A 45,880-nucleotide genomic window follows, 5' to 3' on the forward strand; every position below is an offset into this window, starting at 1 on the left:
TTTTATTTTTTCAGTTGTTTGATCATTCCTTTCCGGATGCGCCCCACCGGGGGGGGGGGTGGGCGTATACCAGCCCCACCCCCCCACCCCCCCGATGACCGTTAGGGTGGGCCCGTGGCCGAATACATCCAGATCCCCACGCCGGCGGGCAAGTTCGACGCGCTGACCGCGGGCCCCGAGGAAGGGCGCCCGGTGCTGCTCCTGCACGGCTTCCCCGAAGCGGCGGTCGAGTGGAGCGAGCAGCTGGGCGTCCTCGGCGGCGCCGAGTGCTTCGCCGTCGCACCCGATCAGCGCGGCTACTCCCCCGGCGTGCGCCCGGAGCAGGTCGCCGACTACCGCATGGGCGAGCTGGTCGGTGACGTCCTGGCCATCGCCGATCACTTCGGCTGGGACCGCTTCGACCTGGTCGGGCACGACTGGGGCGCGGCGGTGGCCTGGTCCACCGCGGCCGAGCACCCCGACCGGATCCGCACGCTCACGGCGGTGTCGATCCCGCACCTGGACGCCTTCACCCGGGCGGTCCGCGAGGACGAGGACCAGCAGCAGCGCTCGGCCTACATGCAGGCGCTGCGCTCCTCCACGGCGGAGAAGACGCTGCTGGCCGACAACGCCGCCAAGCTGCGCCGCATCTACTACCCCGGCGTTCCCGAGCACCACGTCGACGACTACGTGCAGCGGCTCACCGAGCCGGGCGCGCTCACCGGTGCGCTCAACTGGTACCGGGCGTCGCGGTTCAACGAGGAGATCGGCCCGATCACCGTGCCGACCCTGTTCGTCTGGAGCACCGAGGACGTCGCCGTCGGGTCGACCGCCGCGCTGGCCACCGAGCAGCACGTCACCGGCCCCTACCGGTTCGAGATGCTGCAGGAGGTCTCGCACTGGATCCCCGAGGAAGCGCCCGAGTCCCTGACCCGGCTGCTGCTGCAGCACCTGCTCGCGCACACCGAGTGAGGTCTTGCCGGTCACCGTCCGGGCGGTGAGCATGAGATCGGTCCGGGTTTCCGACGCGCCGTAGGAGTGCTCGTGAAGGGTTCCGAAGGTCTGCTGGCCACCGCAGCCGCCGCCGGTGTCGACGTCTGCTTCGCCAATCCCGGCACCACCGAGATCCCGCTGGTCGAGGCGTTCGACCAGGAATCCGGGGTGCGCGCGGTGCTGGGGCTGTCCGAGGGCGTGGTGACCGGTGCGGCCGACGGCTACGGCCGGATGACCTCCACGCCCGCGCTGACGCTGCTGCACCTCGGGCCGGGATTCGCCAACGGCATCGCGAACCTGCACAACGCGCGCCGCGCTCGCACCCCGATCATCAACCTGATCGGCGAGCACGCGTCCTGGCACCAGTCGGCCGACGCCCCGCTGAACAGCGACATCGAGTCGCTGGCCCGTCCGGTGTCGGGCTGGGTGGGGCGGACGACGTCGGCGTCGGCCACTGCGGGCGAGTTCGCCGAGGCGTACCTGGCGGCGCTGCGCGACCGGCTGCCGGCGACGCTCATCGCCGCGGCCGACCACATGTGGAGCCAGGGCTCCATGCCGGTCGAGGTACCCACCGCGCCCGACCGCCCGCAGGTGGACGAGCAGCGGATCGCCGAGATCGCCAAGGTGCTCGCGTCCGGACGCCGCCCGGTGCTGCTGCTGGGCGGGCAGGCTGTGGAGAACCCCGAGGGCATCCGCACCGCCGTGCGCATCGCGGCGAAGGCAGGCGGTGAGGTCCTCGCCGAGCGCGGCAGCGCCCGCGTGGAACGCGGTCCCGAGATCCCTCCGGTGCGGATGCTGCCCTACTTCCCGGAGGCCATGAACGCCACGTTCGAGGGGTTCTCCGATCTGATCCTCGTCGGGGCCCGCACGCCGGTGTCGTTCTTCGGCTACAAGGGCCAGCCCAGCCATCCGCTGCCCGACGGCGTGAAGGTCCACGAGTTGGCCGATGCCGACTCCGACGCGCTCAACGCCCTGGCCGCGCTCGCCGAGGCGACCGACAGCGCGGCCGAGAAGCTCCCGCAGGCCGAGCGTCCGCAGGTGACGGCTCCGACCGGGGCGCTGGACGCGGACGCGATCGCGGCGGCGATCGTGCTGACCCAGCCCGAGAACGCGATCATCGTCAACGAGGGCGTCTCGTCCTCAGCGGCCTATCCCGCGATCGCCGACGCCGCGCCCGCGCACTGCGAGCTCTCGCAGACCGGCGGCGCCATCGGCATGGGGATGCCGGTGGCCACCGGTGCCGCGATCGCCTGCCCGGACCGCGCGGTGATCAACCTGCAGGCAGACGGCAGCGCCGCCTACACCGTCCAAGCGCTGTGGACCCAAGCGCGCGAGAACCTCAACGTCACCACGGTGATCTGCTCCAACTCGCGCTACCGCATCCTCGACGAGGAGCTCCGGCGCGCGGGCATCGACGATCCCGGCGCCGCCGCGGCGTCCATGACCAGCCTCGCCGACCCGGCCCTCGACTGGCTCGGGCTGGCGCGGGGCTTCGGCGTGGAGGCCACCCGCGCCACCACCGGCGAGGAACTCCGCGCCGCCCTGAGCCGCGCCTTCACCGAATCGGGCCCGCACCTCATCGAAGCGGTCCTGTGACCCGCTGAAGGCCGTCCTCCGGCGCGAACCTCGGACATGCGAAGAGCCCCACCGCTCGGTGGGGCTCTTCGTCGTCACCGGGCTCGCTCAGATCGTCCAGGTGTCGTTGCCGTTGAGCAGCTTCTGCAGGTCCGCGGGCTTGGAATCCGCCGCCTGAGCGACCTGCTCGCGGGCGAGGTCGTCGTAGGTGGGGCGGACGGTGTTGCGGAAGACGCCGGTGATCGCCGGGCTCAGGTCCTGGCCGCCGAGGCGGGACAGGGCGAAGGCCAGCGACGGGTCCTCGCGCTCGGCGTCGTGCACCACGACGTCGGTGGAGTCCACTTCGGACAGCTTGGCGACGCGGAGCCCGTCCGGGCCCTGCACGACGCCGTAGCGCTCGTCCTCCGGGCCGAACACGATCGGCTCGCCGTGGGCGAGCGAGACGATCCGGCGTTCCTTCTCCTCGTTGTCCTTGAGGACGTCGAAGGCGCCGTCGTTGAAGATCGGGCAGTTCTGGTAGATCTCCACCAGCGCGCTGCCCCGGTGCTCGGCGGCGGCCTTGAGCGTCTCGGTGACGCTCGCGCGATCGGAGTCGATCACCCGCGCCACGAACGACGCTTCCGCGCCGAGGGCCAGCGACACCGGGTTGAACGGGTAGTCCAGCGAACCGGCCGGGGTCGACTTGGTGACCTTGCCGACCTCGCTCGTCGGTGAGTACTGGCCCTTGGTGAGCCCGTAGATCCGGTTGTTGAACAGCAGGATCTTCAGGTTCACGTTGCGGCGCAGCGCGTGGATCAGGTGGTTGCCGCCGATCGACAGCGCGTCGCCGTCACCGGTGACCACCCACACCGACAGGTCCGGCCGCGAGGTCGCCAGACCGGTCGCGATGGCCGGGGCGCGCCCGTGGATGGAGTGCATCCCGTAGGTGTTCATGTAGTACGGGAAGCGGCTGGAGCAGCCGATGCCCGAGACGAACACGATGTTCTCGCGCTTGAGCCCCAGCGACGGCAGGAAGCTCTGCACGGCGTTGAGCACGACGTAGTCGCCGCAACCCGGGCACCAGCGGACCTCCTGGTCGGACTTGAAGTCCTTGGCCTTCTGCGGCGCATCGGCGGCCGGTACCCCGGCCAGCCCGCCGAGCGACGGCATTCCCAGCTCGGTGGCGGTCACGCGGACACCCCCTGCAAGACATCGGTGAGCACGTTCTGCAGTTCTTCGGCCTGGAAGGGCAGGCCGGCGACCTTGGTGTAGGACTGCACGTCGACGAGGTAGCGGGCGCGCAGCAGCATCGCCAGCTGCCCGAGGTTCATCTCCGGCACGATCACCTGGTCGTAGCCGCGCAGCACCTCGCCGAGGTTGGCGGGCATCGGGTTGAGGTACCTCAGGTGCGCCTGCGCGACCTGCAAGCCCTGCGCCCGGACCCGGCGGCACGCCGCGCCGATCGGGCCGAACGACGAGCCCCAGCCCAGCACCAGCACCCGGGCTTGGCCGCTCGGGTCGTCGACGGTGAGGTCCGGGACGGTCACGCCGTCGATCTTGCGCTGCCGCAACCGGACCATGTGGTCGTGGTTGTCCGGGTCGTAGGAGATGTTGCCCTTGCCGTCGGCCTTCTCCAGACCGCCGACCCGGTGCTCCAGACCCGGCGTGCCCGGCACGGCCCACTCGCGGGTGAGGGTTTCCTCGTCGCGCACGTAGGGCCAGAACTCGCCGGAGCCGTCGGTGGCGTTGGGCTCGGTCGCGAACTCCACGCTCAGGTCCGGCAGCGACGTCACGTCGGGGATCAGCCACGGCTCGGAGCCGTTGGCGATCGCTCCGTCGGACAGCAGCAGCACCGGCGTCCGGTACTCCAGCGCGATGCGCGCCGCGTCCAGCGCGATCTCGAAGCAGTCCGCGGGCGAGCACGGCGCCAGCACCGGCACCGGCGACTCGCCGTTGCGCCCGTAGAGCGCCTGCAGCAGGTCGGCCTGCTCGGTCTTGGTCGGCAGGCCGGTCGACGGACCACCTCGCTGGATGTCGCACACCAGCAGCGGCAGCTCCAGCGCGACGGCCAGGCCGATGGTCTCCGACTTGAGCGCCAGACCAGGACCCGACGTGGTCGTCACGCCCAGAGAACCGCCGAACGACGCGCCCAGAGCGGCGCCGACACCGGCGATCTCGTCCTCGGCCTGGAAGGTGGTCACGCCGAAGTTCTTGTGCTTGGCGAGCTCGTGCAGCACGTCGGAGGCCGGGGTGATCGGGTAGGTGCCCAGGAACACCGGCAGCTCGCTGCGCTGCCCCGCCGCCACGATCCCGTAGGCCAGGGCGGTGTTGCCGGTGATCTGCCGGTAGGTGCCCTCGGGCAGCTTGGCCGGAGCGACCTCGTAGGTCACCGCGAACGACTCGGTGGTCTCGCCGTAGTTCCAGCCCGCGCGGAAGGCCAGCACGTTGGCCTCGGCGATGTCGGGCTTCTTGGCGAACTTCTCCCGCAGGAACCGCTCGGTGCCCTCGGTCGGCCGGTGGTACATCCACGACAGCAGACCCAGCGCGAACATGTTCTTGCAGCGCTCGGCGTCCTTCTTGCCCAGACCGGTGTCCGCCAGCGCGCCCTGGGTCAGCGTCCCCATCTGCACCCGGTGCACCGCGTAGAGGTCGTCGAGGACCTCGCCTTCGAGGGGGTCGGCGTCGTAGCCGACCTTGGTGAGGTTGCGCTTGGTGAACTCGTCGGTGTTGACGATCAGGATCCCACCATGCGGAAGATCGCCGAGGTTCGACTTCAGCGCAGCCGGATTCATCGCCACCAGCACGTCCGGCCGGTCGCCGGGAGTGAGGATGTCGTAGTCGGCGAAGTGGAGCTGGAAGCTCGACACGCCCGGGAGCGTGCCTGCGGGGGCCCGGATCTCGGCCGGGAAGTTAGGCAGCGTCGCCAGATCGTTCCCGAAGGCAGCGGCCTCCGAGGTGAACCTGTCGCCGGTCAGCTGCATGCCGTCACCGGAGTCACCGGCGAAGCGAATCACGACCCTGTTGAGCTTCCGGGTCCCGTTCGTCCGGTGTCCGTTCGTCGCACCCAATTGATCCGTTCCCCTTCAATTGCAGGCAACGTTCGTCCTGTGGCGAACGATACAGGTACGGGAGTGGCCGCGATCACGGAGTCGATCTTCACGACCACCGTGCGCAACCCTCTGCGCGGAACGATCCAGTTCCAGATCCCCGCGCAGGCAGGCGTACCTGTATCGATGGTGCAACCAGGAGGTGAACGGGCGCTACGGGCTGTTCAGCGACAAATTTGTGATCTGCCACACGATAAGTGCTTCCCATGATGCGGGAAAACGATCGCTCAACTGGCCGATGCCCACCCGGGGCCGGGTCGGATTACATCTCAAGCCGGACTACAAGTCCGGTCGAGCCTGCCCGTGGAGGACACCATGCCGCTGCACCCGGAAGCCGAACCCTTCGTCGCACAGGCGAAGCAGCTGTTCCCCGACCTCGGCGGCGAGGTGACCGACGCCGCGACGGCACGCAGGCTCTCGGCGGCCAGAGGCGACGACAGGCCGCGGCAGGAGGTCGAGCGCGTCGAGAACCGGCTGATCCCGGGCTCCTACGGCGTGGAGATCCCGATGCGGATCTACTGGCCGAGCACCAGGACCGGGCTGCCGCTGCTGGTGTACTTCCACGGCGGCGGCTGGGTCTTCGGCGACCTGGAGTCCCACGACGGACTGGCGCGCTCGCTGGCCAACGCGGTCGAGGCGATCGTGATCTCGGTGGACTACCGGCTCGCACCCGAGCACCGCTACCCCGCCGCCGTCGAAGACGCCTACTCCGCCGCGGTGTGGGCCTCCGAGCACGCTGCGGAGCTCGGCGCCGACGCGTCCCGGCTGGCCGTGGCCGGTGACAGCGCAGGCGGCAACCTCGCGGCGGTGACCTGCCTGCAGGCCCAGGAGCGCGGCACCCCGGACCTGGCCTTCCAGCTGCTGATCTACCCGGTCACCGACCACGACTTCACCACGCAGTCCTACGTGGACAGCGGGCCGGACTGCCTGCTGACCAAGCAGCACATGATGTGGTTCTGGGACGAGTACGCGCCCGACCTGGAGGTCCGCGATCACCCCCACGCCTCCCCGCTGCGCGCCGACGACCTCACCGGTCTGCCGCCGGCGCACGTGCTCACCGCGGGAATGGATCCGCTGTGCAGCGAGGGCAGGCGCTACGCCGAGCGGCTCAAGGAAGCAGGCGTGCCGACCTCCACTCAGCACTGCCCCGGGCTGTTCCACGGCTTCGCCCCCGACGCCGAAGCGATGCCGGTCGCGGCCGAGGCGATGCGCGAGGTCCACGCGGTGCTGCGCACAGCGCTCGGCTAGCGTTCCCGCGCCTCCAGTGGTGCGCTGGGGGCGAGGACGAGAGCGGGGGTGGGCCAGGTGGCCGACGAGGTCGATGTCGTGGTGATCGGCATGGGGCCGGGTGGAGAGGACGTGGCCGCCCGGCTCGGCCGTGCCGGGTTGTCGGTGGTCGGGGTCGAGTCGCGCCTGGTGGGCGGCGAGTGCCCGTACTACGCCTGCATCCCGACCAAGATCATGGTGCGCGCCGCCGACGCGTTGGCCGAAGCTCGCCGCGTGCCTGAGCTGGCCGGGTCGTCGACCGTCCGGCCGGACTGGTCCCCGGTGGCCGGCCGCATCCGCGACGAGGCCACGACCGGCTGGAACGACGAGATCGCGGTCCGCCGGTTCGAGGGCACCGGCGGCCGCTTGGTGCGCGGAGTCGGGCGCATCACCGCTCCCGGTGAGGTGACGGTCGGCGAGCAGGTGCTGCGGGCTCGGCGCGCCATCGTGCTCAACCCCGGAACCGAGCCGGCCGTTCCACCGATCGAGGGCTTGGCGGGCACTCCGTTCTGGACCAACCGCGAGGCCGTGTCGATCGAGAAGCTCCCGCAGTCCCTCGTGGTGCTGGGCGGCGGCCCGGTGGGGCTGGAGTTCGCGCAGGTCTTCGCCCGGTTCGGCAGCGAGGTCACGATCATCGAGGCGCAGTCGCAACTGCTCCCGCTGTCCGAGCCGGAGGCCGCCGAGGTCATCACGGATCGCCTGCTGGCCGAGGGGGTGCGCGTCCGGGTCGGGAGCGCCGTGCAGCGGGTGTCCTACGACGGGCTCTTCCAGATCTCCACCGAGGGCGAGCAGTTCGAGGCCGATCACCTGCTCGTCGCCACCGGCAGGCGCACGGATCTGGGCGCGCTCGGCGTGGCGGCCGTGGGCCTCGACGACACCGCCCGAACGATCGCCGTCGACGCCCGGATGCGCGCCACCGACGGCGTCTGGGCGATCGGCGACGTGACAGGGCACGGAGCGTTCACCCACACCTCGGTCTACCAGTCGCGGATCGCGGCGGCCGACATCCTCGGCGAGCAGGTCACCCCCGCCGACTACCGCGCTATGCCGTCGGTGACCTTCACCGATCCCGAGGTCGCCACGGTCGGGCTGACCGAGACCCGCGCCGTCGCGGAGCTCGACCGGGTGCGCACCGCGATCTCCCGGCTGCCCGAATCGACCAGGGGCTTCATCCACAAGGTCGGCAACGAGGGACTGGTGAAGCTGGTCGCCGACGCCGATCGCGGTGTCCTGGTCGGTGCGACGGCCGTCGGCCCGTCCGGCGGTGAGATCGTCGGCGCGCTGGCCGTCGCGGTGCACGCCGAGGTCCCGATCACCCGCCTCAGCGAGATGATCTTCGCCTACCCCACGTTCCACCGGGCGATCGAGCCCGCGCTCGAAGAGCTCGCCGCTCCCTAGTCGCGGGCCGCGCCTCGGCGGCGCTTGCGCTCGTACATGTCCTGGTCCGCGGCGTGCACCAACTCGTCCCGGGTCGTGTGCGGATCGGTGGTGACGGCGAGTCCTACGCTGGTGCGCAGCCGCAAGGTCGTTCCGCCCACGGTCACCTCCGTGTTGAGGCGCTGTTCGATGCGATCCCGCAGCTCGGCGGCTTCGGCCGCGCTCTCGACCAGGCCCACCACGACGAACTCGTCGCCGCCGAGGCGCGCGACCGCATCGCCACCGGGGACGGCCTCCTGCAGCTGATGAGCTGCGGCGATGATCACCTTGTCCCCCACCAGGTGGCCGTACTGGTCGTTGAGCGGCTTGAGCTCGTCGAGATCGGCCACGATGACGGCGAGCATCCCGTCACCCCGGGCGATTCGCCTGAGCCCCAGGTCCATCAGATCGGCCAGCATCGTGCGGTTGGCCAGCCCGGTGAGCGGGTCGTGCAGCGCCAGCTGCGCCAAGCGCGCGTCGGCGAGGCGGCGCTCGCCGATGTCGTCGTACTGGCTGACCACGAAGGCCGGCCTCCCGCTGGCCCCGGGAACGGCGGTGGCGCGGATCAGCATCCAGATCGCCTGGCCGTCCTTGCGCCGGTAGCGCTTCTCGATGTTGACGCTCTCCACCGCGCCGTGGACGAGATCCTCCAGCGCCGCGCGGCCCCGTTCGTCGTCGTCTTCGAAGGTGACCTCGCTGAAGTGCTTGCCGAGCAGCTCTTCGCGGGTGTAGCCGAGCATGTCGCAGAGCGTGTCGTTGACCTCGGTCCAGTACCCCTTGAGATCCAGCAGCGCCATGCCGATCGGAGCGTTGGCGAAGCTGCGCTGCCACAGCAGTTCGGCCTCGCGGCGGCGGGTGATCTCCTGGCTCTGGGAGAGGAAGTAGACGGGGGCCCCGAGGGCGTCCCGGATGAACGAGCGCGAGACCAACGCCCAGATCACGGTCCCGTCGGAGCGGATGTAGCGCTTCTCCAGCGGCACGTCCGACTCGATCGGGCCGTCGACGTCGACGTCCTCGGGGTGCGTCACGCTGCGGTAGTCGCGGCCGACCAGCTCCTCAGGGCGGTACCCCAGCATCGTGCAGAACGCATCGTTGACGTGCAGGTACTTCCCCTGCAAGTCGAGGATCGCCATGGCTGCCGCAGCCTGTTCGAAGAGCGGCTGCCAGGGGTTCGGCGCGGCGTCTCCGCCCGGCGGTGAGGAGGTGGGCATACGAAACGCACGATAGCCGCCGCGCACCGGGCACGCATCGACTGACGGACACCGCAGCTCCGCGTAGGACGCCGAACACGGTGCGTTACTATCCCCGCACCGATCCAGTCGAGCGCGGAGCGTGTGCAATGGCGGGAACTTCGGTGGGGCGCGCCGTCGATCAGATCCGGCGGATGCTGCGCAGTCAGGAACTGCTTCCGGGACAGCCCCTGAGGCAGGAGGCACTGGCCGAACGGCTGGGCGTGAGCCGGGTTCCGATCCGGGAGGCCCTCAAGTCGCTGGAGGCCGAAGGCGTCGTGCGCCACCAGCCGAACGTGGGCTACACGGTGACCCGGTTGTCCTCCGACGAGCTGCAGCAGTCCTACCTGATGCGCGCCGCGCTGGAGTCCACGGTGCTGCGCCGGGTTCCGCGGTTCAGCGACGCGCAGCTGGTCGACCTGCGCGAACTCAACCGGAGCATCGAGGCCGCCGCGGAGGCCACCGACGTGCTGCGGATGACCGAGCTCGACCACGACTTCCACTTCGCGATCTTCCGGAGTTCCCGGCTCGACCTGATCGTCGACGAGATCGAGCGAATATGGACCATGACCGAGCCCTACCGCTCGGTCCACTTCTACGACCACGGCGCTCGGCGAAGACTGGTGGGCGAGCAGCGCATGCTGATCGACGCGCTGGGCAAGGGCGAGACGGCCACCGCGATCTCGATCATGGACTCCCACCGAAACAGGCCGGTGCTCCCGCTCCCCATCACCCACGGCGCCGCGATCCCCTCGGCGCGCTGAGGTCCTCTAGAGCTGTTCGATGCGGGCGGCGATGCCGTCGAGGACGCGGCGCAGGCCGTACTCGAACGGAACCTCGGCCTTGCGCGGGCGGCGCTGCGCCACCGCGGCCATGACCTCGCAGACGGTCGGGAAGGCCTCCTGCTGACCGAACTCGGCCAGCATCGTCGCGCTGATCATCTGCGGTCCGTCGGAACCCCGGTCGGCCACGAAGGGGGCGCTGCCCCGCACGAAACCGTTGACCAGCAGCACGGTGTTGAGCATGTCGGCCGGTCCGAGCCCGGTACCGCGCAGAGCCGCCAGTCCCGCTTCCAGGAAACCGACCTCGTTCGGCCCCATCACCCGCGGCCGGGTCACCAGCGCCAACGCCCACGGGTGACGTTCGAAGACGCGGACGTTGGCGCGCGCCCAGGATTCCATCGCGCTGCGCCAACCGGACCGCTTGCCGATGTCCGGTGGAGCGCCGATGGCCGTGTCGAGCATCAGGCTGGTCAACTCGTCCTTGCTCGGCACGTAGCGGTAGAGCGACATGGTGCCGACGCCGAGTTCGCCGGCGAGCCGTTGCATCGACAGCGCCTCCAGCCCTTCGGCGTCGGCGAGCCGGACGGCCGCCTCGACGATGCGGGGCAGGCTCATCGTGGGTTTCGGCCCGCGCGGCGGGCGGTTCTTGTCGCCCCAGAGCAGTTGAGCGCCACTGGGCTGGACGCGTCGATCGGTCATCGCTGTCCATCCTCGTGCTCGACGTCGGCGTCGCGCGTAGAGGCTACGCTGAACGGGTTAACAACCCGTGTTCTGGACGGCATGTTCGGAGATCTCGCGAGTCCGGTTCGGCGGCATCACCCCCAGTCGATGCCGCCGAACCGCCCCGACCCCATCGCTGCGCAATCTCCTATTGCGTGCGGCATACGCATATTACCGCACGGCCTCAACGGCGAGATCTAGAGGAGCTCCTCCGGCACGTCCACCAGCCGGGCGCGCAGGAACTCCCCCACAGCCTTGCCGATCGGGTCGACCCGCAGGTTGCTGGACCCGCCGGTGCCCAGCAGGCCGCGCAGCACGAAGTGGACGGCGCCCAGGTTCGGGAACTCGTGCCGCACGATCTCCAGACCCTCTGCCTCCGGCATCAGCCGATGCAGCTCCTCCGCGGTGAGCAGGCTCCGCAGCCACGGCCAGGCGTCCGGATCCGACACCCACAGACCCACGTTGCTGTTGCCGCCCTTGTCACCTGCCCTCGCGTGCGCGACTCGTCCCAGCGGCACGCGCCGAGTGGCACGCGGTTCCAGCGCCGGCGGATCGGGATGCTCCGGCTGGGACGGTTTTTCGACGACGCTGGAGGGCTCGACCTCGATGCGGGATCCGTCGTCGAGGACCACGAGGTGCCCGACCGCGCCGACGTCCAGCAGCGCGGGCCAGTAGTCGATCCGCGTGCTCGGCGTCGCCGCCTGCCGAGCGGCGGTGTCGGTGAAGAAGCCCGGGATGCTCGACAGGTACAACTGGCCCACACCGGCGACCAGCCGCTGCAGCGGTTCGCGTTCTGCCGCGGTGGCCATGATCCTCACCTGCACGGTGGCGTCCCACTGCCGCTGCGGATCCTCGGCGGCGACACCGATCGCGGAGACGTCGAGCTCGGCCTCGGGGTCGTCCAGCAGCGCCGCGGCCTGCTCGCGGATCAAGGCCACCTTCTCGTCGATGTCGAGACCGGTGGCGTAGAGGGTGGTGACGATCTGGTGGCCGATCGGGGCGAACAGCGCCACTTTGGTGGTCGGCGGTGGCGGCGAGCCGGTGGTGCCCGACAGCTGCACCCGGTCCGGCCCGACCTCGCTCAACCGCACGGTGTCCAGGTGCGCGGTGACGTCCGGGTTGAGGTAGCGCGGGCCCTGGATCTCGTAGACCAGCTGAGCGGTCACGGTGTCCACTGTGACCGCTCCGCCGTGGCCGGAGTGCTTGGTGATGACGGTCGTTCCGTCGGAGTCGATCTCGGCGATCGGGAAGCCGGGTGCGATCACGCCGGGGATCTCGGCGAAGCCGGAGAAGTTGCCGCCGGTCGCGTGCGGCCCGCACTCGATGATGTGCCCGGCGACGACGGCCGCTGCGAGCTGGTCGAAGTCGGTGCGCTCCCACTCGTGCCACCAGGCGGCGGGACCGACGGTCAGCGACGCGTCGGTGACCCGCCCGCACACCACGATGTCGGCTCCGGCGCCCAGCGCGGTGGCGATGCCCCAGCCGCCGAGGTAGGCGTTGGCCGCGACCGGTCGCCCTCGCCAGCTCGACAGGGGTTCGCCGGTGTCCATGCTGGCCAGGTCGTGCCCCTCGGCCTGCAGCGCATCCAGCCTCGGCAGCACGTTGTCGCCCTCGACGTGGGCGACCCGCAGGTCCGCTCCGGCTTCGGCGACGAGCCGCCGGACCGCCTCGGCCAGCCCTGCCGGGTTGAACCCGCCCGCGTTGACGACCACTCGCGTGCCGCGCTCGGCGATGGCGGGCAGGTGCGGTTCCAGCTGCGTCAGGAAGTACTCGACGTATCCGCGCGACGGGTCGTTGCGGTGCCGGGCCGAGAGCATCGCGAGGGTGAACTCGGCGAGGTAGTCACCGATGAGAACGTCGACCGGATCTCCCGCCATCGCCTCGTCGAGCGCGCTGCGCCTGTCTCCCAGGTAGCCCGAGAACCCTGCGATCCGAATCGGCCCAGCCATAGATCCCACCTCATCCGGGGTCGGCGAACTCCTCGGTGACGCTAGGCACAGTGAGGCGACGAGCACAAGCACGCGCCCGGCGCCCGATCTTGACTGCGCGCACGCACGGCCCTTAACGTTCGCTAAGTTCCGCCGTGCACGGTTTCGCCCTGCAGCGCGCGGTTTTCACAACCCTGCCTGGAGGAAGAGCCCGTGTCGACAGCAGAGCGGATCAGCTGCACCGTCACCGATGGAGTGGCCGACGTGCGGTTGAACCGCCCCGACAAGCTCAACGCCATCGACCAAGCGATGTTCGAGGAGCTCGTCGCCACCGGCGAGCGGCTGCGCTCGGATTCCAGCGTGCGCGCGGTCGTGCTCTCCGGCGAGGGTCGCGGGTTCTGCGCCGGGCTGGACTTCAGCGTCTTCGGCGAGATGGCCGAGGGCGCCCGCCCGCCGCGCCTGGAGACCGACGGCCCCGCCAAGGCTCTCGCGCAGCAGGCCGTGCACATCTGGACGCTGCTGCCGCAGCCGGTGATCGCCGCGGTGCACGGCGTCTCCTACGGCGGCGGCCTGCAGATCGCGCTGGGCGCCGACATCCGGCTGGTCGCCCCGGACGCCCGGCTCTCGGTGCTGGAGATCAAGTGGGGCATCAACCCGGACATGACCGGCACCCAGGTGCTGCCGGAGCTGGTGGGCCGCGATGTCGCCAAGGAGCTGACGTTCACCGGTCGCGTGGTCAGCGGCGCGGAGGCCGTCGCGCTGCGGCTGGCCACCCGCGTGGAGGAGGACCCGCACGCGGCGGCCCTGGCGCTGGCACGTGAGATCGCGGGCAAGAGCCCGCAGGCCATCCGCGAGTCCAAGCGGCTGCTCGACCTGGCCGGCCGGATTCCGCTCGACGAGGGCTTCGAAGCCGAGCAGGTCGCGATCCACTCGCTGATCGGGACGCCGAACCAGCTGGAGGCGATCTCGGCGAACCTGGAGAAGCGCACTCCGAACTTCGCCGACCCGGCGTGAGGAGTCGGCGGGGGTCGTTCTGCTCGGCGGTGCGGGGAGCAGCAACCGCCCGGCACCTTTTCGAACGGGCCTAATCCAGGTCTGTCGCGGCGCTGGCCTGCACCGCGTCCGCGACGGCGGCGAGCGCGGGCGAGTCGAGCTTCCACTGCTGCCAGTACAGCGGCACGTCCACTCCGCGGTCCGGTGCGATGTCGACCAGCGCACCGGACCTCAGCAGCGGATCGGCCTGCACCCTCGGGACCATCCCCCAGCCGAGGCCCACCACGATGGCCTCGACGAACCCCTCCGAGGAGGGAACGAAGTGCCGGGGGCCACCGGCGCCCCGACCTCGGGTGATCGTGCGGGCGAAGGCGTCCTGCAGGTCGTCGTGGCTGTCGAAGATCAGCACCGGGACCTCGTCGAGAACCTGCGCGAGCGACCGCTCCCCCTTCCGCTCCGGTGCCACGCACGCCAGGTAGCGCATGTGCCCGAGCCGGCGCACCGAGCAGCCCTGGACGGGGTCCGGCGTCGAGGTCACCGCCGCCATGACCCGGCCTTCCCGCAGCAGCGTCGTGGTGTGCGACTCGTCGGCGCGGTTCAGCTCGAAGCAGATCCCCAGGTCCTCGCGAACCCGCGCCAGAGCAGGCACGAACCAGGTGCTCAGCGAGTCGGCGTTGACCGCGATGGGCAGCGTGCTCGGCGCGCCGCTGCCCGACATGCCGAGCTCGGCGGCCACGTCGCCCTCCATCCGCGCCAGCTGCCGGGCGAAGCGAACCACCACCTGCCCGGAGTCGGTGAGCTGCACCGGCTTGCTGCGGATCACCAGGACGCGTCCGGTGCGCTGCTCGAGGGCTTTGAGCCGCTGGCTGACCGCCGACGGCGTCACGTGCAGCGCGGCTGCGGCGGCGTCCAGGGTGCCGCCGTCGACCACGGCGAGCAGCGTCCGGACGTGCTCCAAGGGCAGATCGAAGTTCACATCTCCTAATGGTAGTTCAGAATCTTTAGCTGTACTGTTCACCGACCTGGACCTAGCGTCGAGTGCATGGCAAACGCCCTGCTCCCGATGTCCGCTGGATTCGCCACGTGCATGTCCCTGATCGTCTCGATCGGCGCCCAGAACGCCTTCGTGCTGCGCCAAGGCCTGCGACGGCACGCCGTGCTGCTGGTGGTGACCATCTGCGTCGTCTCGGACGTCATCCTCATCGCCCTGGGAGTGGGCGGTTTCGGAACGCTGGTGACCAGCTCGCCGACGCTGCTCACCATCTGCACCGCGGTCGGCGGCTGCTTCCTGCTCGGCTACGGATTCCTCGCCGCTCGGCGGGCGCTGCGCCCCGCGTCCGGACTCGAGGCCGGCACCGGCGAGACGCGATCGCGCCGGCGTGCGGCGATGACGTGCCTGGCCATGACGTGGCTGAACCCGCAGACCTACCTGGAGACCATCCTGCTCATCGGGTCGGTGGCGGCCGGCTACGGCGCGATGCGCTGGGAGTTCGGAGCAGGTGCGCTGGCGGCAAGCTGCGTGTGGTTCGTCGCCCTGGGCTTCGGGGCGCGACTGCTGACCGGCTTCTTCTCCCGCCCGGGGTCGTGGCGCGTGCTCGACGGCGTGATCGCGGTGATGATGGTGTCGCTGGGAACCAGCCTGCTGGCGGGTGCGTGACCTGTGGATTCATCCAAGGCGATCACTTGATGGTGTTGTCTTGCAGTGCTTTTCGCACCTGATCACCTGATCGTGTAGGCGCTTTTCGCTCGCGCTTTCGAACGCCGAGGTGCACCATTGACACATGCGTTCGACAGGGATCAGCCAATGCTCATCACTCACCGCCGATGAACTCCTTTTCACATCAACGGTGTTCGACTTTCCCGACCTGACCTCTGCCGCCACAGAGCGACATTCGATCCGATATAGGACTCATTCCCCTCGCACGCAACGCCGCCGGGCAGTGGCCCGAGAGCCACCGCCCGGCACGCGCTGATGATGCCCGAACGTCTTTGCACTCCCCGATCCTCAGATGGCCGGTGATCCCGGCGACATGTTCCTTGACAACCGCAGAACGGGAAAAGCGGGCGCTCACACCCCCTCCGGGCGAGCAGGCCACTCCGGCATGAACTCGGGGTAGTCCTGACTCACCCGGAGGGGGAACTCCGGAGGGCGCTTGGCGAGGAACGAACCGATCCCCTCGGCCGCGTCCGCTCCGGCGCCGAGCTCGTTGATCCCCTTGGAATCCAACCGGTGAGCCTCCCACGGCGACGACGCGGAGAGCATTCCCCACATGAGCTGGCGGGCCACCGCCACCGACACCCCCGAGGTGTTCTCGGCGATCTCCCGGCAGATCGAACGCGCGGTGGGGATCAGCTCGTCGTCGGCGACCACCCGCGACACCAGGCGGCCCGACAGCGCTTCCGCCGAGTCGAAGAGGCGCCCGGTCGCGGCCCATTCCATCGCCTGCGAGATGCCGACCACCCTCGGCAGGAACCAGGACGAAGCCGCCTCCGGGAGGATTCCCCGGCGGGTGAACACGAACCCGAACTTGGCGCTCTCGGCGGCGATGCGGATGTCCATCGGCAGCGTCATGGTGACTCCTACGCCCACCGCGGCACCGTTGAACGCACCGATCACCGGCTTGCGCATCGCAGCCACCCGCAGCGCCACCGTGCCGCCACCATCACGCGGGACCCCGTCGACCTCGCCGAGCTCGCGGTGGGCGTTCGCCCGCGCGTCGTTGTTCTCGCCGTTGAAGGTGTCCTCCCCCGCGCTGAGATCCGCGCCCGCGCAGAACGCACGGCCCGCACCCGTCACGATGACCGCGCGGACCGAGTCATCGGCCTCCGCGGTGTCGAAGGCCCCGATGAGCTCGCCGCGCATCACGTGGGTGAACGCGTTGAGCCGCTGGGGGCGGTTCAGGTTGATCGTGGCGATCCCCTCGGAAACCTCGTATCCGATCTCGGTGTACGTCATCGCACCTTCCGTTTCGCGGGTTTGAAAACGACCTTGCGCAGTGGAAAAGTCCGGCCTGCAAGCACGAGCTCAGAAAGCGGGGCACCATGTCCGACGTCGAGTACCGGCAGTCCGCGTTCGCACCGCCCGCCGGCGCCACCGACATCCTGCTGGTCCGGCACGGCGAGTCCGCGCCGGCGGTCCCGGGCAAGCCCTTCGACCTCGTTGGCGGGCAAGGCGATCCGGAACTGGCCCCGGCGGGCCGGGTGCACGCCGAGCGCGTGGGCCACCGGCTCGCCGGCGAACGACTGGACGCCCTCTACGTCACCAACCTCCGCCGCACGACCGAGACCGCCGCTCCCCTGGCCACCAGGCTCGGGTTGGTCCCGCAGGTGGAGAAGGACCTGCGGGAAGTGCACCTCGGCGAGTTCGAGGGCGGGCTGTTCCGGCAGAAGGTCGCCCAGAACGACCCGGTCATCCAGCGGATGCACAGCGAAGGCCGATGGGACGTCATCCCGGGCGCCGAACCCGCCGAGGCCCTGCGCGATCGCGTCGCCGGAGCGATCGGCCGGCTTGCCGCCGCCCACCCCGATGAGCGCATCGCCGTGTTCACCCACGGCGGCGTGATCGGCGAGATCATGTCCATCGCCAGCGGCAGCCTCCCGATGGCGTTCCTCGGGGCGAGCAACGGTTCGATCTCCCAGATCGTGGTCACCGCCGGACGCTGGATCGTGCGGCGGTTCAACGACACCGCGCACCTGGACGGCGGGCTGGACGAGCAGCCCGCCGCCCTGAGCTGAGGCCGCGGCCACCGCGGCGCTACTTCAGTCCCAGCGCCCGGACGGCCTCGGTCGGGTCGCCCGGCGCGACCAGCGCCATCGCCGGTGTCGTCACACCGTTGTCGACGTACTGCTGGACGCGTTCCCGGCAGTGCTCGGCCGGGCCGTGCACCACCAGGTCGTCGACCACGCTGTCGGGGATCGCCGCGAGCGCCGCCTTGCGATCACCGGCGTCCCACGCCTGCCACATCGGGGTGAGCTCGTCCCGACCCAGCCATTCGTGGAACGCGCGGTAGACCGGCACGTTCATGTAGGCGGCGATGTGCCGCCGCGCCAGCCCCCGCGCCGTGTCCGGGTCGGTGTCGGGCATGACGAAGATGCGCGCCACGACCTCCTTGTCAGGGCCGCCCTCCCGCACGTAGGGCACGACGGTGCGCACGTCGTCCGGGGACAGCCAGTTGATGATCGCGCCGTCGGCCTCCCGCCCGGCCAGCTTCAGCATTCCCGGGCGCAGCGCGGCCACCAGCACCGGCGGCACCGGATCGGCCACGAGTCCGGCGGTGAATCCCTTGACCTCGAAGGTGTCGTAGGACTCGGTGACCTTCTCGCCGCTCAGAGCACGGCGCAGGAACCGCACGGTGTCGCGCACCCGCTTGTACGGCTCGTCGAAGGGGATGCCGTTCCAGCGTTCCACGATGACGTTGGACGAGGTGCCCACGCCCAGCGCGAACCGCCCCGGGGCCGCCGAAGCGAGCGTGGCCGCGCTCATCGCCAAGGTCGCCGGGCCGCGGGTGTATACGGGCACGATCGCCGTGCCCAGCCGCAGTTGCGGGGCCCACGTGGCGGCCAGCGCCAGCGGGGTGAACGCATCGGCGCCGTTGGCCTCCGACGACCACACGTCGGTGTAGCCGAGGTCGGGCAGTTCGGCGATGAGTTCGCGCTGCTCCGGCAGCGAGAGCTCGGGCAGCGGAACGGAGATGCCCCAACGTCGATCCACAGGTATCCCTTTCAGTTCAGTTCGCGTAGCGGGCTTTGAGCTTGCCCTTCACGAGTTTTCCGGTCGGTGTGCGCGGCATCTCGTCGACGAAGTCCACGCTGCGCGGCACCTTGTAGTGGGCCACCCGCTCGCGTGCGTGGTCGATGATCTGCCGCTCCAGCTCCGGCCCCGGTGAGGCTCCCGGCGCGGGTTGCACGACGGCCTTGACCGCCTCGCCCATCTCGGGGTCCGGGACGCCGAAGACGGCCACGTCGAGGATCGACGGGTGCAGCGCCAGCACGTCCTCGACCTCCTGCGGGTAGATGTTCACCCCGCCGGAGATGATCATGAAAGCCTTGCGGTCGGTGAGGAACAGGTACCCGTCCTCGTCGAGGTACCCGAGGTCACCCGTCGTCGCCCAGTTGAGGTGCCCGGGATGTTTGGCCGAGCGGGTCTTCTCGGGATCGCCGAGGTACTCGAACTCGATCTCCTCGCGTTCGAAGAACACGGTGCCGACCTCACCGGCCGGCAGTTCCTCGCCCGCTTCGTCGCAGACGCGGACGACGCCGAGCAACGGCCTGCCCACCGAGCCCGGTTTCTCCAGCCATTGCGCCGAGTCGATCATCGTCATGCCGATGCCCTCCGTGGAGGAGTAGTACTCCTGCAGGATCGGGCCCCACCACTCGATCATCGCCCGCTTGACCTCGATCGGGCAGGGCGCGGCGGCGTGCACGGCGTTGCGGTGGCTGGAGAGGTCGTAGCGGTGGCGGGTCTGCTCGTCGAGCTTGAGCATCCGCACGAACATGGTCGGCACCCACTGGCTGTGGGTGACCTGGTAGCGCTCGATGGCCCGCAGCGCCTGCTCGGGGTCGAAGCGCTCCATCATCACCACGGTCCCGCCGATGGCGTGCACCGCCGCGCAGTAGCGCAGCGGAGCCGCGTGGTAGACGGGAGCCGGGGACAGGTAGACGGTGTCCTCGTCGAAGCCGTAGAAGCCGCGCAGCAGATCGACCAGGATGTTCCCCGGCTCGTGCACCTGGCGGTCGGGCAGTTCGGGCCGGATCCCCTTGGGGCGGCCGGTGGTTCCGGAGGAGTACAGCAGGTCGGCGCCGCACGGTTGCACCGCCGGAACCTCGGTGGAGGCGGTGGCCAGAGCCTGCTCGTAGTCGCCGTACCCGGCCACGGGCCCGCCGTAGGCCAGCCGGACGCGCACCCCCGAGGTCAGTTCGGCGACCTGCTCGGGCAGGGCTCCCAGTCCGGCCGAGACCACGAGCGCGCTGGCACCCGAGTCGTTGACGATGTAGGCGACCTCGTCGGGCTGCAGGTGGCTGTTGACGGCGCAGACGTACATGCCCGAGCGCACGGCGGCCCAGTACACCTCGTAGGCGTGCAGGTTGTTGTCGGAGAGCACGGCGACCACGTCGCCCTTGGACAGCCCGCTGGCGCGCAGCGCGTTGGCCAGCCGCAGCGAACGCTCGTCGAGTTCTCGATAGGTCAGCACCTCGCCCGAGCCGGCCATGATCAGGGCCGGTTTGTCGGGCGTGGTGACGGCGTGGACACCTGGGTACATGCGGCTCCTCCTTGAACCTCGCGTACCGCCTTCGATTACCTCACTTGACGAGTCCCTCGACCTTCCCGAAGAGCCGGCTGGACTGCTCGGCGCTGGGCACCACGAACTTGCCCTCGGCCTCCACCAGCACCGCGTCCGGTGCGTCCGCGGTGCAGATCGTGGCCTTCGACTCGGTCCAGCGACCATCGACGCGCTCGACGCGGCCGACGATCCGCAGCGGGGTGGTCAGCGGCACCGGCCGCCGGTAGCGCAGCGACAGCTGCACCGTCATGCCGGGCGGCGCTCCACCCGCGGCGTGGGCGTGCCCGAGGATCTGGTCGAGCAGCAGAGCGCTCATGCCGCCGTGCACGTAGCTCGGCGGCCCCTCGTAGGCCAACCCGAGGGTGCAGGTGCCCACAGCGGCACCGTCGACGATCTCCACCCGCATCGGAGGGGCGATCGGGTTTCCCGGACCCACGGCCGGGCTGTAGAGGCGGCGCGGGCGCCGACCGTCGTCCACGGCCGCCAGCTGTCCGCGCTCCCGGCGGACCGCGTCCAGCGGAGGCACGAGCGCCCTCACCTGCGAGGTGATCTCGCGCAGCGTTTCGGCGTCCGCCTCGGTGGACACGGCGGCGTCGGTGAGGTCGCGCAGCGCGGAACCGAGGTCTCGCACCGCCTGCCGGCGTTCCCGCAGTTCGTCTTCGCTCTCGGCGGTCACGTTCGCTGATCCCTCCGGGGTCCCGATCAGATTTCGGCCTTCAGTTAAACCCGTCGCCCGCCCTCCAGTCCAGACAGACCGGCCGGTCGGTATGAGTTCCTTCCGGTACCGCACCGGATAGGCTTCGCGGGAGGCGAGTCGGGAGGTGTCGTGCCGCAACAGCGTGGAGAGCACTTCGTCCGCGCGGTGGAGCGGACCATGTCCGTGCTGCGGGCGTTCACCGCGGAGCGGGCCGAGCTGTCGCTGACGGAGGTCGCCCAGGCCGCGGACCTGGACAGGGCCGGCGCTCGCCGCATCCTGCTGACCCTCGTGGAGCTGGGCTACGTGCAGCAGGCCGAACGCCGCTACGCGCTGACCCCTCAGGTGCTGGAGTTCGGCCACGCCTACCTCACCAGTCGGTCGTTGCCGCAGATCGCCGAGCCGCACCTGCAGGAGCTGACCCGGCAGGTGCGGGAGATGACCGCGATGGCGGTGCTGGAGGGCACCGAGATCCGCTACATCGCTCAGGTGCCGGGTCCGAAGCTGCTGTCGGTGACGATCCCGGTCGGCACCCGGTTCCCCGCGCACGCGACCTCGATGGGCAAGGTGCTGCTGGCCGCGGTGCCGCCGGAGCGGCTGGAGGCCAGCCTCCGCTCGGTCGAGCTGGCACCGGTCACCCCGCACACGGTCACGACCCGCCAGGAGCTGCTGGCGGAGCTCGCAGCGGTGCGCAAGCGCGGATTCGTGATCGCCGACGACGGGCTGGAAGAAGGGCTGCGCGGCGTGGCGGTCCCGGTCCGCGATGCCGACGGCCGGGTGTTCGCCGCGGTCAACGTCTCCCTGTACAAGCACGGCTCCACCGAGCAAGGCGTTCAACGCGAGATCGTGCCGCTGCTGGCGCGCACGGCTGCGCGCATCGAGGCCGACCTGCGGGTGCGGCCCGGAAACCGCTGAACACCGGTTTCCGGGCCGCACCTGACGTCCCCCGTGGCGGGTCTAGGGGCAGACCCCTCAGGCGTCGGGGTCCTCGATGTAGGTCTTCTCCGCGACGTGGATGTAGAAGTCGGGCTCGTCGACCGGGTTCTCCTGGAAGTCGCCGAAGGTGTCGATGCGCTGGAACCCGACGTCGCGCAGCAGCCCGCGCAGGTAGTCCCTGCGCAGCGGGTACATGTTCAGGTGGTACTCGCTGCCGTCGGGGAACTCGTAGCGGTACCTGGCCAAGCCGTCGTCGACGTGGTCGGGAACCGCTTCGACCTCGGTTCCGCAGTAGTAGTAGCTGCTCTTGCCGCCGGCCTTGCCGTCCAGCAGTGCGTCGTAGTTGCGCTGGTCGATGATCAGCACCCCGTCGTGCTTGAGCATCGCGTAGAACTCGGCGAGCGCCTTGCGGCGGTCGTGCTCGCTGAACAGGTGCGTGAAGGAGTTCCCCAGGCAGATGACGGCGTCGAACTCGCCGTGCACATCGCGGTTGAGCCAGCGCCAGTCGGCGTTGACCACGCGCAGCAGGTGGCCGCCGTTGTCCATTCCGTTGCGGAACGCCTTGGCCAGCATCTGCGGACTGCCGTCGGCGCTGACGGTCTCGAACCCGGCCTCGATCAGCTGGACGGAGTGGAATCCGGTTCCGGTCGCCACGTCCAGCACGCTGCGCACTCCGCGGGCCTTGAGCTGGTCGACGAAGAACCGGCCCTCGCCCGCGGCGCGGCGCTCCCAGTCGATCAGGTCGTCCCACTTGTCGACCATGCCACCCACGTATTCCTGGGTGTAGTGGCCGGTTTCGCGGACCTCGAGCGGATCGTCGCCGAAGACCTGCTCACGAATTCCGGTCAGGACGTTCTCGGTCATGCTCCCTTTTCCTCAAATCGCTCGACAGTGGTGCGGCGCGCGCGATCGCCGAATTCAGCAGCGGAATTCCGATGCGTCCGACGCTAGTCCGATGAATCCGGACAGCAAGACCCCGTTGTCGTCCCTGCCCGGCGAGACCAGCGCGAGGCGCTGGTGAAACGCGGCGGAGAAGGGCGCTTCGACCAGTGCGTTCACGCGAGATCACCTGGCTGCTCGGGCCGTCGGGTCCACGCCTTCGATGCGGTTCGCCCACCGAACCCGGCGATCGCTGAGCGAATTCCCAGCCTCACCGGACCGGGGTACCCCAGTGATCTCGAATGCCACGCCGAGGTGCGGAAATCGTTCTGCCCCGGCCGCGTTCGAAGGACGGTGAGCAGAGTGCGACACCGTTCAGCCCTCTCCCGCAGGACCCTGCTTTCCGGGGCACTGGCCACCGGAGCGCTCACCATGACCGGCAACACCACGGCCTGGAGCTCCCCCACGCACTTCGACAACCCGCTGGCGCTCAGACGTGCGGACCCGCACATCTACCGCCACACCGACGGCACCTACTACTTCACCGCGACGATCCCGACCTACGACGGCGTCGTGCTGCGCCGATCGGCGACGTTGCAGGGGTTGGGCACGGCCGAAGAGCACCTGCTCTGGCGCAGGCACGACCACGGGGAGATGAGCAGGCACATCTGGGCGCCGGAACTGCACCACTTCGACGGACGCTGGTACGTCTACTTCGCGGCGGGCAGTTCGGAGGACGTCCAGTCCATCCGGATGTACGTGCTGGAGAACTCCAACCCCGATCCTCTGGCCGGGACCTGGGTGGAACGGGGGCGGATCAGCACCCCCTGGGACACCTTCGCCCTCGACGCCACGACCTTCGAGCACCGAGGCGTCCGCTACCTGGCCTGGGCCCAGCACGAACCCGGAGTCGAGACCAACTCGAACCTCTACCTCGCCCCGATGGACGACCCGTGGACGCTGGGCGACCAACCCGTGCGGCTGTCGGTGCCGACCCACGACTGGGAGACCCGCGGGTTCCGGGTCAACGAGGGGCCAGCGGCGCTCGCGCGCCACGGCAAGGTGTTCCTGGCGTTCTCGGCCAGCGCCACCGACAGCAACTACTGCCTGGGCCTCCTGTCCGCGTCCGCCGACGCGGACCTGCTCGACAGCGCGTCGTGGGAGAAGCACCCGGAGCCGGTGTTCGCCACCAACCCCGGCATCGGCCAGTACGGGCCGGGGCACAACAGCTTCACCGTCGCCGAGGACGGCGCTGACGTGCTCGTCTACCACGCCCGCCCGTACGACGCCGGGGTCGGCGACCCCAACCGGCACACCCGGCTGCAAGCGTTCGGGTGGCAGCACGACGGTTCGCCGGACTTCGGCGTGCCGGTACCGGACTGAGAACGCGAAAAGGCGGTGCCCCGGCCGAAACCGGGGCACCGCCTCACACGCTCGAACTCAGACCATCGGGCGTTCGGTCGGCTCGATCGGAGCCGGCAGCACGTCCCGGCCGACGAGGTAGCGGTCCACCCCGGCGGCCGCCGAACGGCCTTCGGAGATGGCCCACACGATCAGCGACTGACCGCGACCCATGTCGCCCGCGCTGAACACGCCGTCGACGCTGGACATGAAGTTCTCGTCGCGGGCGACGTTGCCCCGCGCGTCGAGCTCCACGCCCAGGTCCTCCAGCAGACCGGGCTTCTCCGGACCGACGAAGCCCATCGCCAGCAGCACCAGCTGGGCCGGGATCTCCCGCTCGGTGCCCGCCACCGGCTCGAAACCGGAATCGGTGCGCTGGACCTCGACCAGACGCAGCGACTGCAACCGACCCTGGTCATCGCCCACGAACTCCTGGGTGTTGACCGAGTACAGCCGCTCACCGCCCTCCTCGTGGGCGGAGGTGACCCGGTAGAGCATCGGGTAGGTCGGCCACGGGTGCGCCTCGGAGCGCTCCGCAGGCGGCTGCGGCATGATCTCCAGCTGCGTCACCGAGGCCGCGCCCTGGCGGTGCGCAGTGCCGACGCAGTCGGCACCGGTGTCGCCACCGCCGATGACCACGACGTGCTTGCCCTCGGCGTGGATCGGCGAGCGCTCGAAGTCGCCCTCCTGCACCTTGTTCGCCAGCGGCAGGTACTCCATCGCCTGGTGCACGCCGTCCAGCTCCCGGCCCGTTGCGGGCAGGTCGCGGGCCTGGGTGGCCCCACCGGCGAGCACCACCGCGTCGTAGTCGGCGCGCAGCTGCTCCACGGTGACGTCGACGCCGACGTTCACCCCGGTGCGGAACTCGGTGCCCTCGGCGCGCATCTGGCCGAGCCGCCGGTCGAGCCGGCTCTTCTCCATCTTGAACTCGGGGATGCCGTAGCGCAGGAGTCCGCCGATGCGGTCGGCCCGCTCGTAGACCACGACGCTGTGGCCCACGCGCGTCAGCTGCTGCGCGGCGGCGAGCCCGGCAGGACCGGAGCCGATGACGGCGACCTTCTTGCCGGTCCGCTTCGCCGGCAGCTGCGGCTTGACGTAGCCGGCTTCCCAAGCCTTGTCGATGATGGAGATCTCGACCTGCTTGATGCTCACCGGATCGCTGTTGATGCCGACGACGCACGCGGCCTCGCACGGGGCGGGGCACAACGTCCCGGTGAACTCCGGGAAGTTGTTGGTCGCGTGCAGCCGCTCGATCGCGGACTCCCAGTCGTCCCGCCACACCAGGTCGTTCCACTCGGGAATCAGGTTGCCCAGCGGACAACCCTGGTGGCAGAACGGAATTCCGCAGTCCATGCAGCGGCCGGCCTGCTTGGTCAGCCGCGGCTGCTCGAATTCCAGGTAGACCTCGCGCCAGTCCTTGATGCGCACGTCCACCGGGCGACGCTGCGGAGTTTCCCGCGGCGTCGTCATGAATCCCTTGGGATCAGCCATGAGCCGCCTCCATGATCGCCTCGTTGACGTCGCGCCCTTCGCGTTCGGCGGCGCTCTGCGCCTCGAGCACCCGCTTGAAGTCGCGAGGCATGACCTTGCCGAACCGCTCGACCGCGGTGTCCCAGTCGGCCAGCAGCTCGCGGGCCACCGCCGACTCGGTCTGCTCGTAGTGCCTGCGCACCCGGTCGTGCAGGAACTCGCGGTCTTCGTCGTCCAGCGCTTCCAGGTCGACCATCTCGGGGTTGATCCGCTGGGGATCGACGTCGAGCACGTAGGCGATGCCGCCGGACATGCCGGCCGCGAAGTTGCGTCCGGTCGAGCCGAGGATCACCGCACGACCACCGGTCATGTACTCGCAGCCGTGGTCGCCGACGCCTTCGACGACGGCGATCGCACCGGAGTTGCGGACGCAGAACCGCTCGCCGACGATGCCGCGGACGAACAGCTCACCGCTGGTCGCGCCGTAGAGCAGCACGTTGCCCGCGATGATGTTCTGCTCGGCCACGAACGGCGCCTTCGCGTCGGGCCGGACCACGATCCGGCCACCGGAGAGGCCCTTGCCGACGTAGTCGTTGCCGTCGCCCAGCAGCCGCAGGGTGATGCCCCGCGGGACGAACGCACCGAAGGACTGACCGGCGGAACCGGTGAAGGTCACGTCGATGGTGTCGTCCGGCAGGCCCTCGCCGCCCCAGCGCCGGGTCAGCTCGGAGCCGAGCATGGTGCCCACGGTCCGGTTGACGTTGCGCACCGGCAGGTCCAGGCGGACCGGGGTGCCTTCCTTGAGCGCGCCCTCCGACAACTGGATCAGCGTGTTGTCCAGCGCCTTCTCCAGACCGTGGTCCTGCTCGGTGGTCTGGTGCAGCGATGCGCCGGCTGGCAGCTCCGGAACGTGGGTGATCGGCGCGAGGTCCAGGCCCTGGGTCTTCCAGTGCCGCACCGCCTCGGAGGTGTCGAGCAGGTCGGCGTGCCCGATGGCCTCCTCCAGCGAGCGGAAGCCCAGCTCCGCCAGGTACTCCCGCACCTCCTGCGCGATGAACTCGAAGAAGTTCACGACGTACTCGGCCTTGCCGGAGAACTTCTCGCGCAGCTTCGGGTTCTGCGTGGCCACGCCCACCGGGCAGGTGTCGAGGTGGCAGACCCGCATCATGATGCAGCCCGAGACCACCAGCGGCGCTGTGGCGAAGCCGTACTCCTCAGCACCGAGCAGCGCGGCGATCACGACGTCGCGACCGGTCTTGAGCTGACCGTCGGTCTGCACCACGATCCGGTCGCGCAGGTCGTTGGCCAGCAGCGTCTGCTGCGTCTCGGCCAGGCCCAGCTCCCAGGGACCGCCGGCGTGCTTGATCGACGACAGCGGCGAAGCACCGGTGCCGCCGTCGTGACCGGAGATCAGCACGACGTCGGCGTGCGCTTTGGACACACCCGCCGCGACCGTGCCGACACCGACCTCGCTGACCAGCTTGACGTGAATGCGCGCCTGGGGGTTGGCGTTCTTCAGGTCGTGGATCAGCTGCGCCAGGTCCTCGATCGAGTAGATGTCGTGGTGCGGCGGCGGCGAGATCAGCCCGACGCCCGGCGTGGAGTGCCGGGTCTTGGCCACCCACGGGTAGACCTTGCCGCCGGGCAGCTGACCGCCCTCGCCGGGCTTGGCGCCCTGAGCCATCTTGATCTGGATGTCGTCGGCGTTGACCAGGTACTCGCTGGTCACGCCGAAGCGGCCGGAGGCGACCTGCTTGATCGCCGAGCGCCGCGAGTCACCGTTGGCGTCCGGGGTGAACCGGTCGGCGTCCTCGCCGCCCTCACCGGTGTTGGACTTGCCGCCCAGCCGGTTCATGGCGATCGCCAGCGTCTCGTGCATCTCCTGCGAGATCGACCCGTAGGAGATGGCGCCGGTGGCGAAGCGCTTGACGATGGACGAGACGGGCTCGACCTCGTCCACCGGAACGGGCTTGCGCGCGCCGTCGCGGAACTTGAACAACCCGCGCAGCGTCATCAGCTCGCGCGACTGGTCGTCGACGGCCTGGGTGTACTCCTTGAACACCTCGTAGCGCCCGGAGCGCGTGGAGTGCTGGAGCTTGAACACCGTCTTGGGGTTGAACAGGTGCGGTTCGCCCTCGCGGCGCCACTGGTACTCGCCGCCCACGGCGAGCGTGCGATGCGGCGCCTGCACGCCGTCGACCGGGTAGGCGCGACGGTGCCGTTCGGCGACCTCCGCGGCCAGCACGTCGAAGCCGACCCCGCCGAGGCGCGAGGTGGTGCCGGTGAAGCAGCGCTGCACGACCTCTTCTCCCAGGCCGATGGCCTCGAAGATCTGCGCACCCGTGTAGGAGGCCACAGTGGACACGCCCATCTTGGACATGGTCTTGCGAACGCCCTTGCCCAGCGCCTTGATCAGGTTCGCGGTGGCCTGCTCGGCCTCGGTTCCCTTGATGACGCCGGTGGTGACGAGATCCTCGACCGTGGCCATCGCCACGTAGGGGTTAACGGCAGCGGCCCCGTAACCGATGAGAAGAGCGACATGGTGCACTTCGCGGACGTCGCCAGCCTCGACGATCAAGCCCACCTGGGTGCGGTCCTTCTCCCGCACGAGGTGGTGGTGCACGGCACCGGTGGCCAGCAGCGACGGGATCGGCGCGCGCTCGGCGTCGGCCTGGCGGTCGGACACCACGAGCACGTGCGCACCGTCGGCCACGGCTGCGGAGACCTCGTCGCAGATCTCGTCCAGCCGCGCGCGCAGCGCCGCTCCCCCACCGGCGACCCGGTAGGTGGCGTCGATGACGGCGGGCTTGAGGTCAGGCCGGTCACCGTCGTCGTTGATGTGCACGATCTTGGCGAGCTGGGCGTTGTCGAGCACCGGGAACGGCAGCACCAGCTGGTGGCACGCCTCCGGGGCGTGGTCGAGCAGGTTGTGCTCGGGCCCGACGTGGGTGCCCAGCGAAGTCACCAGCTCTTCGCGGATCGCGTCCAGCGGCGGGTTGGTGACCTGCGCGAACAGCTGGGTGAAGTAGTCGAACAGCTGACGCGGGCGCTCCGACAGGGCGGCGAAGCCGGTGTCGTTGCCCATCGAGCCGATCGGCTCGGCACCCGTGGTGGCCATGGGCTGCAGCAGCACGCCCAGCTCTTCCTGGGTGTAGCCGAAGACCTGCTGCCGGTGCACGAGCGAGTCGTGCGAGGGCAGTTCGCGCTCGCGCTCGGGCAGGTCGCCCAGCCGCACGACGCCCGCGTCCAGCCACTCCTGGTACGGGTACTCGTCGGCGAGCTCGCCCTTGATCTCGTCGTCGTCGATGATCCGGCCGGCGTCGGTGTCGACCAGGAACATGCGACCCGGCTGCAGCCGGCCCTTGCGCACGACCTTGTCGGCCTCGAACTCCAGCACGCCGACCTCGCTGGCCAGTACGACGAGTCCGTCCTCGGTGACCCAGTAGCGACCGGGGCGCAGACCGTTGCGGTCCAGCACGGCGCCGATCTGGGTGCCGTCGGTGAAGGCGACCAGCGCCGGACCGTCCCAGGGCTCCATCAGGTAGTTGTGGAACTCGTAGAACGCCTTGCGCTTGGCGTCCATCTCGGCGTGGTTCTCCCACGCCTCCGGGATCATCATCAGCACCGAGTGCGGCAGCGACCGGCCGCCGAGGTGCAGCAGTTCGAGGACCTCGTCGAAGGTCGCCGAGTCGCTGGCCTCGGGCGAGGCGATCGGGTACAGCCGCTTGAGCTCACCCGGGATGAGGTCGGTGTCGAGCATGCTCTCGCGGGTCCGCATCCAGTTGCGGTTGCCCTTGACGGTGTTGATCTCACCGTTGTGCGCGATGAACCGGTACGGGTGTGCCAACGGCCAGGAGGGGAACGTGTTCGTGGAGAACCGCGAGTGCACCAGGCCGATCGCGCTGGCGAAGCGCTCGTCGCCCAGGTCGGGGTAGAACGCGCCCAGCTGCGCCTCGGTGAGCATGCCCTTGTAGACGATGGTGCGCGCCGAGAGGCTCGGGAAGTACACGTCGGCTTCGTGCTCGGCGCGCTTGCGCACGCAGAACGCCCGACGCTCGAACGCCAGCGCCGTCTCGGCCTGCTGCCCGTCCTGGGCACCGATGAACAGCTGCCGGAAGTTCGGCATGGTTTCGCGCGCCGAGGTGCCCGCGCAGTCCGCGGCGATGGGGACCTCGCGCCATCCCAGCAGTCGCAGCCCTTCCTCGGCCACGATCCGCTCGATGACGGCCACGGCTTCTTCAGCGGCGGCCTCGTCGGCGGGCAGGAACGCGGTGCCGGCCGCGTAGGTGCCGGCTTCGGGGAGCTCGAACGGCACGACTCCGCGGAAGAACGCGTCCGGGATCTGGGTCAGCAGCCCGACACCGTCACCGGTCTCGGGATCGGCGCCCTTGGCGCCGCGGTGCTCCAGGTTGCGCAACGCTGTCAGTGCTTTGTCAACCAGGTCGTGACTCCGCCGACCGCGAAGGTCGGCGACGAACGCGACACCACAGGCGTCGTGCTCGTTGGCCGGGTCATACAGACCACTGGCTTGGGCGCTACGCTGCGCCACGCTTCTTGCATGGTGGGATTGGGGCATCGGACCTCCCGTCGACAGGTCGCGGCGTGCAGCAGGGCATGACTCAGCCATCGCGAACCGCGGAACCTTTGGGGGCACTGACGAATAAGGATGCGCCGTTGCACTCTCGGTCAGTTTGAGGCACTGTACAGACCCAGCGGCCTGAAGGCTACCGCTAGGTAACTCGAAGTTAAGGGAACGTGACAACTCTCAGACTGTGAGACGTCATTGTCGCAAAGGCCGGAGCCCGAGGAATTGTGCACCACACATCTGTCCTAAGGCGACAGCTGGGGTCCATCAGTGGCGTTGTTCACGATCTTCTTGCGCGGTACCGAATGTAGCCCGAATCGCAGCTCACGCCATTCGGATTCGGTTCAGACCCGCACATTTCCGTAATTGTTGGTACACCGTCCGCAGTCGAAGGCGCAATCGCCCGAATGCGAACGCGTTTTCAGACACCGGCCGGCTCCGGCATCGGAAAGGGCCGCGGCGCGGCGCTGACCTGCTCACGGCGCGCGTAGCGCACCAGCAGGACGACGAGAACAAGGCCCAGCGCCGTGTAGGGGTTCCCGAACAGGTGCGCCACCACGTCCCACGGCGGTCCGGGAGGCATCCAGTTGAACGCCGCCGCCAGCAGCGTGACCAGCGTCCACGCGGCCATCGCCAACCAGGTGAAGCTGCGACGACGCACGGCGAAGGCGAGCAGCACCAGCAGGCCGGGAGCGCTCCACACCCAGTGGTCGGACCACGACGTGGGTGAGATCAACAGCGCCAGGAGTGCGTTCGCCGACACCGCGAGCACCGGTTCCACCCGGCGGATGGCGAACGCCACCGCGATCGTGGTGGCGACCGACAGCACCAGCCACAGCCCGCTCTGGGCGACGGGCGGAAGTTCCATGCGGACCAACGCGCCCATGATGGACTGGTTGGTGTGGAACGCCGAGCCGCTCACCCCGTGCGCGGGCCCCTTGCCGAACCAGTACTCCACAGCAGCGGAGAAGTTCAGCGCGAAACCGGACAGAGTTGCCAGTGCCGCGGTGAGCACGGCGACGACCGCGGCTCGGTAATCCTTGCGGAAGACCAGGAACAGCAGGAACGCGGCCGGGGTCAGCTTGATGGCCGCGGCCACACCGATGAGCAACCCGCGCGGCCAGCGCGGTGATTCGGCCAGGCAGTCGGCCATGACCAGGCCCATCAGCAGGATGTTGACCTGCCCGAGTCCGAAGGACGAGTAGACCGGCTCCAGGAACAGCGTCCAGGGCAGCAGCACCGCGGCCACCGCCAGTGCCCCGCGCTTGCCCACGGCGGGCCACAGATGCCGCGTCACCAGGTACAACGTGCCGCCGATGGCGGTCAGGTCCAGCAGGTAGAGCGCGATGAGACCGGCGCTGAAGGGCAGCAGCGCCAGCGGCGCCAGCGGCGCCAGCGCGAACGGCGGGTACACCCACGGCAGGACGCGGCCGATGCTCACCGTCGGCGCGGTGTTCATGATGTCCCCGCCGGCCAGCCAGGTGTGCACCGCCCAGCGGTAGACCTGGTAGTCGATGGCCGACTCCTCGCCGATCCCGGCGCGAGGGGTGAGCAGCAGCAGCCCGAGCGATGCCAGCACGATCGGTATGGACATCAGCGTGATCGCGCGCGAGTTCGCCACGACGAAGGCGCGCAGGCGGCCGGGCAGACCGCCGAGGTCCAGATCAGGAACGGAGCCGATCCGTACCGTGGCCAACCTGTGTCCTCTCGTCCGAGCGGCACCGGTCGTGGTGCGTGATCGTCCGATCACAGCGAGTTCGCCGAGCCGCGGGAATTCCCCGGTGAAGCCGGAAAACCTTAACCCACCGGACAAGGGGTCCGGCATTCGCCTCGCCGGGCACGATCGGATGTTCAGCTGACCAAGTCCATCGGCTCCAGGACCTTCGCCAGCAGTTCACCCAGCCGGGCCCGTTCGGCCTCGCTGAGCGGCTCCAGCAGCGCTTGCTCGCGCTCCAGCTGAGCCGGGAAGACCCGGTCCATGATCTGCCGCCCTCGGTCGGTGAGCCGCACGTCGACCTCGCGCCGGTCGCGGGCGGACGTGCTGCGGGTGATCAGGCCCTCCTCCTCGAGCCGCGCGAGCCGCTTGGTCGTGGCGGCACCGGACGACAGCATCTCCTTGGTGAGCTGGCTGGGGCGCAGGCCACCACCTGTCCGGCGCAGGGCGCTGAGCACCTCCAGTTCCGTCCGGGACAGCCGCAGGTCGTCGAGGACCGCGTCGTGCCGCTGGTCGGTCAGCGCCGCGAGCCTGCGCACCCGCCCGATGACCTCGATCGGAGAGAGGTCCAGGTCCGGGTACCGCTCGCGCCATTGATCGCGGATCCGTCCGACGACGTCCAACGTCACACTCCTTCACCGGTAAAACACCTTGTAATATTTTACTAGTGAACGGTTCTTTGCTCCAGACCTTGCGCACCCGAGACGCCCTGCGAATCACGTCGATCTTCGGCGGAGTGCTGGTACCCGCTCTGCGAGTCGGCGTCTCCTACGCCGTGCCGATCAGCGCGTTGCTGGCGGCAGGACGGCTGGACCTCGCACCGTTCGCGGCGCTGGGCGCCTTCACCTCGCTGTACTGCCGGGTCGACCCCTACCCGCGCCGGGCGTGGCTGCTGCCGGTGGTGGCCGTGGGGCTGACCGCGAGCGTGGCCGCCGGGGCGGTGACATCGGCGTTCGACGCCGGTGGCGTGGTCAAGGTCCTGGTCCTGACCCTGGTGGCGACCCTGGCCAAGCTGCTGGCCGACGTGGTGCGGCTGGGTCCGCCCGCAGGGCTGATGTTCGTCTTCGCCGCAGGTGCCGCCGCCTACTCGCCTCAGACCTGGAGCGGTTTCGCCGAGATCGTCGCGATCACCGGAGCCTCAGCGGCGCTGTCCTACGCGCTCAGCATGCTGGGTGGTGCGCTGCACCCGACGGGCCCGCACCGGTTGGCGACCGCGCGGGCGCTGCTGGCGGTCGCCGACCACCTGGAGGCACCGAGCGCCGCCGCCCGCCGCCGAGCCCACACCTCCGTGCACCACGCGCTCACCGGACTGCCCGCCGGTGTGCGCCGAACGACGCTGCTGCTGCGCGGACATCTCGCGCACGCAGTGCACCTGCTGCACCACCCGGCCGACGCGGCCGCGGAACTGCGCACCGCCGCCAAGCGGATGCGTCGCGGTCGCGTTCCGGCACCGGCCCAGGAGCGGCCGCTGCCCCGGCCGGTGGTCGTCGAACACGCCGGACTCGCCGAGTTCCGCACCAACGCGCTGCGGATGGCGGTGGCCTCGCTGGTCACCGGGCTGCTGGCCTCGACCTTCCAGCTCGACCACGCCTACTGGGCGGTGGTCTCGGTCAGCTCCGTGCTCCAGTCGCACAACACCGCGACGACCTGGCAGCGCGCGGTCCAGCGCACCGCGGGCACCGTCGCCGGGTCGCTGCTGGCGCTGGGCATCTTCGCGGCCGATCCCACGCCGGCGGCGATCCTGGTGGTGATCGTGGTCTGCCAGATCGCCGCAGAGCTGGTGGTGATGGCCAACTACGGCCTCGGGCTGACCTTCGCCACCCCGCTGGCGCTGTGCCTGGCAGCGCTGAGCCAACCGGCCGACCGCCTGCAACTCGTCGCCGAGCGGGTCGGCATGACCGTGTTCGGCGCGCTGCTGGGCGTCGGCGTCTGCCTGGTGCTGGCCAACAACCGGGCGCGCACCCGGTTGCGCGAGGCGATGCGGGGCTGCCGCCGGGCCGCTCGGGACCTGCAGCGCTCCCCCGCCGATCCGCAGGCGCGCGAACACCTGCTGCGCGCGGTCTTCGCGCTGCGCGACGCGCATCAGGTGGCGGCGGGCGAGCCGCTGCACCCGCACCACGGCGATCAGGAGGTCCTCGACACCGAGCACGAGGCCTACCGGCTGCTGGCCGCCACTACGGCTCCAGCCGGGCGGCCCCTGCCCGGCTGATCACCCCCACCTCATCCGATCGTTCATTCGACACCGAGGCGGGCGAGCAGCTCCGCGCGCAGCGCGACGAACTCCGGGTCGCCGACCTCGCGCGGCCGCGGCAGGTTCAGGACCTTGTCGTAGCCGATGCGGCCCTCGTGCATGACCAGCACGCGGTCGGCGAGCAGCAGCGCCTCCTCGACGTCGTGGGTGACCAGCAGGATCGCGCAGCCGTGCCGCTGCCACAGCTCCCCGACCAGCCGCTGCGCCTTGAGCCGGGTCAGCGCGTCCAGCGCCGAGAAGGGTTCGTCGAGCAGCAGCAGGTCCGGTTCGCGGACCAGGGCGCGGGCCAGGGACGTCCGCTGCGCCTCGCCGCCGGAGAGGACCTTCGGCCACACGTCCACCCTGTGGCCGAGGCCGACCTCTTCCAGCGCTGCGACGGCGCGCTGCTTGTCCGGTCGGCCGGGCAGGCCGAGAACGACGTTGTGCCACACGCGCTTCCAGGGCATCAACCGAGGCGACTGGAACGCGACGGCACGGCGTTCGGCGACCTCGACGTCCCCGGTGACCTCCTGGTCCAGGTCGGCGAGGATGCGCAACAGGGTCGACTTGCCGCAGCCGCTGGGACCCAGCAGCGCGACGAACTGACCGGGCTCGATGTCCAGGTCCAACTCGCTCAGGACGGTGCGATCTCCGAAGCTGCGCGAAAGACCCCGGACCGAAGCCGGTTTCGTGGTCACTTCCCGCTGAAGGCCGGTCGCCATGCCAGCACCACCCTTTCCAGTCCGCGAACGATGAAGTCGGCGACGAGGCCGAGCAGGGCGTAGAGCACGAGGCAGACCACGATCACGTCGGTCTGGAAGAACTCGCGCGCGGTGTTCATCTCGTAGCCGATTCCGGCGGAGGCGTTGATGGTCTCGCCGAAGACCAGTGCCAGCCAGGCAGATCCGAGCGCGTAGCGCAGGCCGACCAGGGCGTTGGGCATCGCTGCGGGCAGGATCACGTGGCGCACCTGCGCGAACTGGCCCAGCCCCAGCGTCTTGGCGGCCTCGACCAGTCCGGCGTCGACGTTGCGGATGCCGCCGTAGATGTTCATGTACAGCGGGAAGGTCACCGCCAGCGCGATCAGCACGATCTTGGGTTCTTCGCCGATGCCGAACCAGATGATCAGCAGCGGGATCAGCCCGATGACCGGGACGGTGCGCAGCATCTGCATCGGCGCGTCGATCAGGTCCTCGCCGCGCCGGAAGAGCCCGGACAGCGTGGCCAGCAGGGTCGCGGCCACCACGCCGATGACGAGGCCCGCGCCGACGCGCTGCAGCGACACCGCGATGGCCTCCTGCAGCCGTCCTTCGGCGAACAGGTCCACGCCGGTCGCCAGCACGGTGGCCGGCGAGGCCAGCGTGTCGTCGCTGAGCACTCCGGTGGCGCTGAGCGCCTGCCACAGCGCCACCAGCGCGATGGGGCTGATGAGCTTGAAAGTCCAAAGGGGGATGCGGGATTCGCGTCGAGCGGTGCGGGTGCGCACCTGGGTGACGGCTATCTGCTCACCCGTGCGCACGGGTGTCAGGTGTGTGGTCATGAGAGCTCCACGGGCGTGGGCGGACATGCGGAAGCGACCACCGGAGAAAGCTCAGCACGGTGGTGCGGGAAGAGACGAGGAGAGCAGCGTCAGGCGCGACACAGCGCCGAGGACACGCGGGAGAAGTCCACGTAGCCCCGGATCGTCAGTGGCACCGACGGGATCATGACCATGACGCTAGACCGCACGTCGTCGGCTGTAAACGGGACTCCACGTAGTGGGACGTCACACCGTCTGCCCAGGTCAGATACCAGATGAGCTAGGTTGTCGGGGTGATCGAGGAGCTCTTGCCCGCTGTGGTGGCCACCGCCGAGACCTTCGACGACCCACCTGAGGCGACGCTGTTCGACGCCGAAGCGGTGGAGATCGAGAAGGCGGTCGCCAAGCGGCGCCGCGAGTTCACCAGCGGTCGCTGGTGCGCGCATCGGGCGATGCGCGCGTTGGGCGTTCAGCCGGTGCCACTGCTGCGCGGCGAGCGCGGAGCACCGCAGTGGCCCTCGGAGGTGGTCGGCAGCATCACGCACTGCGCCGGCTTTCGCGGCGCGGCGGTGGCCCGTCGCCGACAACTGCGTTCGGTGGGAATCGATGCCGAGCAGCACGAACCGCTTCCCGACGGCGTGCTCGACGTGGTCTCGCGGCCCGAGGAGCGCGAGCACATCGCTGAGCTCAGCGCCCGCGACCCGGACATCCGCTGGGACCGAATCCTGTTCAGCTGCAAGGAATCGGTCTACAAGACCTGGTACCCGGTGACCGGCGAGTGGCTCGGTTTCGAGGACGCGGAGCTGGAGTTCGGAGCGGGCAGCTTCACCGCTCGGTTGCGCAAGAGCTCCGGTGGGCTGACGGGTTTCAGCGGGCGCTGGCTGGTCCGCGACGGACTCGTCCTCTCCGCCATCGCGCTGGAGGAGTGACCGGAACGCGGTCCCGAACGGCGCGCGAAGCCGACCTTGCTATCTCTCTCGAACGAGAAACTCTTTCGCGAGATGCTTTAACGCAAGCGACTTTCCAGAAAGCGTCTTTCATGTAACATCGGGCTTCACGAACATGCAGTGAATGGAGCGTTGCGTTGAACGAGGCGATCGGTCCGGACAGCGCCGTCGACGACGACGAGATCGTCACCTGGTGGGGCCTGGTCATCGAGGGCTACCACGTCACGGCCGCCAAGTTGGCCACCGCGATCATGGACGGGTACGGCCTCCCGATGGCCTCCCTCGACATCCTCCTCCGGCTCGTGCGCTCCCCCGACAGCAGGATGCCGATGACCAAGCTCGCCCGTGAGGCGGCGCTGAGCAGCGGCGGGTTCACCAAGGTCGCCGACCGGCTGGCGAAGGCCGACCTGATCCAGCGCGTGCCCAGCGAGACCGACCGCCGGGTCACCTACGCCGAGCTGACCGAACACGGCCTGGACGTCGCCAATCGCGCCCGCGAGACCGCGGCCCAGGTCCTGCGCGAGCACGTCCTCACTCCCCTGGGCCAGGACGACTCGCGCGCCTTGGCCCAGGCCATGCGCACGCTGCGCGAGGCCAACACGCCCGAGGACTGAGCCTGAGCCGCTCAACGCCCCTAGGAGCTGTTTGGGAATCGCTTTGCTCGGCGGTGCCAGTGGCAGAACCTGAGCGGCTCCGTGGACTCCGTGCGCCACTGCTGATGTATCCCGCTTACCCAGGGGTGGACATCGGCGTCGCGGCTACTCGCCACGAAACCGCTCGGAACCTGCGGCGGTGCAGGCTGAGCCCCACACCTGAAACAGCGGCTCCGCCGCGTTCTTCAACAGCCCCTAGAGGACGTCGGCGACGGCGGTGCCGGTCTCGTCCAGCGCCAGGCCGAGGTCGGCGCGTTCGACCAGCCAGCGGCTGGGCCGGTAACGCGGATCGCCGGTGGCGGAGTGCAGCGCCCGCAGAATCGTCAGCACCCGGCGCGCTCCCACCTGCTGACCCCACTCCAGCGGACCGCGCGGGTAGCCCAGCGCGAGCCGCACGGCGGTGTCGATGTCGCCGGGTGTGGCCAGCCGCTGTTCGGCGATGAAGCAGCTGGTGTTGACGATCGCCGCGAGCAATCGCTGGGCGATCATCCCCGGGCCGTCGCGCACGATCGTCACCGCACGTCCGGTGGCGGCCAGCGCCGCCCAAGCCGCACGGGCCACGTCCGGGTCGGTGGCCGGGTGCACGGTCAGCGTGCAGCGGGTGGCGTTGCTCAGCGGATCCACGCCGCAGACGCGTTCAGCGGGCAACCGCGCCGACAACGCCGCCGACGCCGCGCTGTGCCCGTGGGGCGTGACCAGCACGATCTCGGCGGAGGACGGTTCGTCACCGCGCTCGACCGGTACGCCCGCCTCGGCCAGCGATTCCAGCAGCGCGGTGTCGTCGGCCCACACCGTCGCGCCGGTGGCCTCCGGCGCGACGGCCTCGGGTCGTTCCTGCTTGACGCCGTCCTCGTAGCGGTAGAACCCCTCCCCCGTCTTGCGGCCGAGCAGTCCGGCCTCCAGCCGAGCGCGGGTGATCGGCGACGGGCGCAGCCTGGGGTCGCCGTAGTAGCCGGTGAAGATGCTCTCCATCGCCGGGTGCGTGACGTCCAGCCCGGTGAGGTCCATCAGCTCGAACGGCCCCATCTTCAGTCCGAGCACGTCCCGGGCGATGCGGTCGACGTCCTCCGGGGTCGCCAGGTCCTCGGCGAGGATCTGCAGCGCTTCGGTGACCAGACCGCGCCCGGCGTGGTTGACCAGGAAGCCCGGCGTGTCGGTGGCCCGCACCGGCGTGTGCCCCAGTCGGCGGACCAGTTCGGTCAGCGCCTCCGGAAGGTGGGCGGCGGTGCGCGCACCGGGGATGACCTCGACCAGGCGCATCAGCGGCACGGGGTTGAAGAAGTGCAGACCGGCGAGCCTGCTCGGGTCCTGCAGAGCGGTGGCGATCGAGGTCACCTGCAGCGAGCTGGTGTTGGTGGCGAAGGCGGTGTGCTGCGCGCAGACCCGTTCGAGCTCGGCGAACAGCTCGCGCTTGGTGTCGAGGTCCTCCCGGACGGCTTCGACGACCAGGTCGCAGTCGGTTGCGCTCAGCGGGTCGGCGATCGCGACGAGCCGGCTCGTCGCGGCCGCGGCGTCCTCGGCGCTCATCCGGCCTTTGCCCGCGAGCTTGTCGTACATCCGGCCGATCTCGGCCACCGCGGTCTCGACGACCTCCGGTCGGGCATCGGCGAGTTCGACGGTGATGCCGGCGGCCGCGCAGATCTGGGCGATGCCGCGCCCCATCACACCGGTGCCGATCACCCGCACGGTCTTCACGCGCTCCGCCCACTCGCCCGGCAGCATGGTCGACTCCTTCGTTGACGACACCGATTCCGGTCAGCTTCGCACGCCTCGCCGAGAGCGTCCAATACCGAATTCACACCCCGGTGAGACGCGTTGCGACATAATCGTCGCAGCTTACGATCCCCGCTGATGCTGTGCTACCAACGAAAGAACGACGTCCGAAACGGCGGCGTGCCAACGCGAAGGAGCAAGTGATGCGCGAAGCGGTGATCTGCGAGCCGCTGCGGACCCCGATCGGCCGGTTCGGCGGAGTCTTCAAGACGGTGTCGGCGGTGGAGCTGGCCGCCACCGCGATCAAGGGACTGCTGGAGCGCACCGGGCTTCCCGGCGAGGAGATCGACGAGGTCATCCTCGGCCACTGCTACCCCACCTCGGACGCGCCTGCGATCGGCCGGGTCGCCGCGCTCGACGCCGGGCTCCCGGTGGAGGTCGGCGGAACCCAGATCGACCGCCGCTGCGGATCGGGCCTGCAGGCCGTGGTCGACGCCGCGATGCAGGTGCAGACCGGGGTCAGCGACGTGGTGCTGGCCGGTGGCGCCGAGAGCATGAGCAGCGCGCCGTTCTACACCACCGAGGCCCGGTGGGGCATCCGCGGCAGCGGACTGGAGCTGCACGACTCGCTGGCCCGGGGCCGCACGACGGCCGGCGGCAAGAACCACCCCGTTCCGGGCGGGATGCTGGAGACGGCCGAGAACCTGCGGCGCGAGTACGGCATCGCGCGGGAGGAGCAGGACGAGCTGGCTGTCCGCTCGCAGCAGCGCGCCGCCGAGGCCCAGAAGGCCGGGCGTTTCGACGACGAGCTGGTGCCGGTGCCGGTGCGCTCCCGCAAGGGCGAGGTCGTGGTCGACGTCGACGAGCACCCCCGGCCGGACACCACGCTGGAGCAGCTCGCAGGCCTCAAGCCGGTGCTGGGCAAGAACGACCCGGACGCGACCGTGACCGCGGGCAACGCCAGCGGCCAGAACGACGCCGCTTCGATCTGCGTCGTCACCACTCCGGAGAAGGCCGCCGAGCTGGGGCTCCGCCCCCTCGTGAAGCTGGTGTCGTGGGCGCGGGCCGGCGTGCCGCCGAGGACCATGGGCATCGGTCCGGTGCCGGCGACGGCCAAGGCGTTGCAGCGCGCCGAGATCGGTCTGTCCGATGTGGACCTCATCGAGCTCAACGAAGCCTTCGCGGCGCAGGTGCTGGCCTGCACCCGCGAATGGGAGTTCAAGCCGGGCGACTTCGAGCGGCTCAACGTCAACGGTTCCGGCATCTCCCTGGGTCACCCGGTGGGCGCCACCGGTGGCCGGATCCTGGCGACGCTGTCGCGCGAGATGCAGCGCCGCGAGGCCCGCTACGGGCTCGAAACCATGTGCATCGGAGGTGGGCAGGGCCTGGCCGCCGTCTTCGAGCGGGTCTAGGACGCGGCTCAGCGGGCGACGCTCCACAGTGGAGGGCGAGCGGTCGTCGGTGGCGAGGACTAGGCTGGACGGCGTTCTCAGCGATCTGTTTCGAGGAGCTGTTCATGGCGATCGCCACCGCTGACAAGGTCGACCGCGAAGCGCTGCTGGAGTTCCTGCGGCCGCGGCACAAGGGCGTCCTGGTCACCACCCGAGCCGACGGACGGCCGCAGATGTCGCCGCTGACCTGCGGTGTGGACACCGAGGGACGGCTGGTCATCTCGACCTACCCGGAGCGGGCCAAGACGCGGAACCTGCGCCGCAACCCGCAGGCCTCGGTGTGCGTGGTCTCCGACGAGTGGAACGGCCCGTGGGTGCAGGTCGACGGCACCGCGGAGGTGCTGGACATGCCCGACGCGCTGGACGGCCTGGTCGAGTACTTCCGGTGCATCTCCGGTGAGCACCCGGACTGGGACGAGTACAGGGAGGCGATGGTCCGCCAGGACAAGTCGCTGATCCGGATCACCATCGACAGCTGGGGCCCGATCGCGACCGGGGGTTTCCCCGCTCGGCTCGCCCAGGACTGAACCCGTTCCACCGACGCCCCGGTCCCGCACGGGCCGGGGCGTCAGTCCGTCCGGGCCCGGACGTTGAAGGCCCGGGAGAAGCGAGCGCTGCGCAGGAACACCGAGAGCAGCAGCAACCACCCGAATCCGACGCACAGCGCGATGCGCTGGAAGAGCCCCGCGTAGGGCTCGAAGTCCGGAACCCGGGCGAATCCGAGCACGGCCAGCACGAATCCGGCCGCGCAGGCCACCGCTGTCGCGAAGCAGTAGGCGGCCCACCAGGGGTGCTGGGTCGATCTGAACAGCCGGCCCTGCAACCAGCTCGCGACGGGCACTCCCAGGAACACGCCGATCGAGAAGAGCTGGTGGAGCACACCGGTCGCGGTGATCTCCCCCACCTCGCCCGGTGGGAAGCCGTTGACCGGGTCGGTGGTGAAGAAACCGGCACCGATGAGACCGACGCCGATCGCGATGATCAGCCCGGGAATCCACCAGTTGCCGCCTAATCGCAGCAGCACCGACCGCGCGCCGAACGCGAAGCTCGCGACGAGGACACCGCTGATGCAGAAGTTCACCGCCTGCGCCCAGCCGAGAGGACCGATGGCCAGCGAACTCACCGGGTGGCGGAGCGGGTCGTAGTCCGACCGCACCGAACCCAGCACCAGGAACACGGCCACGAACAGCACCGCGCCCGCGGTACCGCAGCGGAGCAGCGTCCGTTCATCCCGAGCCTGCAGCATGCGCGGCAGCCTAGCCGGTGACATCACCTCCAGAACCCACGGTCGTGACCAGCGTCGCCGCGTGCTCAGCTCCGTCCCAGCGCGCGCAGGGCCGCGCTCCCGCCGATGAGCAGCACCAGAGCGGCCAGCGCCCAGCGCCGCTTCTCCTGCGTGGTGTGCCCGGACTCGTCGGCGTCCGGGTCCTCGGACGCCGACGCGGGCGAGGCGGTTTCGGACGCTTCGGACGGCTCGGTCGGTTCCTCGACCGGTTCAGGCGGCGCGGGGCCGCGGGTGGGCGTGGGGGCGGGCGTCTCAGTCGGAGCGGGCCGCGTGGGGGCCGACGTCGTCGGGGGCGCCGTCGGGGACGGTGCGGGAGTGCTCGGCGGCGGAGGCGCCGGCGGGGTCGTTGGTGGTGGTGTTGTTGTCGGTGGCGTCGTTGATGGTGGCGGAGGCGGTGGTGCTGGTGGTGGCGGTGGTGCTGGTGGTGGTTCCAGGCACCCCGCGGCGTCGGAACTGGACATGTGCGGCACTTCGCCAAGCTTCTCCAGACTTCCGCCGCTGCCGATCCGGAACGTTTCGCCGCTGTGGTTGGCGGTGACGTAGAGCGCCCGGTCCTTCCCGATCACGACGGACCCGTAGCTGTCGGGCAACAACTTCCGCAGCCACACCACCGGATCGACCACGCCGGTGCGATGATCGATCCGGACCACCGCCGGGATTCCCGAATAGGTCTGGGCGACTCCGTAGAGCAACCCGTCGGGACCGACGTCGAAGTCGTCGACCCCGAACGGACCGTGGCGCTCGTCCAGTTCGACCGAGGACAGCACGTGCCGGAACGTCGGGCTCTCAGGATCGACGTCCACCACGTGCAGGTAGTCATCTTCGAGGACGTACCAGCGGTTCCCCCGGATCGCCCCCGCCGTCGGGTGGCCCAGCGGGTTCCGCACGGTGTCGGCACGCCCCGCGATGACCGGTCCGAGGTCCAGCGGTGGATCGCTCGGCCGCAGCACGATCACGTGGCCGCCGTCGGAGAAGCCCGAGGCGATGCCGTAGGCGTAGCCCTGCGCGGCCGAATACCCGAGGGCGTTCATCCGGTACGGCAGCACACCGACCCGGGTGTCGGTGAAGTCGGGCAACACCACCCGGTGCAGCACCGACGTGCTGCCGCGGGTGCGGACCTGCAGCGCCTCGCACGCCGGATCCGCCTCGGCGGCCGGGGCGACCACCGCCGCCAGCAGCGCGAGGGCGCCGGCTAGCCCCGCCCGAGTCGTGCGAGCGCCCACTGAAACGCCTCCGGTTCGATCCGAGAACCGCCGCTGAACGGGTTCTGCAACTGGAAGATCGCGAACAGCAGCAGCGCCAACGCACCGGCCAATGTGGACACCAGAACGATGTGCGGGAACAACTTCGTGCCGCCGAAGAGGTTCGGCAGCAGCACGCACACCAGGCTGCCCACGATCAGCACGAACCACACGACCGCCACGACCCCTCGGTCGAACGCCCGGGTGAGTCGTTCGTGCCGCTCCGAGTAGACGTCGTTGAGCTTGTCCAGGGCCTCGGACTTGCGGTCTTCCTGGAACTCCCCGTCGGCCGGCGCGTTGACCACCACCGATCGGATCTGGTCCAACTGCCCCCAGCCCGGTCCACCGACCGGAGTTCCGCGCTGCATCTGCGGCCATTCGACGCCGACCACGCCGTTTAAGTAGGCCACGCTGTTGCTGCGCACCTCGGCCGCGATCGGCGCCGGCAGCGATTCCACCGCCCAGGACACCGCCACGAGGTCTTGGGCCTCCTGGTAGGCGCCGTCCCTGGCGTCGGAGACCGCGTCGAACAGCGTCACCAGCACGAATGCCAGGACCACGGCCTGCAGGCCGCTGACGATGGTGAACACCTGCCCGGCAGCGTCGTTGTTGCTCGGACGTCCCTCGTCCTGGCCGATCCTGCGCACCAGGTAGCCGATCAGTGCAGCACCCAGCGATGCGCCGAGCACCCAGAGGGTTCCGCTGACGATCAGGTTCATTCCGCCACACCAGCGGTCGTTTCGCGCACGACGTCGGGTTGCCGTTGTGCGGGCACCACCGGCACTTCGGGCTCTAGCAGATCACCCACCTCGCAGCCCAGCACGCGGCATATGATGTCGAGATCGTCCAGCTTCAGGCTGGCTGGAGTCTTCGACCACAGGCCGGACATCTTCCCGGCGGAGATCACCAGGCCGTGCTCGGCGAATCTCCGCTGCAGGTCGGTGGCCTTCCAGATACCGCGCTGCGCCGCGACCAACCGCAGGTTCCACTTCACGCGAAATCGCCTCCTGGAGAGAAGAGTCAACCGGTTCGCCGATTCTGATGGTCCGTCACCTATCTCGACCGAACCCGGGAAACACCCGGCAGAACCACATCCCGAACAATACGCCCAAGATCGCTGTGAATTGGATAACCCGATTCGTGGAATTCGAGTTCACACATCCGTCGCCCGAGTGGAGCAATGCGGTCTCGAAACCTTCCGTTCGACCGCCCCGCTCATTGGGTCGCCAGGCTGATCGAACCCCGAAAACGACTAGCGGGACGGGAGTTGCCCACCACTCTGCGTGGCGCAATAGGAACATCAGGTGATCATGGCGACCCCCCGCGCTGACCACCAGGTATAGCGCCATTCAGCACTTTCGGGTGACTGTACGGCCCAGTTGCTTGGTGCTAGCGTTCCATCCGGAAGCGACGCCGGGGTCGCGAATCACCCGGAGAACAATTCCTTCCAATCCATTTCTCATTCCTCGACGACATTCGCCGATTCAACTTTCGCGTCCACCTTCGCACGGGACCGAACCCCTTCGAGCACTCTCCCGACGATTTGTCAGCTCTATGATTGGTGGTATTTCTGTCGTGACTGCGACCGATCCGAACCCCGCCGACACCGAAGCGCCGCAGTTGAGCCTGGGTACAGCCGCAGCCAGGAATCTCGCGACCACGACCAAGTCGGTCCCGCAGATGCAGGGCATCACCTCGCGGTGGCTGCTGCGCATGCTGCCGTGGGTGCAGGCCGCGGGTGGCGTGTACCGGGTGAACCGCAGGCTGAGCTACACCCTCGGGGACGGGCGAATCACCTTCAGCAACACCGGGGCCGATGTCCGCGTCATCCCCCAGGAACTCCAGGAACTGCCGCTGTTGCGCGGTTTCGACGACGAGGCGGCGCTTCGCGCGCTCGCCGAACGCTTCGTGCAGCGCCAGTTCGAACCGGGCGAGGTGATCGCCAACTCCGGTGACCCGGCCGAAGAGGTCGTGCTCATCGCGCACGGCAAGGTGAACAAGATCGGCACCGGCGAGTACGGCGACCAGACCGTGCTGGACGTGCTCGCCGATGGCCAGTACTTCGGCGCGCAGGTGCTGGCGGGCGATTCCAGCGAGTGGGACGCCAGCTACAAGGCGGTGACGCCCTGCACCGTGCTCTCGCTCGGCCGGCGAACGTTCCAGGAGCTCAACGGCTCGTCGGAATCGCTGCGCGAGCACGTCCGGCAGGCCCTCGCCGGACCCGGGCGGCCGCACAACCCGCACGGCGAGGCCGACATCGACATCGCATCGGGTCACTCCGGCGAACCTTCGCTGACCGGCACGTTCGTGGACTACGAGCTGGCACCGCGCGAGTACGAGCTCAGCGTTGCCCAGACCGTGCTGCGCGTGCACAGCCGCGTCGCGGACCTCTACAACCAGCCGATGAACCAGACCGAGCAGCAGCTCCGGCTGACCATCGAGGCGCTGCGCGAGCGCCAGGAGGAGGAGCTGGTCAACAACCGCGACTTCGGCCTGCTGCACAACGCCGACCTGCGGCAGCGCATCCCCACCCGGACCGGACCTCCGACTCCCGACGACCTGGACGAGCTGCTGACGCTGGTGTGGAAGGAACCGGGCTGCTTCCTGGCACATCCGCGCACGATCGCCGCGTTCGGCCGGGAGTGCAGCAAGCGCGGCCTGTACCCGCAGAGCATCGACCTCGGCGGGCACCAGGTCCCCGCCTGGCGAGGCGTGCCGATCCTGCCGTGCGACAAGTTGCACGTCAGCGACAAGCGCACGAGCTCGGTCCTGCTGATGCGGCTCGGCGAGCAGAACCAGGGCGTGGTCGGTCTGCACCAGACCGGCCTTCCCGACGAGTACCGACCCGGGTTGTCGGTGCGGTTCATGGGGGTCAACGAGCAGGCGGTCATCTCCTACCTGGTCAGCGCCTACT

General features: G+C 69.6%; 39 protein-coding genes. 16 read left to right on the plus strand and 23 right to left on the minus strand.

The genetic code is table 11. From position 1 onward, the window contains the following. Positions 1 to 114 precede the first annotated feature (114 nt). A complete protein-coding gene (locus tag AB0J91_RS29090; RefSeq protein ID WP_363875124.1) occupies positions 115 to 951 on the plus strand; it encodes an alpha/beta hydrolase in 837 nt (278 codons plus the stop codon). A 72-nt stretch (positions 952 to 1,023) separates the two neighbouring features. Further along, positions 1,024 to 2,568 carry an acetolactate synthase large subunit gene (locus AB0J91_RS29095; protein WP_363875127.1) on the plus strand — a complete coding sequence of 515 codons (1,545 nt, stop codon included), beginning with the start codon at positions 1,024 to 1,026 and terminating at the stop codon, positions 2,566 to 2,568. 87 nt (positions 2,569 to 2,655) lie between these two features. Here the strand turns inward: AB0J91_RS29095 and AB0J91_RS29100 are convergent, their stop codons facing one another. Both AB0J91_RS29100 and AB0J91_RS29105 read right to left on the minus strand, forming a co-directional pair. Next, the gene (locus AB0J91_RS29100) at positions 2,656 to 3,717 is read right to left on the minus strand and encodes a 2-oxoacid:ferredoxin oxidoreductase subunit beta (RefSeq protein ID WP_363875130.1); all 1,062 of its coding nucleotides are present in this window, start codon (positions 3,715 to 3,717) and stop codon (positions 2,656 to 2,658) included. Further along, complete coding sequence (locus tag AB0J91_RS29105; protein WP_363875133.1) at positions 3,714 to 5,594, minus strand: 2-oxoacid:acceptor oxidoreductase subunit alpha; 1,881 nt, start codon at positions 5,592 to 5,594, stop codon at positions 3,714 to 3,716. Before AB0J91_RS29105 ends, AB0J91_RS29100 begins: the two co-directional genes overlap by 4 nt. Positions 5,595 to 5,948: 354 nt before the next feature. Here AB0J91_RS29105 and AB0J91_RS29110 point away from each other — a divergent pair, with 354 nt between their 5' ends. Then, a complete protein-coding gene (locus AB0J91_RS29110) occupies positions 5,949 to 6,881 on the plus strand; it encodes an alpha/beta hydrolase (protein WP_363875136.1) in 933 nt (310 codons plus the stop codon). A gap of 57 nt (positions 6,882 to 6,938) precedes the next feature. After that, positions 6,939 to 8,297, plus strand: a complete 1,359-nt coding sequence (locus AB0J91_RS29115; RefSeq protein ID WP_363875138.1) for an NAD(P)/FAD-dependent oxidoreductase — start codon at positions 6,939 to 6,941, stop codon at positions 8,295 to 8,297. Here AB0J91_RS29115 and AB0J91_RS29120 read toward each other — a convergent pair. After that, positions 8,294 to 9,526: a PAS domain S-box protein gene (locus AB0J91_RS29120; protein WP_363875141.1), complete on the minus strand. Its 1,233-nt coding sequence runs from the start codon at positions 9,524 to 9,526 to the stop codon at positions 8,294 to 8,296. The two genes, AB0J91_RS29115 and AB0J91_RS29120, sit on opposite strands and share 4 nt — an antisense overlap. A 128-nt stretch (positions 9,527 to 9,654) precedes the next feature. Here AB0J91_RS29120 and AB0J91_RS29125 point away from each other — a divergent pair, with 128 nt between their 5' ends. Further along, positions 9,655 to 10,308, plus strand: coding sequence for a GntR family transcriptional regulator (locus AB0J91_RS29125; RefSeq protein WP_363875144.1), 654 nt, complete (start codon positions 9,655 to 9,657; stop codon positions 10,306 to 10,308). 6 nt (positions 10,309 to 10,314) lie between these two features. Here AB0J91_RS29125 and AB0J91_RS29130 read toward each other — a convergent pair whose 3' ends face one another. Next, positions 10,315 to 11,025: a TetR/AcrR family transcriptional regulator gene (locus AB0J91_RS29130; RefSeq protein WP_363875147.1), complete on the minus strand. Its 711-nt coding sequence runs from the start codon at positions 11,023 to 11,025 to the stop codon at positions 10,315 to 10,317. Positions 11,026 to 11,243: 218 nt separating this feature from the next. Continuing rightward, positions 11,244 to 12,995 carry an acyclic terpene utilization AtuA family protein gene (locus tag AB0J91_RS29135; protein WP_363875150.1) on the minus strand — a complete coding sequence of 584 codons (1,752 nt, stop codon included), beginning with the start codon at positions 12,993 to 12,995 and terminating at the stop codon, positions 11,244 to 11,246. 192 nt (positions 12,996 to 13,187) lie between these two features. On the opposite strand from AB0J91_RS29135, the gene AB0J91_RS29140 reads away from it, so the two are divergent. Then, positions 13,188 to 13,988: a crotonase/enoyl-CoA hydratase family protein gene (locus AB0J91_RS29140; protein ID WP_363875153.1), complete on the plus strand. Its 801-nt coding sequence runs from the start codon at positions 13,188 to 13,190 to the stop codon at positions 13,986 to 13,988. A 70-nt stretch (positions 13,989 to 14,058) separates the two neighbouring features. Here AB0J91_RS29140 and AB0J91_RS29145 read toward each other — a convergent pair whose 3' ends face one another. Continuing rightward, positions 14,059 to 14,943, minus strand: a complete 885-nt coding sequence (locus tag AB0J91_RS29145) for a LysR family transcriptional regulator ArgP (RefSeq protein WP_363875156.1) — start codon at positions 14,941 to 14,943, stop codon at positions 14,059 to 14,061. Between the two features lie 66 nt (positions 14,944 to 15,009). On the opposite strand from AB0J91_RS29145, the gene AB0J91_RS29150 reads away from it, so the two are divergent. Next, positions 15,010 to 15,624: a LysE/ArgO family amino acid transporter gene (locus AB0J91_RS29150; protein WP_363875159.1), complete on the plus strand. Its 615-nt coding sequence runs from the start codon at positions 15,010 to 15,012 to the stop codon at positions 15,622 to 15,624. A gap of 411 nt (positions 15,625 to 16,035) precedes the next feature. Here AB0J91_RS29150 and AB0J91_RS29155 read toward each other — a convergent pair whose 3' ends face one another. Next, positions 16,036 to 16,923 (minus strand): crotonase/enoyl-CoA hydratase family protein, encoded by an 888-nt coding sequence (locus AB0J91_RS29155; RefSeq protein WP_363875162.1) that lies wholly within the window; start codon positions 16,921 to 16,923, stop codon positions 16,036 to 16,038. Positions 16,924 to 17,009: 86 nt separating this feature from the next. Between AB0J91_RS29155 and AB0J91_RS29160 the strand changes: the two genes are divergently transcribed. Next, positions 17,010 to 17,702, plus strand: coding sequence for a histidine phosphatase family protein (locus tag AB0J91_RS29160; RefSeq protein ID WP_363875165.1), 693 nt, complete (start codon positions 17,010 to 17,012; stop codon positions 17,700 to 17,702). A 19-nt stretch (positions 17,703 to 17,721) separates the two neighbouring features. On the opposite strand, the gene AB0J91_RS29165 is transcribed toward AB0J91_RS29160, so the two are convergent. From AB0J91_RS29165 to AB0J91_RS29175, 3 genes are read right to left on the minus strand one after another with little or no spacing between them, the layout of a single operon-like run. Continuing rightward, the gene (locus AB0J91_RS29165) at positions 17,722 to 18,678 is read right to left on the minus strand and encodes an LLM class F420-dependent oxidoreductase (RefSeq protein WP_363875168.1); all 957 of its coding nucleotides are present in this window, start codon (positions 18,676 to 18,678) and stop codon (positions 17,722 to 17,724) included. Between the two features lie 16 nt (positions 18,679 to 18,694). Next, the gene (locus tag AB0J91_RS29170; protein WP_363875171.1) at positions 18,695 to 20,227 is read right to left on the minus strand and encodes an acyl-CoA synthetase; all 1,533 of its coding nucleotides are present in this window, start codon (positions 20,225 to 20,227) and stop codon (positions 18,695 to 18,697) included. A 40-nt stretch (positions 20,228 to 20,267) separates the two neighbouring features. Further along, on the minus strand, positions 20,268 to 20,924 hold the full coding sequence (locus AB0J91_RS29175; RefSeq protein WP_363793621.1) for a PaaI family thioesterase: 657 nt from the start codon (positions 20,922 to 20,924) through the stop codon (positions 20,268 to 20,270). Positions 20,925 to 21,074: 150 nt separating this feature from the next. Between AB0J91_RS29175 and AB0J91_RS29180 the strand changes: the two genes are divergently transcribed. Then, positions 21,075 to 21,857, plus strand: a complete 783-nt coding sequence (locus AB0J91_RS29180) for an IclR family transcriptional regulator C-terminal domain-containing protein (RefSeq protein ID WP_363793623.1) — start codon at positions 21,075 to 21,077, stop codon at positions 21,855 to 21,857. 57 nt (positions 21,858 to 21,914) lie between these two features. Here the strand turns inward: AB0J91_RS29180 and AB0J91_RS29185 are convergent, their stop codons facing one another. Together AB0J91_RS29185 and AB0J91_RS29190 are read right to left on the minus strand one after the other, a co-directional pair. Then, entirely contained in the window at positions 21,915 to 22,742 is an 828-nt protein-coding gene (locus AB0J91_RS29185; protein ID WP_363793625.1) for a class I SAM-dependent methyltransferase, read from the minus strand. A 54-nt stretch (positions 22,743 to 22,796) separates the two neighbouring features. Continuing rightward, on the minus strand, positions 22,797 to 22,937 hold the full coding sequence (locus AB0J91_RS29190; RefSeq protein ID WP_363875174.1) for a hypothetical protein: 141 nt from the start codon (positions 22,935 to 22,937) through the stop codon (positions 22,797 to 22,799). Between the two features lie 183 nt (positions 22,938 to 23,120). On the opposite strand from AB0J91_RS29190, the gene AB0J91_RS29195 reads away from it, so the two are divergent. Then, positions 23,121 to 24,140 carry a glycoside hydrolase family 43 protein gene (locus AB0J91_RS29195; protein ID WP_363875177.1) on the plus strand — a complete coding sequence of 340 codons (1,020 nt, stop codon included), beginning with the start codon at positions 23,121 to 23,123 and terminating at the stop codon, positions 24,138 to 24,140. 57 nt (positions 24,141 to 24,197) lie between these two features. Here the strand turns inward: AB0J91_RS29195 and AB0J91_RS29200 are convergent, their stop codons facing one another. The 4 genes from AB0J91_RS29200 to AB0J91_RS29215 form a co-directional block, all read right to left on the minus strand. Then, positions 24,198 to 25,649 carry a glutamate synthase subunit beta gene (locus AB0J91_RS29200; RefSeq protein WP_363875180.1) on the minus strand — a complete coding sequence of 484 codons (1,452 nt, stop codon included), beginning with the start codon at positions 25,647 to 25,649 and terminating at the stop codon, positions 24,198 to 24,200. Continuing rightward, positions 25,642 to 30,204: a glutamate synthase large subunit gene (gltB, locus tag AB0J91_RS29205; RefSeq protein WP_363875183.1), complete on the minus strand. Its 4,563-nt coding sequence runs from the start codon at positions 30,202 to 30,204 to the stop codon at positions 25,642 to 25,644. Before gltB ends, AB0J91_RS29200 begins: the two co-directional genes overlap by 8 nt. Before the next feature lie 430 nt (positions 30,205 to 30,634). Further along, entirely contained in the window at positions 30,635 to 31,909 is a 1,275-nt protein-coding gene (locus AB0J91_RS29210) for a glycosyltransferase family 87 protein (protein ID WP_363875186.1), read from the minus strand. Between the two features lie 155 nt (positions 31,910 to 32,064). Further along, positions 32,065 to 32,550 carry a MarR family transcriptional regulator gene (locus AB0J91_RS29215; RefSeq protein ID WP_363875189.1) on the minus strand — a complete coding sequence of 162 codons (486 nt, stop codon included), beginning with the start codon at positions 32,548 to 32,550 and terminating at the stop codon, positions 32,065 to 32,067. Positions 32,551 to 32,594: 44 nt separating this feature from the next. Here AB0J91_RS29215 and AB0J91_RS29220 point away from each other — a divergent pair, with 44 nt between their 5' ends. Beyond that, the gene (locus AB0J91_RS29220; protein ID WP_363875192.1) at positions 32,595 to 34,136 is read left to right on the plus strand and encodes an FUSC family protein; all 1,542 of its coding nucleotides are present in this window, start codon (positions 32,595 to 32,597) and stop codon (positions 34,134 to 34,136) included. A gap of 23 nt (positions 34,137 to 34,159) precedes the next feature. On the opposite strand, the gene AB0J91_RS29225 is transcribed toward AB0J91_RS29220, so the two are convergent. Both AB0J91_RS29225 and AB0J91_RS29230 read right to left on the minus strand, forming a co-directional pair. After that, positions 34,160 to 34,879 carry an ABC transporter ATP-binding protein gene (locus AB0J91_RS29225; protein ID WP_363875195.1) on the minus strand — a complete coding sequence of 240 codons (720 nt, stop codon included), beginning with the start codon at positions 34,877 to 34,879 and terminating at the stop codon, positions 34,160 to 34,162. Next, the gene (locus AB0J91_RS29230) at positions 34,852 to 35,697 is read right to left on the minus strand and encodes an ABC transporter permease (protein WP_363875198.1); all 846 of its coding nucleotides are present in this window, start codon (positions 35,695 to 35,697) and stop codon (positions 34,852 to 34,854) included. The genes AB0J91_RS29225 and AB0J91_RS29230 overlap by 28 nt, the downstream gene beginning before the upstream one ends. Before the next feature lie 272 nt (positions 35,698 to 35,969). On the opposite strand from AB0J91_RS29230, the gene AB0J91_RS29235 reads away from it, so the two are divergent. Further along, positions 35,970 to 36,605: a 4'-phosphopantetheinyl transferase superfamily protein gene (locus AB0J91_RS29235; RefSeq protein WP_363793642.1), complete on the plus strand. Its 636-nt coding sequence runs from the start codon at positions 35,970 to 35,972 to the stop codon at positions 36,603 to 36,605. A 155-nt stretch (positions 36,606 to 36,760) separates the two neighbouring features. Next, the gene (locus tag AB0J91_RS29240) at positions 36,761 to 37,237 is read left to right on the plus strand and encodes a MarR family transcriptional regulator (protein ID WP_363793644.1); all 477 of its coding nucleotides are present in this window, start codon (positions 36,761 to 36,763) and stop codon (positions 37,235 to 37,237) included. A 234-nt stretch (positions 37,238 to 37,471) separates the two neighbouring features. Here AB0J91_RS29240 and AB0J91_RS29245 read toward each other — a convergent pair whose 3' ends face one another. Further along, the gene (locus tag AB0J91_RS29245) at positions 37,472 to 38,998 is read right to left on the minus strand and encodes a 3-hydroxyacyl-CoA dehydrogenase (protein WP_363875201.1); all 1,527 of its coding nucleotides are present in this window, start codon (positions 38,996 to 38,998) and stop codon (positions 37,472 to 37,474) included. A 194-nt stretch (positions 38,999 to 39,192) separates the two neighbouring features. On the opposite strand from AB0J91_RS29245, the gene AB0J91_RS29250 reads away from it, so the two are divergent. Beyond that, on the plus strand, positions 39,193 to 40,401 hold the full coding sequence (locus AB0J91_RS29250) for an acetyl-CoA C-acetyltransferase (protein ID WP_363875204.1): 1,209 nt from the start codon (positions 39,193 to 39,195) through the stop codon (positions 40,399 to 40,401). A gap of 98 nt (positions 40,402 to 40,499) precedes the next feature. Then, complete coding sequence (locus AB0J91_RS29255) at positions 40,500 to 40,967, plus strand: PPOX class F420-dependent oxidoreductase (RefSeq protein WP_363875221.1); 468 nt, start codon at positions 40,500 to 40,502, stop codon at positions 40,965 to 40,967. 41 nt (positions 40,968 to 41,008) lie between these two features. On the opposite strand, the gene AB0J91_RS29260 is transcribed toward AB0J91_RS29255, so the two are convergent. The 4 genes from AB0J91_RS29260 to AB0J91_RS29275 form a co-directional block, all read right to left on the minus strand. Further along, positions 41,009 to 41,686, minus strand: a complete 678-nt coding sequence (locus tag AB0J91_RS29260; RefSeq protein WP_363875207.1) for a DUF998 domain-containing protein — start codon at positions 41,684 to 41,686, stop codon at positions 41,009 to 41,011. 65 nt (positions 41,687 to 41,751) lie between these two features. Then, positions 41,752 to 42,948: a hypothetical protein gene (locus AB0J91_RS29265; RefSeq protein ID WP_363875210.1), complete on the minus strand. Its 1,197-nt coding sequence runs from the start codon at positions 42,946 to 42,948 to the stop codon at positions 41,752 to 41,754. Next, a complete protein-coding gene (locus AB0J91_RS29270) occupies positions 42,918 to 43,685 on the minus strand; it encodes a hypothetical protein (protein ID WP_363875213.1) in 768 nt (255 codons plus the stop codon). The genes AB0J91_RS29265 and AB0J91_RS29270 overlap by 31 nt, the downstream gene beginning before the upstream one ends. Further along, positions 43,682 to 43,960 carry a helix-turn-helix transcriptional regulator gene (locus AB0J91_RS29275; RefSeq protein ID WP_363875215.1) on the minus strand — a complete coding sequence of 93 codons (279 nt, stop codon included), beginning with the start codon at positions 43,958 to 43,960 and terminating at the stop codon, positions 43,682 to 43,684. Before AB0J91_RS29275 ends, AB0J91_RS29270 begins: the two co-directional genes overlap by 4 nt. A 581-nt stretch (positions 43,961 to 44,541) precedes the next feature. On the opposite strand from AB0J91_RS29275, the gene AB0J91_RS29280 reads away from it, so the two are divergent. Beyond that, the coding region (locus AB0J91_RS29280) for a family 2B encapsulin nanocompartment shell protein (protein WP_363875218.1) at positions 44,542 to 45,880 on the plus strand (1,339 nt) is incomplete at its 3' end.

It is taken from the genome of Saccharopolyspora sp. NPDC049357 (assembly GCF_040677225.1).
In the GTDB taxonomy this organism is placed as follows: domain Bacteria; phylum Actinomycetota; class Actinomycetes; order Mycobacteriales; family Pseudonocardiaceae; genus Saccharopolyspora.

Coding starts and splice junctions, on each gene's coding strand:
- AB0J91_RS29110 (WP_363875136.1), top strand. CDS start 5,949: ATGCCGCTGCACCCGGAAGCCGAACCCTTCGTCGCACAGGCGAAGCAG.
- AB0J91_RS29120 (WP_363875141.1), bottom strand. CDS start 9,526: ATGCCCACCTCCTCACCGCCGGGCGGAGACGCCGCGCCGAACCCCTGG.
- AB0J91_RS29125 (WP_363875144.1), top strand. CDS start 9,655: ATGGCGGGAACTTCGGTGGGGCGCGCCGTCGATCAGATCCGGCGGATG.
- AB0J91_RS29130 (WP_363875147.1), bottom strand. CDS start 11,025: ATGACCGATCGACGCGTCCAGCCCAGTGGCGCTCAACTGCTCTGGGGC.
- AB0J91_RS29135 (WP_363875150.1), bottom strand. CDS start 12,995: ATGGCTGGGCCGATTCGGATCGCAGGGTTCTCGGGCTACCTGGGAGAC.
- AB0J91_RS29150 (WP_363875159.1), top strand. CDS start 15,010: ATGGCAAACGCCCTGCTCCCGATGTCCGCTGGATTCGCCACGTGCATG.
- AB0J91_RS29155 (WP_363875162.1), bottom strand. CDS start 16,923: ATGACGTACACCGAGATCGGATACGAGGTTTCCGAGGGGATCGCCACG.
- AB0J91_RS29160 (WP_363875165.1), top strand. CDS start 17,010: ATGTCCGACGTCGAGTACCGGCAGTCCGCGTTCGCACCGCCCGCCGGC.
- AB0J91_RS29170 (WP_363875171.1), bottom strand. CDS start 20,227: ATGTACCCAGGTGTCCACGCCGTCACCACGCCCGACAAACCGGCCCTG.
- AB0J91_RS29185 (WP_363793625.1), bottom strand. CDS start 22,742: ATGACCGAGAACGTCCTGACCGGAATTCGTGAGCAGGTCTTCGGCGAC.
- AB0J91_RS29200 (WP_363875180.1), bottom strand. CDS start 25,649: ATGGCTGATCCCAAGGGATTCATGACGACGCCGCGGGAAACTCCGCAG.
- gltB (WP_363875183.1), bottom strand. CDS start 30,204: ATGCCCCAATCCCACCATGCAAGAAGCGTGGCGCAGCGTAGCGCCCAA.
- AB0J91_RS29225 (WP_363875195.1), bottom strand. CDS start 34,879: ATGGCGACCGGCCTTCAGCGGGAAGTGACCACGAAACCGGCTTCGGTC.
- AB0J91_RS29230 (WP_363875198.1), bottom strand. CDS start 35,697: ATGACCACACACCTGACACCCGTGCGCACGGGTGAGCAGATAGCCGTC.
- AB0J91_RS29245 (WP_363875201.1), bottom strand. CDS start 38,998: ATGCTGCCGGGCGAGTGGGCGGAGCGCGTGAAGACCGTGCGGGTGATC.
- AB0J91_RS29250 (WP_363875204.1), top strand. CDS start 39,193: ATGCGCGAAGCGGTGATCTGCGAGCCGCTGCGGACCCCGATCGGCCGG.
- AB0J91_RS29260 (WP_363875207.1), bottom strand. CDS start 41,686: ATGCTGCAGGCTCGGGATGAACGGACGCTGCTCCGCTGCGGTACCGCG.
- AB0J91_RS29270 (WP_363875213.1), bottom strand. CDS start 43,685: ATGAACCTGATCGTCAGCGGAACCCTCTGGGTGCTCGGCGCATCGCTG.